This window comes from Bradyrhizobium sp. 17, assembly GCF_023073515.1.
Taxonomy (GTDB): domain Bacteria; phylum Pseudomonadota; class Alphaproteobacteria; order Rhizobiales; family Xanthobacteraceae; genus Bradyrhizobium; species Bradyrhizobium canariense_D.
Genome location: NZ_JADPJQ010000067.1, coordinates 75,002 through 130,277, shown reverse-complemented (window position 1 = coordinate 130,277; position 55,276 = coordinate 75,002). Strand labels below are relative to the sequence as shown.

The 55,276-nt window shown below is 63.2% G+C and carries 59 protein-coding genes and 1 pseudogene (2 of these 60 cut by a window edge); 38 read left to right on the top strand and 22 right to left on the bottom strand.

The features are described from left to right. Positions 1–55, top strand: partial view of an alpha/beta hydrolase gene (locus tag IVB13_RS12730; RefSeq protein ID WP_247489080.1) — the 3' portion only. It extends 902 nt beyond the left edge of the window; 55 of the gene's 957 nt are visible here — the last part of the coding sequence; the start codon falls outside the window, past its left edge; its stop codon occupies positions 53–55. 49 nt (positions 56–104) lie between these two features. Here IVB13_RS12730 and IVB13_RS12725 read toward each other — a convergent pair whose 3' ends face one another. Continuing rightward, complete coding sequence (locus IVB13_RS12725; RefSeq protein ID WP_018460349.1) at positions 105–2,987, bottom strand: winged helix-turn-helix domain-containing protein; 2,883 nt, start codon at positions 2,985–2,987, stop codon at positions 105–107. Between the two features lie 354 nt (positions 2,988–3,341). Between IVB13_RS12725 and IVB13_RS12720 the strand changes: the two genes are divergently transcribed. Then, on the top strand, positions 3,342–4,325 hold the full coding sequence (locus tag IVB13_RS12720; protein WP_018460351.1) for an AraC family transcriptional regulator: 984 nt from the start codon (positions 3,342–3,344) through the stop codon (positions 4,323–4,325). A gap of 83 nt (positions 4,326–4,408) precedes the next feature. Here IVB13_RS12720 and IVB13_RS12715 read toward each other — a convergent pair whose 3' ends face one another. Then, positions 4,409–6,730 carry a molybdopterin guanine dinucleotide-containing S/N-oxide reductase gene (locus tag IVB13_RS12715; RefSeq protein WP_018460352.1) on the bottom strand — a complete coding sequence of 774 codons (2,322 nt, stop codon included), beginning with the start codon at positions 6,728–6,730 and terminating at the stop codon, positions 4,409–4,411. A 328-nt stretch (positions 6,731–7,058) separates the two neighbouring features. Here IVB13_RS12715 and IVB13_RS12710 point away from each other — a divergent pair, with 328 nt between their 5' ends. Continuing rightward, on the top strand, positions 7,059–7,409 hold the full coding sequence (locus IVB13_RS12710) for a RidA family protein (protein ID WP_026234010.1): 351 nt from the start codon (positions 7,059–7,061) through the stop codon (positions 7,407–7,409). A 69-nt stretch (positions 7,410–7,478) separates the two neighbouring features. Here IVB13_RS12710 and IVB13_RS12705 read toward each other — a convergent pair whose 3' ends face one another. The 5 genes from IVB13_RS12705 to IVB13_RS12685 all read right to left on the bottom strand — a co-directional run bounded on the left by IVB13_RS12705 (position 7,479) and on the right by IVB13_RS12685 (position 12,150). Further along, the gene (locus IVB13_RS12705) at positions 7,479–8,687 is read right to left on the bottom strand and encodes a multidrug effflux MFS transporter (protein WP_026234011.1); all 1,209 of its coding nucleotides are present in this window, start codon (positions 8,685–8,687) and stop codon (positions 7,479–7,481) included. Positions 8,688–8,866: 179 nt separating this feature from the next. Further along, positions 8,867–10,042 (bottom strand): helix-turn-helix transcriptional regulator, encoded by a 1,176-nt coding sequence (locus IVB13_RS12700; protein ID WP_018460355.1) that lies wholly within the window; start codon positions 10,040–10,042, stop codon positions 8,867–8,869. Positions 10,043–10,358: 316 nt separating this feature from the next. Continuing rightward, positions 10,359–10,961, bottom strand: coding sequence for a methanethiol S-methyltransferase (gene mddA / locus IVB13_RS12695; RefSeq protein WP_345946484.1), 603 nt, complete (start codon positions 10,959–10,961; stop codon positions 10,359–10,361). Between the two features lie 154 nt (positions 10,962–11,115). Next, a complete protein-coding gene (locus tag IVB13_RS12690; RefSeq protein WP_018460358.1) occupies positions 11,116–11,541 on the bottom strand; it encodes a hypothetical protein in 426 nt (141 codons plus the stop codon). A 51-nt stretch (positions 11,542–11,592) separates the two neighbouring features. Next, a complete protein-coding gene (locus tag IVB13_RS12685; RefSeq protein ID WP_247295128.1) occupies positions 11,593–12,150 on the bottom strand; it encodes a methyltransferase domain-containing protein in 558 nt (185 codons plus the stop codon). 209 nt (positions 12,151–12,359) lie between these two features. On the opposite strand from IVB13_RS12685, the pseudogene IVB13_RS12680 reads away from it, so the two are divergent. Beyond that, positions 12,360–13,366, top strand: a pseudogene (locus IVB13_RS12680) (cupin domain-containing protein). Positions 13,367–13,940: 574 nt separating this feature from the next. Further along, on the top strand, positions 13,941–14,723 hold the full coding sequence (locus IVB13_RS12675; RefSeq protein ID WP_085348983.1) for a Crp/Fnr family transcriptional regulator: 783 nt from the start codon (positions 13,941–13,943) through the stop codon (positions 14,721–14,723). Here IVB13_RS12675 and IVB13_RS12670 read toward each other — a convergent pair. Both IVB13_RS12670 and IVB13_RS12665 read right to left on the bottom strand, forming a co-directional pair. Continuing rightward, complete coding sequence (locus tag IVB13_RS12670; RefSeq protein WP_245288576.1) at positions 14,698–15,660, bottom strand: hypothetical protein; 963 nt, start codon at positions 15,658–15,660, stop codon at positions 14,698–14,700. The genes IVB13_RS12675 and IVB13_RS12670 overlap by 26 nt on opposite strands. A gap of 12 nt (positions 15,661–15,672) precedes the next feature. After that, a complete protein-coding gene (locus tag IVB13_RS12665) occupies positions 15,673–15,960 on the bottom strand; it encodes a hypothetical protein (RefSeq protein ID WP_018460363.1) in 288 nt (95 codons plus the stop codon). A 354-nt stretch (positions 15,961–16,314) separates the two neighbouring features. On the opposite strand from IVB13_RS12665, the gene IVB13_RS12660 reads away from it, so the two are divergent. From IVB13_RS12660 to IVB13_RS12590, 15 genes are all read left to right on the top strand, one after another. Further along, positions 16,315–17,415, top strand: coding sequence for an inositol-3-phosphate synthase (locus tag IVB13_RS12660; protein ID WP_026234013.1), 1,101 nt, complete (start codon positions 16,315–16,317; stop codon positions 17,413–17,415). Next, on the top strand, positions 17,415–18,014 hold the full coding sequence (locus IVB13_RS12655) for a histidine phosphatase family protein (RefSeq protein ID WP_018460365.1): 600 nt from the start codon (positions 17,415–17,417) through the stop codon (positions 18,012–18,014). Before IVB13_RS12660 ends, IVB13_RS12655 begins: the two co-directional genes overlap by 1 nt. Beyond that, positions 18,011–19,114, top strand: coding sequence for a glycosyltransferase (locus IVB13_RS12650; RefSeq protein WP_018460366.1), 1,104 nt, complete (start codon positions 18,011–18,013; stop codon positions 19,112–19,114). The genes IVB13_RS12655 and IVB13_RS12650 overlap by 4 nt, the downstream gene beginning before the upstream one ends. A 2-nt stretch (positions 19,115–19,116) precedes the next feature. After that, positions 19,117–19,926, top strand: coding sequence for a nucleotidyltransferase family protein (locus IVB13_RS12645; RefSeq protein WP_018460367.1), 810 nt, complete (start codon positions 19,117–19,119; stop codon positions 19,924–19,926). Further along, positions 19,923–20,690 carry a TIGR04290 family methyltransferase gene (locus IVB13_RS12640; protein ID WP_018460368.1) on the top strand — a complete coding sequence of 256 codons (768 nt, stop codon included), beginning with the start codon at positions 19,923–19,925 and terminating at the stop codon, positions 20,688–20,690. The genes IVB13_RS12645 and IVB13_RS12640 overlap by 4 nt, the downstream gene beginning before the upstream one ends. Further along, positions 20,687–21,640 (top strand): beta-xylosidase, encoded by a 954-nt coding sequence (locus tag IVB13_RS12635; protein ID WP_018460369.1) that lies wholly within the window; start codon positions 20,687–20,689, stop codon positions 21,638–21,640. Before IVB13_RS12640 ends, IVB13_RS12635 begins: the two co-directional genes overlap by 4 nt. Next, on the top strand, positions 21,628–22,833 hold the full coding sequence (locus IVB13_RS12630; protein ID WP_204511965.1) for a phosphopentomutase: 1,206 nt from the start codon (positions 21,628–21,630) through the stop codon (positions 22,831–22,833). The genes IVB13_RS12635 and IVB13_RS12630 overlap by 13 nt, the downstream gene beginning before the upstream one ends. Before the next feature lie 209 nt (positions 22,834–23,042). Next, positions 23,043–24,155, top strand: a complete 1,113-nt coding sequence (locus IVB13_RS12625; protein WP_026234015.1) for an NAD-dependent epimerase/dehydratase family protein — start codon at positions 23,043–23,045, stop codon at positions 24,153–24,155. Beyond that, on the top strand, positions 24,155–25,219 hold the full coding sequence (locus IVB13_RS12620; protein WP_018460372.1) for a GDP-mannose 4,6-dehydratase: 1,065 nt from the start codon (positions 24,155–24,157) through the stop codon (positions 25,217–25,219). The genes IVB13_RS12625 and IVB13_RS12620 overlap by 1 nt, the downstream gene beginning before the upstream one ends. Continuing rightward, positions 25,216–26,502: a TIGR04295 family B12-binding domain-containing radical SAM protein gene (locus IVB13_RS12615; RefSeq protein WP_247489078.1), complete on the top strand. Its 1,287-nt coding sequence runs from the start codon at positions 25,216–25,218 to the stop codon at positions 26,500–26,502. Before IVB13_RS12620 ends, IVB13_RS12615 begins: the two co-directional genes overlap by 4 nt. Next, complete coding sequence (locus tag IVB13_RS12610) at positions 26,499–27,602, top strand: glycosyltransferase family 4 protein (RefSeq protein WP_018460374.1); 1,104 nt, start codon at positions 26,499–26,501, stop codon at positions 27,600–27,602. Before IVB13_RS12615 ends, IVB13_RS12610 begins: the two co-directional genes overlap by 4 nt. Continuing rightward, positions 27,599–28,729: a glycosyltransferase gene (locus tag IVB13_RS12605; RefSeq protein WP_018460375.1), complete on the top strand. Its 1,131-nt coding sequence runs from the start codon at positions 27,599–27,601 to the stop codon at positions 28,727–28,729. The genes IVB13_RS12610 and IVB13_RS12605 overlap by 4 nt, the downstream gene beginning before the upstream one ends. After that, positions 28,726–29,814: a glycosyltransferase gene (locus IVB13_RS12600; protein ID WP_204511967.1), complete on the top strand. Its 1,089-nt coding sequence runs from the start codon at positions 28,726–28,728 to the stop codon at positions 29,812–29,814. The genes IVB13_RS12605 and IVB13_RS12600 overlap by 4 nt, the downstream gene beginning before the upstream one ends. Then, positions 29,811–30,935 (top strand): glycosyltransferase, encoded by a 1,125-nt coding sequence (locus IVB13_RS12595; RefSeq protein WP_018460377.1) that lies wholly within the window; start codon positions 29,811–29,813, stop codon positions 30,933–30,935. Before IVB13_RS12600 ends, IVB13_RS12595 begins: the two co-directional genes overlap by 4 nt. Positions 30,936–30,945: 10 nt before the next feature. After that, positions 30,946–32,013, top strand: coding sequence for a UDP-glucuronic acid decarboxylase family protein (locus IVB13_RS12590; RefSeq protein WP_018460378.1), 1,068 nt, complete (start codon positions 30,946–30,948; stop codon positions 32,011–32,013). Positions 32,014–32,056: 43 nt separating this feature from the next. Here IVB13_RS12590 and IVB13_RS12585 read toward each other — a convergent pair whose 3' ends face one another. Together IVB13_RS12585 and IVB13_RS12580 are read right to left on the bottom strand one after the other, a co-directional pair. Further along, positions 32,057–32,317, bottom strand: a complete 261-nt coding sequence (locus IVB13_RS12585) for a hypothetical protein (protein ID WP_018460379.1) — start codon at positions 32,315–32,317, stop codon at positions 32,057–32,059. A 107-nt stretch (positions 32,318–32,424) separates the two neighbouring features. Further along, positions 32,425–32,922: a ferritin-like domain-containing protein gene (locus IVB13_RS12580; protein ID WP_026234016.1), complete on the bottom strand. Its 498-nt coding sequence runs from the start codon at positions 32,920–32,922 to the stop codon at positions 32,425–32,427. A gap of 224 nt (positions 32,923–33,146) precedes the next feature. Between IVB13_RS12580 and IVB13_RS12575 the strand changes: the two genes are divergently transcribed. The 4 genes from IVB13_RS12575 (at position 33,147) to IVB13_RS12560 (ending at position 35,461) form a co-directional block, all read left to right on the top strand. Next, a complete protein-coding gene (locus IVB13_RS12575; protein WP_088930861.1) occupies positions 33,147–33,734 on the top strand; it encodes an NADH-quinone oxidoreductase subunit B in 588 nt (195 codons plus the stop codon). A 29-nt stretch (positions 33,735–33,763) separates the two neighbouring features. Next, positions 33,764–34,633 carry an MBL fold metallo-hydrolase gene (locus tag IVB13_RS12570; protein WP_026234018.1) on the top strand — a complete coding sequence of 290 codons (870 nt, stop codon included), beginning with the start codon at positions 33,764–33,766 and terminating at the stop codon, positions 34,631–34,633. A 73-nt stretch (positions 34,634–34,706) separates the two neighbouring features. Next, positions 34,707–35,042, top strand: a complete 336-nt coding sequence (locus IVB13_RS12565) for a hypothetical protein (protein ID WP_143273835.1) — start codon at positions 34,707–34,709, stop codon at positions 35,040–35,042. A 182-nt stretch (positions 35,043–35,224) separates the two neighbouring features. After that, the gene (locus IVB13_RS12560; protein ID WP_083926601.1) at positions 35,225–35,461 is read left to right on the top strand and encodes a DUF3551 domain-containing protein; all 237 of its coding nucleotides are present in this window, start codon (positions 35,225–35,227) and stop codon (positions 35,459–35,461) included. Between the two features lie 109 nt (positions 35,462–35,570). Here the strand turns inward: IVB13_RS12560 and IVB13_RS12555 are convergent, their stop codons facing one another. From IVB13_RS12555 to IVB13_RS12535, 5 genes are all read right to left on the bottom strand, one after another. After that, the gene (locus tag IVB13_RS12555; protein ID WP_018460384.1) at positions 35,571–36,431 is read right to left on the bottom strand and encodes an SIR2 family protein; all 861 of its coding nucleotides are present in this window, start codon (positions 36,429–36,431) and stop codon (positions 35,571–35,573) included. Next, the gene (locus IVB13_RS12550) at positions 36,432–36,911 is read right to left on the bottom strand and encodes an NUDIX hydrolase (protein ID WP_018460385.1); all 480 of its coding nucleotides are present in this window, start codon (positions 36,909–36,911) and stop codon (positions 36,432–36,434) included. Positions 36,912–36,984: 73 nt separating this feature from the next. Continuing rightward, on the bottom strand, positions 36,985–37,770 hold the full coding sequence (locus IVB13_RS12545; RefSeq protein WP_018460386.1) for a succinate dehydrogenase iron-sulfur subunit: 786 nt from the start codon (positions 37,768–37,770) through the stop codon (positions 36,985–36,987). Positions 37,771–37,808: 38 nt separating this feature from the next. Then, positions 37,809–37,973, bottom strand: a complete 165-nt coding sequence (locus IVB13_RS12540) for a hypothetical protein (protein WP_157643156.1) — start codon at positions 37,971–37,973, stop codon at positions 37,809–37,811. Further along, the gene (locus IVB13_RS12535; protein ID WP_204511969.1) at positions 37,945–38,454 is read right to left on the bottom strand and encodes a DUF2243 domain-containing protein; all 510 of its coding nucleotides are present in this window, start codon (positions 38,452–38,454) and stop codon (positions 37,945–37,947) included. The genes IVB13_RS12540 and IVB13_RS12535 overlap by 29 nt, the downstream gene beginning before the upstream one ends. 423 nt (positions 38,455–38,877) lie before the next feature. Between IVB13_RS12535 and IVB13_RS12530 the strand changes: the two genes are divergently transcribed. Next, entirely contained in the window at positions 38,878–39,093 is a 216-nt protein-coding gene (locus tag IVB13_RS12530) for a hypothetical protein (RefSeq protein ID WP_018460391.1), read from the top strand. Positions 39,094–39,596: 503 nt separating this feature from the next. On the opposite strand, the gene IVB13_RS12525 is transcribed toward IVB13_RS12530, so the two are convergent. Both IVB13_RS12525 and IVB13_RS12520 read right to left on the bottom strand, forming a co-directional pair. Beyond that, on the bottom strand, positions 39,597–39,797 hold the full coding sequence (locus tag IVB13_RS12525) for a hypothetical protein (RefSeq protein WP_083926603.1): 201 nt from the start codon (positions 39,795–39,797) through the stop codon (positions 39,597–39,599). Beyond that, the gene (locus IVB13_RS12520) at positions 39,798–39,971 is read right to left on the bottom strand and encodes a hypothetical protein (protein WP_162847264.1); all 174 of its coding nucleotides are present in this window, start codon (positions 39,969–39,971) and stop codon (positions 39,798–39,800) included. Between the two features lie 270 nt (positions 39,972–40,241). On the opposite strand from IVB13_RS12520, the gene IVB13_RS12515 reads away from it, so the two are divergent. Continuing rightward, a complete protein-coding gene (locus IVB13_RS12515) occupies positions 40,242–40,430 on the top strand; it encodes a hypothetical protein (protein WP_083926604.1) in 189 nt (62 codons plus the stop codon). Positions 40,431–40,450: 20 nt separating this feature from the next. Here IVB13_RS12515 and IVB13_RS12510 read toward each other — a convergent pair whose 3' ends face one another. Both IVB13_RS12510 and IVB13_RS12505 read right to left on the bottom strand, forming a co-directional pair. Further along, complete coding sequence (locus IVB13_RS12510; RefSeq protein WP_247295139.1) at positions 40,451–40,918, bottom strand: metallophosphoesterase family protein; 468 nt, start codon at positions 40,916–40,918, stop codon at positions 40,451–40,453. Between the two features lie 14 nt (positions 40,919–40,932). Then, positions 40,933–41,250, bottom strand: a complete 318-nt coding sequence (locus IVB13_RS12505; RefSeq protein ID WP_231190486.1) for a hypothetical protein — start codon at positions 41,248–41,250, stop codon at positions 40,933–40,935. A 30-nt stretch (positions 41,251–41,280) separates the two neighbouring features. Here IVB13_RS12505 and IVB13_RS40175 point away from each other — a divergent pair, with 30 nt between their 5' ends. From IVB13_RS40175 to IVB13_RS12450, 12 genes are all read left to right on the top strand, one after another. Then, the gene (locus IVB13_RS40175; RefSeq protein WP_018460395.1) at positions 41,281–41,403 is read left to right on the top strand and encodes a hypothetical protein; all 123 of its coding nucleotides are present in this window, start codon (positions 41,281–41,283) and stop codon (positions 41,401–41,403) included. A gap of 112 nt (positions 41,404–41,515) precedes the next feature. After that, a complete protein-coding gene (gene coxB, locus IVB13_RS12500) occupies positions 41,516–42,526 on the top strand; it encodes a cytochrome c oxidase subunit II (protein ID WP_018460396.1) in 1,011 nt (336 codons plus the stop codon). After that, the gene (gene ctaD / locus IVB13_RS12495) at positions 42,523–44,436 is read left to right on the top strand and encodes a cytochrome c oxidase subunit I (protein WP_018460397.1); all 1,914 of its coding nucleotides are present in this window, start codon (positions 42,523–42,525) and stop codon (positions 44,434–44,436) included. The genes coxB and ctaD overlap by 4 nt, the downstream gene beginning before the upstream one ends. After that, positions 44,433–45,032, top strand: coding sequence for a cytochrome c oxidase subunit 3 (locus IVB13_RS12490; protein WP_018460398.1), 600 nt, complete (start codon positions 44,433–44,435; stop codon positions 45,030–45,032). Before ctaD ends, IVB13_RS12490 begins: the two co-directional genes overlap by 4 nt. Further along, positions 45,029–45,382: a hypothetical protein gene (locus tag IVB13_RS12485; RefSeq protein ID WP_018460399.1), complete on the top strand. Its 354-nt coding sequence runs from the start codon at positions 45,029–45,031 to the stop codon at positions 45,380–45,382. The genes IVB13_RS12490 and IVB13_RS12485 overlap by 4 nt, the downstream gene beginning before the upstream one ends. Beyond that, the gene (locus IVB13_RS12480; RefSeq protein WP_018460400.1) at positions 45,370–46,308 is read left to right on the top strand and encodes a cytochrome c oxidase assembly protein; all 939 of its coding nucleotides are present in this window, start codon (positions 45,370–45,372) and stop codon (positions 46,306–46,308) included. Before IVB13_RS12485 ends, IVB13_RS12480 begins: the two co-directional genes overlap by 13 nt. A gap of 58 nt (positions 46,309–46,366) precedes the next feature. Further along, positions 46,367–47,155 (top strand): heme-binding protein, encoded by a 789-nt coding sequence (locus tag IVB13_RS12475; protein ID WP_026234021.1) that lies wholly within the window; start codon positions 46,367–46,369, stop codon positions 47,153–47,155. A 111-nt stretch (positions 47,156–47,266) separates the two neighbouring features. Then, entirely contained in the window at positions 47,267–49,123 is a 1,857-nt protein-coding gene (locus IVB13_RS12470; protein WP_026234022.1) for a PQQ-dependent dehydrogenase, methanol/ethanol family, read from the top strand. Next, complete coding sequence (locus IVB13_RS12465; RefSeq protein WP_018460403.1) at positions 49,107–49,946, top strand: substrate-binding domain-containing protein; 840 nt, start codon at positions 49,107–49,109, stop codon at positions 49,944–49,946. Before IVB13_RS12470 ends, IVB13_RS12465 begins: the two co-directional genes overlap by 17 nt. Beyond that, positions 49,946–50,581, top strand: coding sequence for a cytochrome c (locus IVB13_RS12460; RefSeq protein WP_026234023.1), 636 nt, complete (start codon positions 49,946–49,948; stop codon positions 50,579–50,581). Before IVB13_RS12465 ends, IVB13_RS12460 begins: the two co-directional genes overlap by 1 nt. Before the next feature lie 16 nt (positions 50,582–50,597). Then, entirely contained in the window at positions 50,598–50,966 is a 369-nt protein-coding gene (locus tag IVB13_RS12455) for a c-type cytochrome (protein WP_018460405.1), read from the top strand. 26 nt (positions 50,967–50,992) lie between these two features. Beyond that, positions 50,993–53,371: a glucose/quinate/shikimate family membrane-bound PQQ-dependent dehydrogenase gene (locus IVB13_RS12450; protein ID WP_018460406.1), complete on the top strand. Its 2,379-nt coding sequence runs from the start codon at positions 50,993–50,995 to the stop codon at positions 53,369–53,371. Here IVB13_RS12450 and IVB13_RS12445 read toward each other — a convergent pair. Then, complete coding sequence (locus IVB13_RS12445; protein WP_026234024.1) at positions 53,331–55,157, bottom strand: SDR family oxidoreductase; 1,827 nt, start codon at positions 55,155–55,157, stop codon at positions 53,331–53,333. The genes IVB13_RS12450 and IVB13_RS12445 overlap by 41 nt on opposite strands. 57 nt (positions 55,158–55,214) lie before the next feature. Further along, positions 55,215–55,276, bottom strand: partial view of a hypothetical protein gene (locus IVB13_RS12440; RefSeq protein WP_051113078.1) — the 3' portion only. It continues 391 nt past the right edge of the window; the window shows 62 of its 453 coding nt (coding positions 392–453); its start codon lies beyond the right edge, outside the window — the gene reads right to left on this strand; its stop codon occupies positions 55,215–55,217.

Sequence of the window (55,276 nt, the reverse complement as noted above, 5' to 3'; positions counted from 1 at the left end):
GATCGCTTTGCTTGTCCGCGACTTCCTGGGGCAGCTGGCTGGACACAAGGGTTGAGCGCTGATGGACGCGCTCAGCAGCGAGAAGAGACGGTCGTATCGACTGTTCAGGCCCCCGGTTCGTTCAACATGCGTCGTGCTGCAATGAGATCGGCGGTCTCGAACCCTTCGGAGAACCGGGCATAGGTTTGAGCGAGCTGTTCGAGCGGATTTTGCACATGCTGCCGGGTTCGAAGCCGCGCCAGCGACATCTCGGCTCGCAGCCGCCACGATAGCGCGCCCTGCTGTTCGGCGAGCGAGATCGAGGCGACAAGATCGGCCTCGGCCGCGTCGGGATTGCCGCCCTGGACCTCCAGCTCTCCCCGCAGACGGAGCAGCTCGGGCATGTCGAACGCGCCGCCTTCCCGCTCGACCCGCAGAATGGTTTCGTGAAGAACCTGAATGCCTTCCGTCAATTGTCCCAAGCTGACCAGGCCCCGAGACAGATCCGCGGCGAACGCCGAGGCATAGAGTTCGTAGCGGTCGGCATGCAGGCGTGGAAGCGCACTCCGCATCAGGTCGACGCCGCCGGCCGCCTCGCCCCGAGCGATCATGCTCTGCGCCCGAAAACCCGCCGCGACGGCTTCGTAAGGCACGAGCCCGTGCATGCTCGCATGCGCGGTCAGACGACCGGTCATCGCCTCGACCGACGACCAGTCGCCGAGCCAGCCGAATACCGAAGCGGACCAGCATAATGCGATACAATGCATGACCACGTCATGCGGCGCCGAAGCGCCGACCAGCGGCCGGATGCATTCGAGCGCACGATCGGGAAAGCCGCGCAGCCATAGCACGCGCGCGAGCGGAATTTGCGGTGTGCGTGAGTAGGCGAAATGCCCGGGTTGGGTGCCGCGGAGCGCAGCGTCGTCTCGCAGGCCCTGGTCGAGATGAGCCTGCGCCGCGGCCTGGTCTCCGGCGAGGTGATATGACACGCCGAGCAGCGCTTTGCTCCCGGCGATGCCCGCGGTATCGCCGATGACGCGGGCAATCCGCTCGGCGTGAAGCGCAGTCGGCACCAGATGCCGATAGCGACCGGTCCGGCGGTAGAACATGTTGAGCCGGGACAACAGCCTGAATGTGTTGGCGTGATCGGAAAGCGCTTCCGCTATTTCCAGCCCGCGCCTGAGCGCCGCTTCCGCCTGCTCGCTGTTACGTTCGGTGAACATCAAGGCGTGACCGAGCGTCGACTGAAGTTCGAGCTCCCATGCGCCGCCCCGGTCGGCCTCGTCCAGCATTGCGAGTGCGCGATCGGACCAGATGCGGGCCTCGTTCAGCAAATTGAGTTCGACGAACAGCCTTGTGCAGCTGCCGGCGAGCGGCACGCGCAAGCCGGCGCCGTCGTCGTTGGCATAAGCCCATTGCAGCGCAGCGCGGGCATCGGCGAGCAGGCTCGCGCTTTCCTGCAAACGTGACGCATGATCGCCGCCCTCCTTGTCCCTCATGCCCGCTTCGAGCGTGCATTGAACATAGAGAGCATGACGATGCGCGATCTGCGCCAGCTGTCCGCCGTCGGCCAGTTTCTGCAGGGCATAGGCACGCGTTGCGTCGAGCAGGCGATAGCGCCGCGATGCGCCGTCCGGCTGGGTGGAAACCAGCGACTTCACCACGAGTTGCTCCAGGGCCTCGACGACGCGATCCTCCGCCATCTCCGCCCCGGCCGCGACTGCTATCGCGCCCCTCAACGTGAAGTGACCTGCGAAGACGGCGAGGCGCTGAAATACGATCCGCTCGCTCTCGCCGATCAGACCGAAACTCCAGTCGAGCGTAGCGCCGAGCGTCTGCTGCCGCGGCGGCGCCGTCCGCCGCCCGCGCCATTCGAGCTGCAGCCGGTTGTCGAGCAGCGCCGCCATCTCGCGCAGTCCATAGAGACCGACACGTGCGGCAGCCAGCTCGATCGCCAGCGCGATGCCGTCGAGCTTGCCGCAAATCCGGGCCAGGACTTCGGCATCCTCGTCGGTGATGTCGTCGCGATGCCCCGCCGCGACGGCGCGATCGACGAACAGGCGCACGGCGGGATAAGCAAGCACCTCGCCGGCACTGAGGCGGGTGCCCTGCGGCGGACCGGGGAGCGAAACGAGCTCGAAAATCTGCTCGCCTTCCACCAGCAGCGACTCGCGGCTGGTTGCGAGGATGACGATGCCAGGCGCCTCCCGGTAGATGTTTTCTGCAAGGCGCGCGACCTCCTCGATGACGTGCTCGCAGCTGTCGAGCACGAGAAGCAGCCGGCGGCCGCGCAGGAAATTGACGATGCTGGCCGAGGGGTCCTCGTGGTGCACGACGAGGCCCAACGCGGCTGCAACCGTGCTCGCGACCAGCGCTCCGTCCTTGAGCGGACCGAATTCGAGGAAATGGACGTTGCCGTCGAAGCTATCGCACATCTCGTGCGCGAGCGCAGTCGCAACGGTGGTCTTTCCGATGCCGCCCGGCCCTCGCAGCGTGACGAAGCGATCGCGGAGCAAGCGCGCTGCCAACTCGGCCACGGCGTCCTCTCGCCCGACCATCCGGTCCAATCGGCGCGGTAGCGACGGTGGCGGCGCGGCCCTTTCAGGCACACGCGACGCCGGTGTAGCCACCTCCGCGCGCCCGCCACGCCGCACGGGCGCGACAAAGCAATAGCCCCGGCCCGGGATGTTGGTGATGTAGCGGGCACCATCCTTTCCGTCGCCGAGCACCTTGCGCAGCTCCGCGACATGGACGCGCAGGCTGACCTCCTCGACGGAAAGTCCGGACCACGCATAGCCGAGAATTTCGTTCTTCGGGACCACTTCGCCGGCGCGACTGACCAGCAGGCGCAAAATATCCATCGCACGGCTGCCGAGCCTGACCGGCAAGCCATCCTTCTCCAGCAGCCGCGACCGCAGCGAAAATGGCCCGAACGCGACGGCATCGAAATCTGGGATCGCCGCGGCGTCGCGGCCGCGGGGGCCCTGTCCTGCCGAGAGCTCGATCACTTTTGGCTCATCTTGACGGCCGCTCCAGCGAAATGCGGCGCGACTATACCCGGCGCCAGTGCGAGGTCCAGCGAGGGCAACCCACAGAACTCACACCTCCACATCGATCTCCACGCCATGACCGGTGCTCTCCTGAGTCGTGTCGGGGATACGCAAATGTCTGATAAACTGTACAAAAACGACGCTTCCTGAGACGGGATGCCGCACCTGATGCGCTCCCACAAAAACTAACACATCCTAATCACCACTAACGAGCTTGCAGGTCAGCTCACGCCTATCCTCTCACCATGGAAAACGTGGGCTTTGCGCGTTTGCTGGTTGCAAACAGCGGAGAACGCCCGGAGAGGACGAACGATGTTGACCAATTTGCAGGCAGGTGATGCCTGGATTGAATTTCCGGGCACCTCGGGGGATTGCGAGTTCCCCCGGGCAACACACGCGATCATTCGGGAGCGTCAATGGCGTCAGATCGATCCGCGCACGGGAGCGGCGGCCGAGGACATCGCGATCTCGCGATGGGAAGACCCGCGGAGCACCTCGTCGCACCAAGCGACGACGCCCGAGGATCGCTATTTCGTCGGCATCGCCCTCAAGACCACGCGCGCGAAACTGACCCGGGATCGCCAGGTCATTTTCGACGGGACCATGCCCGCGGGCACACTGTATCTCACCGCGCCGTCAAAGCCCCTCGCCGTACAATTCCAGTCGCCATGCGCCTTCTTGCACTTTTACATCTCCGCGGATCAATTTCCGGCACAATTTTCCGGAACTGAAGGTTTGAATGATCTCGTCCTGTTGCGCGATCCGCTCGCGGCCGAGCTTGCCAAGGCGCTGATCGAACTTGGCGACGCCGCGGACCACGAGTTCACGCGCTGCATTGGCCAAACCCTCGCGATGCATCTGGCGCGGCTGGAATTGCCACGCGCCAAGGTCAATGCCCTGCCGAAATGGCGGCTGCGGCGCGTCGAGCAATATATCGCCGATCATTTCCACCGCTGCATCAGCCTGTCCGAGCTCGCCAATGTCGCCGGCCTGTCCAGAATGCACTTTGCGGCGCAATTCCGCGTCGCGACCGGTTATCGCCCCCGCGAATATCTGCTCAATCACCGGATCGAGCAGGCCAAGACGTTGCTGGCGACCACCGAGCGGCCGCTGGCCGAGATCGCACTCGCCGTCGGCTTCAGCACGCAGGCGCATTTTTCGACTGTCTTCAAGCGCATCACCGATCAATCCCCGGCACGCTGGCGCCTCGCCAGCAAGGGCGAACGGCGAGAGGTGCAAGCACTCCCGCCGCGTCGTCCTGCTACGGAGAGGGACTGGATCAGCGCAGCCGCGTAAGCATTCGCTCGCGCCCTCATCCTCCCGGGCCTGCGAGCCACTCGGGGCCGTCCCTGCACCCACACAGGACGGCCCCTTTTTTTCTACACCGGATCGAAAGCCCGGATCGGCGGCAGATTGCCGGTGAACTTCTCGACCTCGACTGTCGTGAGCTGACCGGTGCAGCCTTGCGCAAAGGACGACGTGCCGACGTCGCGGGTGAGCACGTTCGGATTGCCGTGCACGCAGAGCGGCGCGTCGTCTTCGGGGTCCATCGGGTCGTACCAGGCGCCGGTCGGGAGCTGGACCACGCCGAGCGCGATGCCGTCGGTGACGTGGACCGCGGCGAGACAGGCGCCGCGCGCGTTGAACAGCCGGATGATGTCGCCGTGCTTGATCCCGCGTGCGTCTGCGTCCTGCGGGTTCATGCGCGCGACCTCGCGGCCGCGATGTTTGCTTTGAAGCGAATGTCCGCCGAAATCGAGCTGGCTATGCAGACGCGTCACGGGCTGGTTGGCGACCAGGAAGCACGGCGCCCCCGGCTTGGGCGTGTCGGACTTCTCCAGCCAGACCGGATGGCCCGGGCAATCCGCATCACCATGACCTGCGATCTTGGCAGAGAATATTTCGATGCGACCGCTCGGCGTGGGCAAAGCATGATTGACGGGATCGTCGCGGAAGCGGCGCAGCCGGCCACCGTCGTCGGGCTGCTGCGGCACCACCAGGCTGCCGCGCCGCCAGAACTCTTCGAAGCTCGGCGCTTCCAGGCCGCGCGCTTCGAGCGAGGCGCGGGTCGGCTCATAAAGATGTTCCAGCCACTGACGTGACGTCCGCCCCTCGGTGAAGGGCTCGCGCGCACCGAGACGGTCGGCAAGATCGGCGAAGATCTCGTAGTCGTCGCGCGCAAGGCCGAACGGCTCGGCGATCCGGTGCATCGCGACCATCAGGGGATCGTTGCTGGAATAGCCGATGTCTTCGCGTTCGAGCGTCATCGTCGAGGGCAGCACGATGTCGGCATGCCGGGCCGTGGCAGTCCATGCGAGCTCGTGCACGACCAGCGTGTCGACTTTCGCAAACGCCTTGCGCAGGCGGTTGATGTCCTGGTGGTGATGGAAGGGATTGCCGCCGGCCCAGTAGACAAGGCGGATATCCGGATAGGTGCGCGTCTCGCCGTTGTAGCGATAGGCGCTGCCGGGATTGAGCAGCATGTCGGCGATGCGCGCCACCGGAATGAAATCGCGGACAGCGTTGCGGCCCTGCCCTAATGTCGGCCCCGGCACGTCGTTGACGCGGCGACCGTAATAGCCGATTGCCCCCAACGAATAGGCGTAGCCGCCGCCGGAGAGGCCGATCTGGCCGAGCGCTGCCGCCAGCACCATGCCCATCCACACCGGCTGCTCGCCATGCTCGGCGCGCTGGAGCGAATGAGAGACGGTGATGAGCGCGCGCTTGCCGGCGAGCCGGCGCGCCAGCTTGCGGATTGTGTCGGTGTCGACGCCGCAGACCGCGGCGGCCCATTCGGCGTGCTTGGGTTGGCCGTCGCTCTCGCCGGTGAGATAGCGCAGGAAGACCGGCCAGCCCTCGGTGTAGCGATCGAGGAAGGCCTGGTCGTGCAGGTTCTCCGCGATCAGCGTATGAACGATGCCGAGCATCAGCGCGGTGTCGGTCCCGGGCACGCAGGTCATCCACTCGGCGCCGGCCTCGACGGGCAGGTCTTCGCGCAACGGGCTGACCAGGATGAACGCGCAGCCGCGGCGGCGCGCAGCTTCCATCGCGCCGCGCTCGACATGCTTGCTGATCGAGCCGCCTGCGACCATCGAGTTCTTCAGCGCCATGCCGCCGAACGCCAGCACGATGTCGGTATCAGCCGCGATCTGCTCCCAGGTGACATTGCGCTTGGTGATATCCTCGTAGCCGCAGAGGATCTGCGGCAGCAGCACCGAGGACGCGCCGGAGGAATAGGAGTTCACCGAGCGCACATAGCCGCCCAAGGCGATGTTGAGGAAGCGATGCACCTGGCTCTGGGCGTGGTGGAAGCGGCCCGCGCTCGACCAGCCATAGGAGCCGCCGAACACCGCGCCGGGGCCGCGCGTATCACGGATGCGTGCCAGCTCGTCGCCGAGCAGATCGAGCGCCTTTTCCCAGCTGACGGATACGAATTCATCGCGGCCGCGGCGATCGTCCGGACCCGGACCGCGTTCGAGCCAGCCGCGGCGGATCGCCGGCTGGGTGATGCGCGCCTGATGGCGTAGCGCGCCGGGAAAATTGTCGATGATGCGGTTCGGATCGGGATCGCCCGCATAGGCCCTGACCTCGAGCCCGGCCTCGCCTTGACGTGCCGAGAACACGCCCCAATGCGAGGTGTGCGGCTTGAAGCCGTCGGACAGGTCGAGGCCGGGGTCGGGGAAGCCAATCGTATCGTCCATCGTCGCATTCCTTGTTCCGGTCGCGGCACTGTCCCGGCCGCACCGATGTCATCCGCGTCGCAGTATAGCGATCCGCGCTTCGATGTCGTCGGGTCAGGGCCGGCGAAAATGCCGGGCGCTCGTGCAAGGACAGATTGGCGAACGTTCGCAGGAACGACCCGGCGGCGATTTTTCGTCCAATTTTGCTTTTATTTTCAACGCTTTAGTCGGTTGCATTCAGAGCCGCGCGGTCCGTCTTTCGGTGAGACTTGGCGCGAGATCTCTTTGCGACGACACTGACATTGAAATGTGCGATATGCCGCCCGTCACACACAACATCGGTCCCATCATGATCAAGCGCGTCTTGCCCTACGAGGGTCTGCTCCACGAAGTGGTCGAGCATCATGGCGTGCTCTACATCGGTGGAATCGTCCCAGAGGACACGAGCCTCGACATGTCGGGCCAGGCAAATGACGTCCTCGGGCAGTTGGCGCAGCTGCTCAAGACCCTCGGATCCGATCTGAGCAACGTCTTGCAGGTGACCATCTACATGACGAGCCTCAAGGAGAAGGCAGACTTCAACGCGGCCTGGAAGGCGCATTTTGCAGAGGCTCATCTGCCGGCGCGCGCCGCAATCGGCGTGGCGGATCTCGGTCCCGGCGTCAAACTCGAGATCACGGCCATCGCCGCTCGACAATAGTGGCATGCCAGGGCGCCGCAAAGAACCTCACACCAAACCCATTGTGTTCTCGGCAAGATCCACCTCAGATTAGCGCCGCTCGTGAAGGATAACCGCCACGAGCGACGTTACTGTCAGCACGATTCCTAGCCCGACGGCCGGATCGCTGGCGACAATCGCCGCGAGAGAGGCACCGCATGCAGCGCCCGCCATTTGCGAGAATCCGAACAGGGCTGCGGCGATACCGGCCTTGCTGCCAAACGGCGACAGCGCTGCCGCGCTCGACAGCGGGCTCACTATTCCCACGCCGAACAGAAAGACGGAAGCCGCTAACAGAAATGGCAGCAGCGCGCCGTTCGCGAGCAGCACCGCGCAAAGCAGCCCGGCGCCTCCGAGGACGGTTAGTCCCAAGCCGACCGACGTCGCACGGCAGGAACCAACCCGCGCCGATAGCCTAGGCGCCAGCATGCCGGCCGCAAACACCAGGAAGACCACGCCCGCAAATAGCTCACCAAGTTTGATTGGCAAGAATCCAAACGATTCGAGCAGCACCCGCGGCGCGCTGGAGAAAATCGCGAAAAGACCGGCCATCACCAGTCCAGCGGTTCTAGCAGGCGCAACGAACCGGCGATCCCGAACAAGCTCCAGATAGAAGCCGGCAATTTTGAGCGGATTCAGAGAACGACGCGCGCCGTCATTGGTTTCGCCGACGAAGGTCGCATAGGCCAAAGCCGTGCAGAGCGCGAAGGCCGCGACAAAGGCAAATTCCGAGCGCCAGCCAAAGAATAGATCGAGCGCACTCCCCAGCAGCGGTGAAAAGCCTGGGGCGGCCGCGGTTGCCATGGTGATCGAGGCCATGACCTTTGCAAGTGCCTGGCCATCGAACAGATCCCGGGCGATCGCACGTGAAAGCACCGAAGCCGCACATGCGCCGCAAGCCTGCATTGATCGGCCGATCAGCAGGCTCGATAGATCGCGCGCGAAAGCGCACCAGATCGTACCGGCGATGAAAATTCCGAGCCCTATCAGAATCGGCATGCGTCGCCCGAACCGGTCCGACAGCGGGCCGGCAATCAATTGCCCTATGGCGAAAATCGCCAGAAAGATCGTGAAGGCCGACGTGACCGCCGCGCTGGATACATGCAAATCGTCCGCGATGACCGGCAGCGAAGGCAAGAAGATGTTGGTCGCAAGGATTCCTGTCGCCGCCAGGGCACAAATCACTATTCTGCGCGCCGCCGCCCCTGCTTGACGTCCGTGCCCCGCCGCAGAAACCGTGCCCTCGACTTCAATGGACATGCTGCGCTCCCAAGTCCTGTCCAGATGCGGCGAGGCAGGGACGCCTGATCACCTACCCACTGCATGCTGGCCGGACGCATGCCATCCTGAACAACCACTGCTTGGGTGTCGTCCTGCGAATGTGGGAGGAGCGCGCAAATATTTGCTGCTTCTGGGTGCTGCAATGAGCGCCCTCTCTCCTATCCCGCCAGGGGCGTCGTATAGCCTGCAACCAGCTTGACGAGATCCGCCTGGCGCGCGGTGCCTGTTTTTTCAAACAACCGGCTGACATGCGTCCTAACCGTGCTATCGGCGACCCCGAACGCCATAGCGACCTCAGGAACGCCACCGACCTCGACGATGGCCAGCAACACGCGGAGTTCGGTCGGCGTCAGCTTGAACGCGCTGCCGATGGCTCCGGGAATAGAAGCAACCGCCAGCGACGCCTTGCGAACGAACAAGGCCGCCGTGGCGGTGTAAACAATACCAGCACGCCGACGCGCGCCTGACGTGAGGGGCAATGCATGGGCCACATAGCGGTCGCCCTCCCTGCCGGTCAGCGGCAACGCGATGCCCCTTATACCAAGTGCGGCATCGCCCTGCCCCGCGGTGGCGAAGACATCTCGCAGGGTGCGGTCGACCTGAGGATCGCTGGCGACCAGCCGCCCGCCCACGGAACTCAGAATATCACGAGCGTCGAGAATGGCATTGCCGGCCGTATTGGCGTGAATGAGACGTCCACCGGGATCGACGAGATACATGCCAGCACCGAGCCCGTCCAGCGTGTCAACGAACGTCGCGAGTTCAGCGGCCTTGAACTCGAACATCTTGCCGATCACGACGGCACGCCTGATATGCGGCGCGATCAGCCTCATTTGCCGGCGCGCGTGCTCGTCGACGAGCCCATTTCGCCGGTGGCGGAAGACCCCGAAAATAGCTGTGCTGACCGTGGTCCTGTCGACAACCGCGCTGACAAAATCGACAAGCCCCTGGGGCTCGGCCCACTGCCGGTATAGTTCACTCTGGGTGAGTGCTGCGAAAGACATCAAATCGGTCGTCGCGATCGGCTGCTCGAGGTCACCGAGAAAGTGCCCCTCCGCGGAGGAATAAATCTGCCGAAAGAGTTCGACCCGCAACGGCACGTCAAATCCAAAGCGATGGGGCACCGTGGCGTGCTGGACACCGACGTCCTTGCAGAACAGCCCGCCTGCTGCGCCGCCAACGAATTGCACGATGCTGACGATGGCGTCTTCCCAACGAGAGGGATCGATGGCGGCATCGTAGATGACGCTGATCAGGTCGCTCAGTTGCTGCTGATCATCTGAATTGTCTTTCGACGATTCCGAAACCGACCGCGGATGTGAAACCCTGTTCATTCGAAGACGCGCCCCCGGTGTGAGGATAGCTGTGAGACAACTTTAAGCTTTTCCGCTGATAGCGAGCCGGTATCGCGCTCAAATCATTTTGATCGTGTCCCACCGGAGCCGCAGGGAATATCGGCCATCCTTCAAATGGAGGATGGTCATGCGGTCGGTGATCCTCTTGGCCGGACGCCGCAGGTTGAAATGAGTTGATCAGAACGCGATGCGCACGCCGCCCTGGCCGTGTCGATACGGCTGCGACCGGACGCCGCGCCGCTTGAATCCACCCCTGCTTGCGGACTGATTGGCCTGTCTTGACGAGCGTCTCGGGTCAGATGTCGGCGTCCTGGGACGCGGCGAAGCTTCGGCATGAAAGCGGGACGAGCATGGCCGCGTGACGGCGGTAGCGGCGATACCGGTTGCCGAACTGCTGGATCAGATCGTGCTCTTCCAACTGAATGCCGATCAGGATGTAGGCTGTGATGCCAAGCGAATAGACCAGATGACCGACCGTCATCGCAGGCGTGGCCCAGACTGCGAGCAGGATGCCGAGATAGATCGGATGGCGGACATACCGGTAGAGCAACGGCGTGCGGAATTTGGCTTCGGGCGGTTGTTTACCGAACAGGTGCATGAACACCTGGCTGAGGCCGAACAACTCGAAATGATTGAGAAGAAACGTGCTGACCACCAGCACGACCCAACCCAGCCAGAAGACGGCGTCGATCGCCCCCGCCGCGACCGGGTGGTTCACGGTCCAGACCGGCGTGGGGATCGGCTGCCACTGCCAGTACAGCAACAGCAGTGCAAAGCTGGCGAACAGCACGTAGGTGCTGCGCTCGACCGAAGCCGGCACGATTCGCGTCCACCAGCGCTTGAAGCCCTGACGCGCCATCACGCTGTGCTGGATCGCGAACACTCCGATTAGCAGCACATCGATAACAATGCTTGCCAGAACCGGACCAATGGCCCCGGAATCGATAGACTTTGGAGGAGCAGGTTCCCGGTGAAGCCAGTGAGATAGAGCAAGGCGACGAGCGTGACACCGTAAGCGGCAGTGCCGTAGAGGACCGCAACTAGACCTGCCATCAATCTTCTCCCAGAGAGTTCATTTTTTTTGCATCGATTCGTCCGATAGCGGCGGCGGCTGCGGCGGTGCTTACAATGAAGAGATTTCGAGCAGCGACTGGCGCGGGTACGTCACCCCGGGGCCGCGGCGGTGATCCCGGATTCTGCACGGTGACCATCCAAGAGCTTGAATTCATCATCACGCCTTCAGGGCGGACGAATTGTTTCAACTCGTCCTTCAAGGCCGCCACCAGCGTATCAAACAAACGAGCAGCCTTCGGACCGGCTTCGCGATAAACCTCCCCTGCGGGACCGATCGCGAGCTGAAACGCGACCGCTTCGTCAAGATCTCGCCCGACCAAGACTTCGGCATCGATCCGTTCGAACCTGATGCCGCCGTAGCCGGCAATCATCAATTGCCGAGTCACGGCCTCGGGATCGGTCATAGAAAACGGTCCGGGCCCGCAGGTTGCAGCGTCTTCCCTGACGGGGGGCAGCTAGCGAAGCAGAACCTCCTTCGACAGTGTAAGCCACGGATTGTCCGCCCGTTCGCGCCAGACGACCATCGTCATCAGTCCACCCGGCTTGAGCGCAAATCGCAAGTTGCTCAAGCCAGCCGTTGGGTTTTCGAAGAACTGGGTTCCAAAGCGAGAGAAGCAAAAATCATGTACCGGCTCGAACGGATGGGTCTGAACATCCGCTTCGAGAAAGCTGAGATTGGTCACCCCTGCCTCCTTCGCATCTGCGCGGCCGACGTCGAGGAAGGCATTGCAGCAATCGAGGCCGAGGACGGATCCGGTCGGTCCGACGCGCCGCGCAAGTTCAATTGCGGTGTCGCCCCAGCCACATCCCACATCCAGGGCCCTGTCGCCGGCTCTGATCGGCAGCGACGGGAAGACTTTAGCGCTATGCAGGTGAAGGCCGCCGGCGAGGATGTGCCGCCACGCATTGAATTTCGGAGCCAGTACAGCGTTCCAGAAATCGATATACGGCGTGACGGTTGCGGTAGCCTGCGCGATGCTCATGATCGGGATATCCGTCTGCTTGGTTGCCATCCAGAACCCCGTCGTGGCGTCCCGCTTTTCCATTCTTCCGCAACCGGTTCCGCGTCCGCCTGACCGTCTGGACAGCGTCTCAAGGAAACGTGGAGGAATCGGTTGCTTGGCAGTTCATTCATGAGCCCCGTATAAGCGCGGGGACCGCCACGGTGAATGATCGCCCAGCCGGATCAGTTGACCGATCGTCCAAATCTGAGATTAGCCTAATGATCGATCCGCTATCGGAAGTGCTTCGATCGGTTCGCCTGACCGGCGGCATTTTTCTGGATGCGCGGTTCACCGCGCCGTGGAGCGTCCATACGCAGATCGTCGCTGAGGACTGCGTGACCTTCGCGGTCAAGCCCTCGCTGCTGATCGCTTACCACTTCGTCATCGCCGGAAAATTTCTGCTCAGCGTCGACAGCGAACCTACAGTCGAGGTGCGGGCCGGCGAGATCGTACTGCTGCCCAAAACGATGTTCATACACTCGCCAGCGACGCGGGTCTGGTACCGACAAACGCGCGTCATCTCATTCAGCCGTCACCGGATGGGGGGCTGGCAAAAATTATGCACGGCGGAGGCGGTGAGCCGGCGCAAATCGTGTGCGGTTTTCTCGGCAGCGAGGAAACCTATAATCCGTTGATCGCGGCCCTGCCAAGAGTGCTGAAGCTCGACATTCGCGAGGGGGTCGCACGCGACTGGATCGAGGCTTCAGTGCGATATGCAGCCGGCGAACTGACGGCCGGCAGGTTCGCCTCGTCAAACCTGATGTCTCGGCTTTCCGAACTGCTGTTCGTAGAGGCGATGCGGCAATATTCCGTGACATACACCGATCAAGATGGAGGATGGCTGAAGGGGATTGCCGATCCGAAAATCGGACGCGCGCTCGCCTCCATTCATCATAACGTCGGGCTGCCGTGGTCCGCGGAAGTCCCTTGCGAGAGAAGTCTCGATGTCGCGGAGCGCCTTCGTCGACCGCTTCACAACCCTGATCGGGGTGCCACCAATCCGGTATCTGACCATCTGGCGGCTTCAGGCAGCCAAGGTGAGCCTACGAGAAACACGCAAGCCGATCGACCAAATCGCAGAGGAAGTGGGTTACGGATCCGGAGAAGCATTCAGCCGGGAATTCGGCCTGGCGCCTGCGCGATGGCGGCAACGCTGACAACGCAATTGATTGCGCAAGCGTCAAGTTTCAGAACGAGCCTCCATAGGGGGACGATCAGGAAATGATGCGTCGCCGTCGCGGCGAGAGCCGTAGCGGGTCAAACCGGCCCTGGACGGTCGGAATCGCACCTCTTGTCTATCTCGCACAGCGGAGCATGTGACCAGCTGATACGCACGTCCTAGTGCCCTCGGCGTGGACCTGGAGCACGGGCACGCGTCACGCACGCCAATTTCAGTGCGCACAAACCCGCGCGATATCGGCGACGGGTCGAGATCGGCGAAGGCACGCACATGGTCCTGCTGGAGAAGAACCGGTTGCAGGCCTTCGACGCGATCAATCAGTTTCTCTCGGAACAGTATGAGCATGACTAGCGCGATCTCCGCGGATCCCGCCGCGAGAAACACAGATGCTTCGCCTGAGCGCGACTCGCGCTTCCGGTTCCCGAATCGTCCGATCCTTGAGGACGATCGCATGCGCCGTCTACTATTCCGGAACCGTTTGATCGATCGCCCTCGCACTTCTGGGCGCATGCTGGGCAGACAAACAATGACCTGCATGGAGTAAAACTATCAAAGTTTAATGCGCTCTGTCGTTCTCATCGATCAAATTGGGGACGGGTTCTGAGTTATTAGGCGACCAATGCAGGCAGGATTTGCGTTCTCCAAGCTCGCCGACCGGTTGGCGAGCCTCACTCCCGTAACGGCCGACGATCTCCACCTGCTCGCGGACATGGCAAGCACAATCGCGCATCTCGGTTCGCGTCAGGCCGTTTTGCGGCATGGCGATGATGCCACCCAGTGCTGCCTGCTCCTTCAGGGATATCTGTCGTGGCAGGATGCAGAGAGTGCGGACGGGCAGATCACGTCAATCCATGTTCCCGGTGACATCGCCGATCTACACACGCTTTATCGTCCTCGCGTTGACGGCAACCTGATCGCGCTCGGCCCTGCCATCGTCGCTCTCGTGCCACACCGCTTCTTTCACGATTTGTCCGCGCGTTCGCCCGCGATGTCTCGCGCATTGCTGCTGATGCTGCTCACCACCCACGCCATTCAGCGCAACTGGACAGTGAACCTGGGTAGCCGTGATGCATTGACGCGCGTGGCGCATCTGCTGTGCGAGATCACCACCCGGCTGCAAAGCGTCGGCTTGGCGAGAGATTTCAGACTGCCGTCACCCTTCACCCAATCGGACCTTGCGGCAGCATGCAGCATCTCCCCGGTCCACGCCAACCGCACGATTCAGGAACTGCGACGATGCAATCTCCTGCAATGGCAGGGCAAGACGGTAACGATCACGGACTGGCAGGGACTCGTGCGGCTCGCAAGATTCGATCCGACTTACCTGAGCATTTCGTCCAGCCGCGACGATGCGTCGTCCTCGCGTCTCAGGCCACTTACGGCGGACCTTGCGCTCGCTTGAGCTCCTTTCGGACGACACCTTGGAAACTTGCGGAGCGTGCAATCAGGGCCTCCCGCACCTCTTCAAGGACGCTATCCCAGTTGCCTGGTGTCCTCTGATGAAACAGCCGCAGGCTCGGATACCAAAGGGAATGGGCCTCGGATGCCGGCCAGCGCCAGTCGCAATCCGCATGCAATAAGACCCACGCCTCACAGCCGAGTGCTCCCGCGAGATGGGCCACCATAGTGTCGACGCAAATGACGAGATCGAGCCGCTGGAGGAGATGACCGAGAACCGTAACGTCAGGCGTGCTGACGTCCCTCGCGCCGATCTCGGCCAGTTCGCACGTTCGGGCCCCGCGTTGCAGTGAGCAGAGCGTCACGCCGGGAACGGCAAGATGTCCCAACAGGGACGGCGGAACGGTCCTCCGCTTGTCCCAATTGCCGACTTCCCAAACCAGGCCCACGGCAAGGCCCCTGAGTTCGAGACCTCGGTCTTGCGGGAGCGCTGGTTCGACCTTGGTCGGCAACGACAGGTAAGGTGCGCGCATCTCGACCTGCTCTCGCCTCGCCCTTATGGCATGCGGCACCTCCATAATCTCGATATCGACCTCGAAGTCGACCTCAGGTGCACCATCATGGAGCGCGAAGGCCCGATCGACGCCAGCCGCTCGCTCGACCAGCGGCAGAAGCTCGCCCTGGCACCAGACCGTGACGCGGCGCGCGACGTCACGAAGCGGCCGCATGAAGCGCAGGAACTGGATAGTGTCGCCGAGCCCGTGGTAGCAGCGGACCAGCACATCCTTGCCCCTCAGTTCCTCACCACGCCAGATCCGCTGCAGGTGACGCGGCCCGGTGTGCTTGGGTGGATACGCAAGCATTGCCAGATCGCGGTCATTGATTGCCCAGGCGCGTTCGAAGTCGCCTGCCCGCATCGCCTCGGTCCAGCTGCCCGACACGTGGCGATCCAACTAGCGCCGTACGAATTTGTGAAAGCGGCTCGGCTTCCCATCCTTGGTCTGGTCCTGATGGAGGAAGGCAATGCCGGCCTCGTCGAACTTGGCGAAGAATTCGTCCCAGCTGATCCGATCGAGACCTTCGTCGGGCGGATCGAAATCGATGCGCAGGATACCGGCGTGTCCGTCCTCCTCCGTGGCCTTGACCGTTGCAGGCTTTCCGCCGCGCTCCTCCGCCCATTTCCGGATCACATCATGGCTGGTGGTCTGCTGGGCTTCGCTGGTTTGTGATTTGGATGACATGTGACACCTCGATTGCTGACAAGGAGCGAGCGACGGATCGGCCCTCGCGTCGGACTGTTTCGCCGTGAACGCCGGGCGCGAGCATTTGTTCTTTCGTAGGCCGGACTCTCTCAAAACATCATCTTCTTCATCTTCATCATGGAAGCTTTTCGTTCCCACCAACCCGCCCGGGATTCTATCCCAGGTTAAGCGCGCGAGATTTTTTCGGCCGGAATCCGACGTGAGGCGGACATAGTGCAGTGAGTTCAGGAACGAACATACGTTCCCCACGTTCGCCGACGTACTTACGTCAACACTGCATCTCTTCAACACTGCATGCCTTAACGCTGCACGTCTTCCGGAGGGCCTCTAGCCATGCATTCTCGTCTTCAGGACAGGCGGCGCGTGCGCGTCGGCATCGTCGGTGTCGGCAATTGTGCGAGCTCCTTCGTTCAAGGGCTCTCCTATTACCGGGACGCCAAATCGAATGAACCGGTGCCTGGGCTGATGAACGCCGATCTCGGCGGCTACCACATCAGCGACATTCAGGTCGCGTCGGCCTTCGACGTCCATGCCGGCAAGGTCGGACGCGACGTGGCCGAGGCGATCTTCGCAGCGCCGAACAACACGCACCGCTTCTCCGACGTCGCCCCCACCGGCGTCATGGTCCAACGCGGCCCCGTCATGGACGGTGTCGGCCATTATCTAAAGGACGACGTCCCGATTGCGGATGTCCCGGAAGCCGACGTCTCCGAAGTGCTCGCGACCTCGCGCACGGACGTGCTTGTGTCCTATCTTCCCGTCGGCTCGCAGCGTGCGAGCGAATTTTACGCCGCGCGCGCGATCGAGGCCGGCTGCGGCTACGTCAATTGCATCCCCGTCTTCATTGCCTCGAATCCCGACTGGCGGCGGCGTTTCGAGGATGCAGGCCTGCCGATCGTCGGCGACGACATCAAGAGCCAGGTCGGCGCCACCATTCTGCACCGTGTGCTCGCCAATCTCTTCCGTGAACGCGGCGTACGGCTGGACAGAACCTACCAGCTCAACATCGGCGGCAACACCGATTTCAAGAACATGCTCGAGCGCGAGCGGCTGACATCAAAGAAGATCTCCAAAACCCAAGCCGTAACCAGCCAGTTCGACGTGCCCATGGATGCCGATAATATCCATGTCGGCCCGAGCGACCATGTGCCGTGGCTGACCGACCGCAAGCTGGCCTTTATCCGCCTGGAGGGCACCACGTTCGGCGGTGTTCCCTTGAGCGCGGAAGTCAAGCTCGAAGTCTGGGACTCCCCGAACTCGGCGGGTGTCGTGATCGACGCGGTCCGCTGCGCCAAGCTCGCCATGGACCGCGGGCAGGCCGGCGCGCTGACGGGCCCCTCGAGCTATTTCATGAAGTCGCCGCCTCAGCAGTTCACGGACGAAGAGGCCGGACGGCGAACGCGCGCCTTCATCGACGACAAGGCGTATACCTGATGGCGAAGATCATTCATCTGATCCGCCACGGGCATCATGCCCTGCTCGGCCGCACGCTCTGTGGCCGGATGAAGGGCGTAGAGCTCGATGATCTCGGCTGCGAGGAAATCGCGCGATGCGCCGATACTTTCACGCCCCCGCCGAGCATGGTTCAGTCGAGCCCGCAGCGGCGCTGCATGCAGTCGGCCTGCATCCTGGCGGCGCGCTTCGGCTTGCCGGTCGAGATCGTGCCGGCACTCGACGAGCTCGACTACGGCGAATGGACCGGACTGTCGTTCGAGGCGCTCGCCCGGGATCCCCGCTGGTCGCGCTGGAACGAACAACGCGGAACGAACCGCCCGCCGGGGGGCGAAAGCATGCGGTCGCTTCAGAAGCGCGTCGTCGCCCATCTGGAGCAGCTGCGCAACGATCATGGTAGCGGCACCGTCGTCGTCGCCGTCAGCCATGCCGAACCGATCCGCGCGGCGCTGCTGCACTATTCCCGGAAAGAGCTCGACGACTTCCTCTCGATCGAGATCGACCCCGGCAGCGTCAGCACCCTCAGCGTGGACAATCGCGGACTCAAGATCACCGGGATCAATCAGCGGGTGCCAGCGTGAAGATCGTCATTTTCGGCCTGACAATTTCCTCGTCCTGGGGCAACGGTCACGCCACCCTGTGGCGAGGGCTTTGCAAGCATCTCGCGCGAGCCGGCCACAGCGTCGTCTTTTTCGAGCGCGACGTGCCCTACTACGCGGGCGCGCGGGATTTGCACGAACTGCCCGGCGGGCAATTGCGACTGTTCTCGAACTGGGACGATGTGCTGCCTTTGGCGCGGAGCGAAATCCGTGATGCAGATGTCGCGATCATAACGTCCTATTGTCCCGACGCGATCGCCGCGACAGAGCTTGTCCTGTCCGAGGGTCGTGCGGTGCCCGTGTTCTATGACCTCGACACGCCGGTCACGCTGACGAAGCTGATGGCCGGCGAGGCCGTTCCCTATATCGGGCCGCGCGGCCTGCGGGATTTCGCCCTGGTCCTGAGCTTCACCGGCGGCTCCCGCATCTGCAACGAATTTCGCGACAGGCTCGGCGCCTGCAACGTCCGCCCGCTCTACGGACACGTCGATACGGACATCCATCGGCCGGTGCCGTCGCAGCCGCATTACCGTGCGGATCTGTCCTATCTCGGCACATATTCGCAGGATCGCCAGCGCGCACTCGAGGCTCTGTTCGTCGAACCCGCACGTAACAGGCAGGATCTGCGCTTCCTGATTGGAGGTGCACAATATCCGGAAGATTTTCCCTGGTCGCCAAACATCTACTTCGTGCAGCACTTGCCGCCGTCGGAGCACGCGGCGTTCTTTGCGTCATCCCGGCTGACACTCAACGTCACGCGCCGCGCCATGGCCGAGATGGGCTGGTGCCCCTCCGGCCGCCTGTTCGAAGCCGCTGCCTGCAAGGCCCCGCTGCTCAGCGACGACTGGCCGGGACTCGATGAATTCTTTGTACCTGGGCAGGAGATCCTGATCGCATGCGATGCGAAGGACACGCTTGCTGCGTTGACGATGGCCGACGCCGAGCTTCAGCACATTGCCGGTCGCGCCTATGAACGGACCATGGATCAGCACACATCCGACAAGCGCGCAGCCGAACTGATTTGGCTGCTCGAGCAGACGGCATCGCTCGGCGCGCGCCGACAGCAACCCGAGGAGGCCTGATCATGTGGGGCATCGTTCCGGCCGCGGGCCGCGGCAGCCGCATCCAGCCGCTCGCCTTCTCCAAGGAGTTGCTTCCGGTCGGAAGCCAACGGGACGACGGCATCGACCGTCCGTGCGCCGTCTCCGAATATCTGCTGGAGCGGCTGATCCTTGGGGGCGCCGACAAGATCTGCTTCGTGATCTCCCCCGGCAAATCGGACATCCTCGAATATTTCGGCGATCATTATGGCAGCGCCCAGCTCGCCTATGTCGTGCAGCCCGATGCGTCGGGGCTGTGCGATGCCGTGTTCAGGGCGGGCACGGTCGTTGGCCACGACGAAGACGTCCTGGTCGGACTTCCGGATACCGTATGGTTCCCAAAGGCGGCCTTGCAGACGTTGCCGGCCGCCGACCTGTCGTTTCTGCTGTTTCCGGTCGAACATCCCGAGTTCTTCGATGCCGTCGTGCTCGACGGCGATCGCGTCACGGAGATCCAGGTCAAGCAGCCGGATGCGGTGTCGAAATGGATATGGGGCGCCTTCAAGATGTCCGGCCACGGATTTCGCGAGCTTCAGTCGTTGTGGACGAAGCGCGACCGCCGCGATGAATATTTCGGGACGCTCGTCAATGCCTACATCGCGGGCGGCGGCCAGGGTCTCGGCGTCAAGGCCGGCGAATCCTATGTCGACGTCGGCACCATCGATGGCTACCGGACGGCAATGGCGTTGCTCGCGGAAAGCTCCGCCGGGAACGGACGCTCTCGACTGCTGGCCGGCGGTTCGCCGGAGGCAATCCGCCCTGCCTCCGCAATGAACAATGGAGTGACCGCATGAGCAGAGGCGCCCTCTCCCGCGAGGAAATCCGCCAGCGCGTCGATGCGCTCGGGCCATGGTTTCACAATCTGGACCTGAACGGCGTGCCGACAGCGCCTTCACACTTTCTCGGCGACTATCCCAACGTGAAATGGCGCCGCTTTTCCGGGATCATTCCGGACCGCCTCGAAGGCAAGACCGTGCTCGATATCGGCTGCAATGCCGGTTTCTACGCCATGGAGATGAAGCGGCGCGGCGCCGAGCGCGTCCTCGGCCTGGACACCGACGACGAATATCTCGCGCAAGCCCGCTTCGCGGCCGAGGTGAACGGGCTCAGGATCGAATTCCGCAAGATGTCAGCCTATGATGTCGGCCAGCTGCGCGAAAAATTCGATCTCGTGATCTTCATGGGCGTGCTCTACCACCTGCGGCACCCTCTGCTGGCACTCGACCTGATCCACGAGCACGTGGCTGACGATCTCCTGCTGTTCCAGTCGATGCAGCGCGGCGACAGCCGCGTGGATTCCCTCGACAAGAACTATGACTTCTGGACCACCGATCAGTTCGATTCCCCGGGCTATCCAAAGCTGCACTTCATCGAGAACAAATATGCCGACGACCCCACCAATTGGTGGGTGCCGAACCGCGCCTGCGCCGAAGCCATGCTGCGCAGCGCCGGCTTTGCGATCGCGGCGCATCCGGAAGAGGAAGTCTATCTCTGCAAACGGGTGACAAGGCCGCAGGCGGAAGGTCCGGTTTATCCGTCGCGGGAGACTGGCCGATGATCGAAGCCGCCAAGATCTGGAACGAGCCCAACAACAAGTCGCACTGGGACATCCTGATCGATCCGGATTGGACCATGTTCGCGAGCCTGTCGCTCGCTGCCGGAAAGGCGATCCGCAGCGCGCATCCCACACTCCCACGTGTGCTTGGCGGCATATCGCCGATCGATCCGTCCTTCCTGCGCAACATGCAGGCGCGCGGCGTACTCGATCATGTCGATGTCGTGGCCGTGCACGGCTTTCCGCTGGACTGGAACCTGTGGCAGATCGCGGAATGGCCGGCCAAGATCGACGAGATCAAGGCCGTCACCCCGCTGCCTGTTTGGGTCACGGAGGTGGGAGTCTCGTCTTTCGGCGCCGAGGAGGTGCAGGCTTGGGGCCTGACCCGAACGGCGGAGTTGTTGATCGGCCGCGCTCCGCGCATTCACTGGTACAGCCTCTACGATCTGCCTTCGAGTTGGGAGGCCACGACCCGGCACAAGGAAGCTGAAGGTTCATCCTACTACAGGCATTTTCACATGGGCCTGCTACGCGAGGACGGAACGCCGAAAGCCTCGGCGGACCTGTTCGCCCAATATGCACCTGCGATGGGCCTGTGCCAGTGGTTTCACTTCGAGGACCACCGCCTCGACGACGCCGTGCGCTGGATGCGCCGGCTGGGCGTGCAGCATCTCAGGACTGGCCTGTCCTGGGCCGACAGCTTCCGTCCCAATGCGCTCGACTGGTTCGATCGGCAGATGGACGCGCTGGCCGAGTTTCAGGTCACGGTGACCTTCTGCTTCACCCCGGAACATCGGGGTATCGAGCCTCATCACACCAGCCCGCCGCTCGACGTGAACGAGTTCGCCGAGTTCTGCGCGCAGATGGTCGAACGCTATTGCGCGAAAACCGGGCTCGCGCCGTCCGCAGCGTCTTCGCGCCCGGCCATCTCGGAGCCGACATGCGTGCCGTGATCCTGGTGATGGACTCCGTCGGGATCGGCGCCGCGCCCGATGCCATCAATTACGGCGACGAGGGTGCCGATACCGTCGGCCACATTGCCGAGATGTGCATGGCCGGCAATGCCGACGGACCGCACCGGGAGGGGCCGCTTCAGCTTCCCAATCTGGTTGCGCTCGGCCTTGGCCAGGCTTGCCGTCTCGCCACCGGGCGCGTGCCGCCGGGGCTCGATGGCCCAACTGAGCATGCGCGATTTGGCTGCGCGAGCGAGATCTCCAAAGGCAAGGACACGCCCTCGGGCCATTGGGAGATCGCCGGCGTGCCGGTGCCATTCGACTGGGGCTATTTTCCAAGAACCAAGCCATGCTTCGCGCGCGACCTGACGGAGAGCCTGTGCGAACAGGCTCGAGTGCCCGGCATCCTCGGGAACTGTCACGCCTCCGGCACGGAGATCATCGCCGAATTCGGCGAGCGTCACATCAGAACGGGCGAACCGATCTGCTATACATCGGCCGACAGCGTGTTTCAGATCGCAGCGCACGAGGAGACGTTCGGTCTCGAACGCCTCTATGAGGTCTGCCGTGTTGCACGCCGACTGGTCGACCCCCTCAACATCGGGCGCGTCATCGCACGCCCCTTCATCGGCACGTCGGTAGGTGACTTCAAGCGAACAGCGCACAGGAAGGACTTCTCCGTCCCCCCGCCGGAGCGAACGATCCTCGATCTTGCCGAGAGCGCAGGCCGTGACATCGTAACGATCGGCAAGATCGACGACATCTTCGCCCATCGCGGCACCGGGAGGAACCTGCGCGGCGATGGCAACCAAGCGCTGTTCGATGCCACGTATGATGGGCTGGCCTCTCTCGCGGAGGGCGGGATGTTGTTCGCCAATTTCATCGATTTCGACACGCTGTACGGCCATCGCCGAGATGTGGCAGGCTATGCAGCGGCGCTCGAAGCCTTCGATGCGCGAGTTCCGGATCTTTTGAACCGCCTGCGCGAGGATGATCTCCTGATCATCACGGCTGATCATGGTTGCGATCCGACCTGGAGCGGTACCGATCACACGCGGGAACAAGTGCCGGTTTTGGCGTGGAGCGCGCGGTTAACTTCTCCGATCGGCAAGCGCGCCGGATTTGCGGACATCGGCGCGACGGTCGCGAGCCATCTCGAGCTGCAGGCACCGGGTCACGGCGTGTATTTTTAGCCTGCTGCACCGCGCAGATTCACCTGGGTTATTGATCCAGGTTAGAGAAATTTTCGTTTGTAGGTTTCGCAGGAACGAACATTCCTTGCACCGCTTCTACTTCCAAATGTGACTGGCGCGCCGGTCGCTCGACCAGAACAGCAGCGCGCTTTCATTCTCATCACGGATTGATCCCGCAGGATCGATCTTACGGCGGCACGGAGCGGTGAATGACGCGAGTATTGATCACTGGAGGTGCGGGATTCATCGGATCGCATGCAGCGGACGCGCTGCTCGCGGCCGGCTACGAAGTCCGCCTGCTCGACAATCTCTCGCCGCAGGTCCACGGAGGCAACCGCCAGCGTCCCGCCTATCTTGCCAAAGACGCGGAGCTCGTCGTCGGTGACGTCACCGACGCTCTCGCGGTCGATCATGCGTTGCGCGGCACCGACATGGTCCTGCATCTCGCATCAGCGGTCGGCGTCGGCCAGAGCATGTATGACATCGAACCCTACGTCAGAACCAACGAGCTCGGTACCGCCGTGCTGTTGCAAGCACTATCCAAGCGCCCGGTCGCGCGGCTCGTGGTGGCCTCGTCCATGAGTATTTACGGCGAGGGCCTTTACCGGAGCGCCGATCAGAGCGTGGTCGCCTGCGAGGAGCGGGCGGTCGAGCAGCTTCGCCGCGGCGATTGGGAGCTGCGCGATGCCGCTGGCAACCCGCTCGATCCCGTCCCTACGCCGGAGACAAAGCAGCCTTCGCTGAGCTCGATCTATGCGCTCAACAAATATGCGCAGGAGCGCATGTGCCTGATCACAGGCAAGGCGTATGGCATTCCGACGGTGGCGCTACGCTTCTTCAATGCGTTCGGGCCACGTCAGGCCCTGTCCAATCCGTATACCGGCGTACTGGCCATCTTCGCCGCCCGGCTGCTCAACGGCCGTCCTCCCCTCGTGTTCGAGGATGGCCGGCAGCGCCGCGACTTCGTCCATGTCCATGACGTCGCCCGCGCCTGCCGGATGGCGCTGGAGGCGGAGCATGCGCAGGACGTCTTCAACGTCGGCTCTGGTCAGAGTCGCACCATTTTGTCGGTCGCGGAGGATCTGGCCGAAGTCATGGGGCGCCGCGACATTGCGCCCGAGCTGACGCGGAAATATCGCGCCGGGGACATCCGGCACTGCTTCGCCGATATGGGAAAATCCCGCGACGTGCTCGGCTTCGAGCCTCGCGTCGCATTCAGGGACGGGCTCGAAGAGCTGGCGGAATATCTCGCCGACCAGATCGCCGACGATCAGGCGGAGCGAGCCACCAAGGAGCTGCAGCAACGAGGATTGGTCGCGTGATGAGTGAACGAGACAACAGACCCGTCCTGATCACCGGCGGCTGCGGGTTTATCGGCTGCAACCTCGCCGACCGCCTCGCGGAGCGCGGCGAGCCGGTGCTGATCCTGGATAACCTCGCCCGCACCGGCGTGCGGGAGAATGCGCAGTGGCTGAAGTCCCGGCATGGCGACCGGGTCACAATCACCGTGGCCGACATTCGCGAGCCGATCCCGGTGATCGACGCCGTACGCGAAGCCCGCGCCGTGCTGCACTTGGCCGCCCAGGTCGCCGTCACCGACAGCGTGAGCGATCCGGCCGCCGATTTCGAGATCAATGCGCGTGGCACATTGAACGTGCTCGAAGCCGTGCGCCTCCACAACAACGCCGCACCGATCGTGTTCGCCTCGACCAACAAGGTCTACGGACGCCTGATCGATGATGGCGACATCGCGCTCACCGGCCGCCGCTACACGCCGAAAAGCGGCCTGCTGGCGGCCGGCATCTCGGAAAATGCGCCGCTCGACTTTTACAGCCCCTATGGATGCTCCAAGGGAACGGCGGATCAATACGTCCACGACTATGCGCGGGTCTACGGCCTCCAGACCGTGGTAATGCGCATGAGCTGCATCTACGGGCCCCGTCAATTCGGCACCGAGGATCAGGGTTGGATCGCGCATTTCCTGCTCAGCGCTATCCGCAGCAAAGAGCTGACGATCTATGGCGACGGCCATCAGGTCCGCGATGCGCTTCACGTCTCCGACGCGGCCGCGGCCTGGCTCGCCGTGCTCGATGGCATCGCGCTCGCCCGTGGGCGCGTATTCAATCTCGGCGGTGGTCCGGCCAACGCGATCAGTCTGCTGGAATTGATCGACCGCATCACCGATCTGACCGGCCGCAAGGTGGCCTATCGCTTTGCCGATTGGAGGCCCGGCGATCAGCCCTGGTACGTGACCGACACGCGCGCGCTCTCCAGCGCGCTCGGCTGGGCACCTCAGATTTCATTCGCAGACGGACTCCGATCCCTTCACACCTGGCTGGCCGGCCGGTTCGGATCGTCACAAGACAACCGCGAGGCGCTCGCATGACGCGTGTTGCCCTCATCAACCCAAACTGGGACTTTGGCGGCAGCATCTATTTCGGCTGCCGATCGCCTCACCTTCCGCTCGAACTCGGGATCTCCGAGCACTACCTGAAGGCGGCCGGGCACAAGACGCTGCTGCTCGACGCCCACATGTTTGACCTTTCTCTCACCGAGATCGAAGCCGAGCTGCGCGCGTTCGGCCCCGACCAGATCGTCATCACGACAGCGCCGACCTATCTGTTCTGGCGCTGCGCCCCTCCCGAGCTCCGCGTTCCGCAGGAGCTTGCGATGGCGGTGCGCGACTTGGCTCCGATCCTCATCGCGGTGGGTCCCCATGGCTCGACCGTGCCAAGGGCGGCGCTTCGAAAGCTCGGCACCGACATCGTCGTGATGGGCGAGTGCGAGGCGTCCTTGCTGCGTCTAGCCAATGGCGAACGGGACTTTCCGGGCTTGTGCTTTGCCGATGGCGCATCGCTCCGCGTCAATGGCGGCCCGCAGGCCGTCGCGTTCAAGGATCAGCCGCCGCTCGACTGGCCGGAGGAGATGATCCGGCGACACCACCATCACCATCACCGCTTCGAAGCCGAGCCGCAGGCGCCAGGCGCCGAGGTCGAATCATCCAGGGGATGTCCGTACAAGTGCACGTTCTGCGCCAAGGAGAACTTTCGCAACGCCTACCGCAAGCGGCCCCCCCTTATCGTTCTCGAAGAGATCGACGGTCTGCGCCGTCAAGGCATCGAATATGTCTATTTCATCGACGAGATTTTCCTTCCGAACGCGGAGCTGCTGGAAGGGCTGACCACACGCGGACTGAAGTTCGGGGTGCAGACCCGCATCGACCTTTGGAAGCCGGACATGCTGGCTCTGCTCGGCCGCGCCGGCTGCGTCTCGATTGAAGCCGGCATCGAAAGCCTCACCGTCGAGGGTCGCGCCGCGCTCGCCAAGAACTGCAAGATGACGACCGACCAGCTTGCCGAACGGCTGGTCGAAGCGCGCCGTCACGTTCCTTTCGTCCAGGCCAATTTGATCGAAGTCCCCGAGGACGATGACCCCATCGTGCAGCGCTGGCGTCGCACCATGCAGGATGCCGGCATCTGGGCCAACGATCCGGTCCCGCTGTATCCCTATCCCGGGTCGCCGGATTATCGAAAGCTGTGGGGCGAGCCCGACGATTTCGCCTGGGAGCGCGCACACCGGCACTATCTCGCGATGTTCGACCAGTTCAGCGACGTGCAGAACGATCGCCCGGTCCCGCTCGAGGCTCTCGAACTGCAGGTGGCATCATGAGCCGCAGCTCGCAGCTCAGAATCCTGATGACGACCGATACTGTCGGAGGCGTCTGGACCTACTCGTCTTCTCTAGCTTCGTCCCTTGCTTCGAAGGGCGCCGACGTTACCCTGGTGACGATGGGCCCGCGCGCGCAGGCCGGCCAGCTAGAGATGCTGCGTGGTTCGCGGGTCCGCCTGATCGAAACGGACCTTGCACTCGAATGGCAGGATCCGGAAGGCCAAGATCTGGTCCAGGCCAGGCGCGTCCTTGCGAAGCTCGAGGCCGGAATCGTGCCTGACGTCGTTCACCTCAATAGTTTTCGCGAGGCGGCCTTCGCCTGGCGCGCTCCTGTGATGGTCGTCGCGCATTCCTGCGTCAACTCCTGGGGGCACGCCTGCCACGATACGAGCTGGCTCCGCGAACCGAAATGGCGCAGCTACACCGAACGGGTAACGGCCGCACTCGACACGGCACAGGCCTGGGTTTGTCCCAGCCAGTCCTTCCACGATGACATTGCGGAAATTTATCGGCCTCGCTCGCGCGGCATCGTGATCTGGAATGGAATTGGCCCTCAGGGCTTTGCGGGACGGAAGCAAGACGTGATCTTTGCGGCGGGCCGGCTCTGGGACCGCGCCAAGAACATCGAGGTCCTGGCGGCCGCGGCGCCTGGGCTGGACTGGCCCGTTCAGGTCGCGGGCCCGGCGGATGAGTGCCCTTCGGCTTCCATCACCTGGCTCGGGCATTTGCCTCACGAAGTCATGCGCGCGCATTTGCGGCAGGCCGGCATCTTCGCCAGCCCCGCGCTCTATGAGCCGTTCGGCCTCTCCGTTCTGGAAGCCGCGGCGGCGGGATGCGCTCTCGTCCTGTCCAACATTCCGACTTTCAGGGAATTGTGGAGCGGGGCCGCGCTCTTCGTCGATCCCACCGACAGCAAGGCGCTGCATCGAGCGCTCGCAGGTCTGTGCACCGACGATCGCGAGCGGGTGAGGCTGCAACGTGCCGCCTTTGAGCATTCCCTGACCTACTCGCTGACCCGAACCACGAGCGCCTATCTCAGCCTCTACGAGGAGCTGCTTGCCGTCCATCACGCGCCTGCCCCCATGGAGGTACGCGCATGAAATGCGTTCTATTCTATCACGCGTTCACCTCCTGCTGGAACAACGGCAATGCCCATTTCCTGCGCGGTTATGCCCGCGAACTTCACGCGCTCGGTCATGAGGTCGTCGTGTTCGAGCCGATCGACGGCTGGAGCCGATTGAATGCGATCCGCGAGGGTGGCAGTCAGACGATGGAGGATATTCCAACGCTGTTTCCCGGCATCGGCATCCGCCGCTACGACGCCTCCCTTGATCTCGATGAGGCATTGCACGGCGCCGATCTCGTCATCGTCCACGAATGGAATTCGCCTGATCTGATCGCAGACATCGGATCGAGACGGGCTCACGGCGCGCCCTTCACGTTGCTGTTCCACGACACCCATCATCGCGCCGTCAGCGCACCGGACGAACTCGCGCAGTTCGACCTCGACGGCTTCGACGGTGTGCTCGCCTTCGGCGAGGTCCTTCGCCAAATATATCTGAAGCTCGGCTGGGCGGACCGAGCCTTCACCTGGCACGAGGCGGCCGACATCGCCCTGTATCATCCGCTGCCGCATATCGAGCGCACCGACGATGTCGTCTGGATCGGCAATTGGGGCGACGGCGAACGCAGCGCCGAGCTCAACGAATTTCTGGTCGAACCCGTGGCCGAGCTGAAGCTGCGCGCGGGCGTCTATGGCGTCCGCTATTCGGACGCAGCCCTCGCGACCATTCAGGCGGGGGGCATTCGGTATGGCGGCTGGCTGCCCGCACACTGGGCTCCCATCGCTTTCGCCGGCGCACGCGCGACTGTCCACGTCCCCCGCGGTCCCTATGTCCGCTTGCTACCGGGCATTCCGACCATTCGCATCTTCGAGGCGATGGCGTGCGGCATTCCAATGGTCTCGGCCCCCTGGTCGGACGCGGAAGGCCTGTTCCCGGAAGGTGCCTATCTCAGCGCCTCCGACGGCACCGCAATGAAGCGGGCGCTTCGTGCGCTCCTCGATGACCGGGAATTATGGTCAGCCACGGTGGAGACTGGACTCCGAGCGATCAAGGAGCGTCACACCTGCCGTCACCGGGCGGAGCAGCTTGTCGGCATCGTGCAGGACCTCAGGGCTTCAAGCCACGCGACACAGCCCCTGCGATACATCGGAGCCTCCGCATGAAGATCTGCTTCTTCGGATCCAGCCTCGTCTCATCCTACTGGAACGGTGCCGCCACCTATTACCGCGGCATGCTGAAGGAGATTGCGGCCCTCGGCCACGACGTCACATTCTTCGAGCCCGATGCCTTCGAGCGCCAGGCCCATCGCGACATCGACGATCCCGACTGGGCGAAGGTGGTGGTCTACGCCGCGACGCCCGAGGGCTGGCGTAGCTCGCTTGAGGAAGCCGCCCGCTCGACCGACATGCTGGTCAAAGCCAGCGGCGTCGGCGTCTTCGATCGGGAGCTGGAGAACGCGGTCGCCGACATTCCGTCGAATGCAATGCGCATCTACTGGGACGTCGATGCCCCCGCGACGCTGGAGTCCGTGGCGGACAATCCAGACCATCATCTGCGCCATGCGATCCGATCCTACGACATGGTTTTGACCTATGGCGGCGGCGATGCTGTCGTATCCGCTTATCGCGGCATCGGCGCGCGAGACTGCGTGCCGATCTACAATGCGCTCGACCCCGCCACGCACTTTCCGGCGCCGCCCAATCCACACTTCACGTGCGATCTGAGCTTGCTGGCAAACCGCCTCCCGGACCGCGAGCAGCGCGTCGAGCGGTTCTTTCTCGACGTCGCGCGCCAATTGCCCGACAAAACGTTCGTGCTCGGTGGATCGGGGTGGGACTCCAAAGACACGCCATCCAATCTGCATAAGGTCGGGCATGTCGGGACCGGCGACCACAACGCGTTCTTCGGCTCCGGTCTGGCTACGCTGAACGTCAATCGCGACAGCATGGCGCGCTACGGCTTCTCGCCGCCAACGCGCGTGTTCGAGGCCATCGGTGCCGGAGCCTGCCTGATCACCGACCAGTGGGACGGCATTGATCATTTTCTCGAGCCAGATCGCGAGGTGCTGGTGGCCGCGAGCGGGGCGGAGGTCGCAGAGCATCTTGCCGCACTGCGCCCCGAGCGGGCTCAGGCGATCGCAGCGCGCGCTCGTGCGCGCATTCTGAGCCATCACACCTACCGGCAGCGCGCCCGCCAGTTCAACGATCTCTTTGCCGCAAGCAGTTCGCGAATCGAGGCAGCAGAATGAACCTCACCATCGTCGTCGTCGGTCTTTCGGTTACTTCGTCCTGGGGCAACGGTCATGCCACGACCTATCGCGCCCTGATCGAAGCCCTGGCACGACGAGGTCACCACGTCACGTTTCTGGAACGCGACGTCCCCTGGTATCGCGAGCATCGTGATCTTGCCAAGCCTTCCGGTTGGACTGTCGAGCTTTACCAATCCTTGAAGGACATCCCGCAGCGTTTCGGAAAGATGATCCGGGATGCCGATCTGGTGGTCATCGGCTCCTACGTGCCCGACGGCATCGCGATCTCCGAATGGATCACGACCCACGCCCGGGGGATTACTGCCTTCTACGACATTGACACGCCTGTCACGCTTGCGAAGCTCGAGCAGGGCCTGAACTATCTGTCCGCGGCGATGATCCCGCGCTTCGACCTTTACCTGTCCTTTGCCGGCGGCCCGGTGCCCGGCATGATCGAGGAGAACTATGGCAGTCCGCTGGCTCGGGTGCTGTATTGCAGTGCCGACACCGACATCTACGCGCCGCAACGCGCGGAGAAGAAATGGGCACTTGGCTATCTCGGAACCTACAGCGAGGACCGGCAGCCGGTTCTGGAGCAGCTGCTGCTCGCCCCTGCTCGCACTCTCTCACGCGAGCAATTCGTCGTCGCCGGCGCGCAATATCCCGATGAGGTGGTCTGGCCCGCCAATGTCGCCCGGATCGAGCACCTCACGCCCAAACATCATCCGGGATTTTACGCAGAGCAACGCTTTACGCTAAACGCCACCCGCGCCGACATGCGCGCGCTCGGCTTCTCGCCTAGCGTTCGGTTGTTCGAAGCGGCCGCGTGCGGCACGCCCGTCATCTCGGACCGGTGGCCTGGAATCGAGACCGTCTTCGAGCCTTCCCGGGAAATCCTGCTCGCATCGAGCCCCCGCGACGTCGTGGAGATCCTGCGCGACATGCCCGAGGAGCAAAGGCGCACGATCGCGGAAAACGCACGGCGCCGCGTTCTGGCTGACCACACCTCCGACCACCGCGCCCGGCAAGTCGAGACCTACTACGCCGAGGCGTCGGTCCGCCGCCGCCGGAAAGCCCCGCAACTTCCCGCCTCGCGTCCCATGCAGGTCGCTCAAATCTGAAAGGCAGCACATGACAGTTCAGACCCGCATCAACGCGTCCCGCCGCTCTCCCACCGTTCTGGTGGCCGGCGGCGCCGGCTTCATCGGATCCCACCTCTGCGATGCGCTTTTGCAGCGCGGTCATACCGTGATCTGCCTCGACAACCTGTTTACGGGAAGGATCGACAACATCCGCCCGCTGCTCAATCATCCGAATTTTCGCTTCATCGAACACGACGTGCGCGATCCCATCGAGATCGAGGGCGACATCGACCGGATCTACAGCCTTGCCTGCCCAGCCTCACCCAGGCATTACCAGAAGGATCCAGTCGGCACGATGAAGACCTGCGTGCTCGGCACCATCAACATGCTGGAGCTCGCGCAACGGAAAGGCGCCCGGGTGCTGCAGGCATCGACCAGCGAGGTCTACGGCGATCCCGAAGTGCATCCCCAGCCGGAAACCTATCTCGGCAACGTCAATCCGATCGGGCCCCGGGCCTGCTACGACGAGGGCAAGCGGGCCGCGGAAACGCTGATGTTCGATTACCATCGCATGTACGGCGTCGAAATCAAGGTCGCGCGCATCTTCAACACCTACGGACCCCGTATGCTGGAGAATGACGGACGCGTGGTCTCCAACTTCATCGTGCAGGCGCTTCGCGGAGAGCCGATCACGATCTATGGAGGTGGTACGCAGACCAGGAGCTTCTGCTTCGTCGACGATCTCGTGCGCGGCCTCCAGCTGCTCATGGAGAGTCCATCCTCGATTACTGGTCCGTGCAATCTGGGCAATCCCCACGAGGTCACCATCGAGGCTATTGCGCGGGACGTGCTGGCGTATACGGAGTCAATCTCGCCGCTCCGATTCGAGGAGTTGCCGAAGGACGATCCAAAGCGCCGCAAACCGGTGATCGACACAGCCGTTCGAGCGCTGGGATGGCGCCCGCGCGTGGCGCTCAAAGACGGTCTCAAGGCGACGATCGCCTATTTCGCCATGCGCATGGCCGGGGAAGCGCCGGCACTTGTTCCGGCCATTGCACCGCGCAGGAGCGGACGTACCGGGGCACGCGGACAGCTAACGATCGCCGATGGGCAGTAAACGGCAGAACGAGCCGAGGAACGCGCGGAACCCGCGCGAACTCTCAAGCCCGTGTAGCAGCCGCGCCACGGGCCCGCTTGCAGAAGTTCTCGAGATGGTACTGGTATTCGGAGATCGCGCGATTGGCCATCCGGATCCGGTTTTCCTGGCCTTCCTCGACCATCATGGTGATGCGCTGGGCCAGAAACACGCACGCCTCGAACTCATCGTGGATCGCCCCGCTGCGGGCCAGAAAGTCCCACGCGATCTCATAGGCCTGTTCGGCAGCGGGACTACGGTAGTCGCTGAAAATGATGTGCGCCATTACAGCCAAACGTGGATAAGAGGGTTCCGGTCCTGCGAGCCGATATGACCGCAGGCGGACTCGGCGGCCGAAGCCGCCGGTCTCGCCGTGGTGGGTGTGGAGTGCGATCAGGCCGCCTGGCGCTGATGCGCCAGATATTCCATTGTCACCTTCTCGACGTTCGAGTCGATCCAGGCGGCCATGCGCTGCTCCTCCTTCAGCGACGTCTCAAGAGGCTCCTTGGCCTCCGCGAACCCAGCGGCGCCGCAGAGGGCGAGCAAAGACTTGTATGCAGCAATCTCGAAATTCTCGAAGGCATTGTTGGCGAATGTGTTCTTGAGAATCTCGTCGCCGGCGACAGAGTGTGCCATGGCTTGCATGTTCGCCATCATGGATTGCGTCGTATCCTTGAGGCTGGAGGTGCTCTCCCCGCAGGCTTCCAGGCATCTCTCCAGCCGCTTCAGCTGCTCGTTGGTTTCCTGAAGGTGGGCGGCAACCTTGGCCTTGACCTCGGGATATTCGTCCAATCGTTCCGACTGACGTTCCATCAACTCTCGCGCCTGCACTTCCATCGCATGCGCATTGCGTAATCCAACCACGAATGTATCGCGGGCTGCGTTCGTCATTTCATGTTCCTCCATTTCACCGGCCTTGTCGCCGCCAACCGCAGTTTCGGTGGATCGTTCCTAGAGTGATCCGTGACGCCGACGCTGGGTTCCGGCCGCCGGACCCGAGGCTAACCTGCGATAACAGAACACAAATCCTCTACCGCCGCAGGAACGCTGCATACAGCCGACGGGTTTCCGGAGCGTGGTCGCATCGGCAAACGGCCGCAGCGCTCAGGAACAAAATGACAAACAGCTCTCCGCAAATTAGCAACCCAAGCCCTCCGCTTGGCCGGCCTGCACTTGGCCGTCCGGGCGAGAGACGGCCCGACAACACTTCCGATCCGTTCTTCATGACGATCCGCGACGATCTTGCGGACAAGGGCTTCTTCACGGCGAGCGCGGAGGAGCTGATCACCTGGGCGCGAACCGGGTCGCTGATGTGGATGACGTTCGGGCTCGCCTGCTGCGCGGTCGAAATGATGCAGATGTCGATGCCGCGCTACGACGCCGAACGCTTCGGCTTCGCGCCGCGCGCATCGCCGCGCCAGTCGGATGTGATCATCGTCGCGGGCACGCTCACCAACAAGATGGCGCCGGCGTTTCGCAAGATCTACGACCAGATGCCCGAGCCACGCTACGTCATCTCGATGGGGTCGTGCGCTAATGGCGGTGGTTACTACCACTATTCGTATTCGGTCGTGCGCGGCTGCGATCGTGTCGTGCCGGTCGACATCTACGTGCCCGGCTGCCCGCCGACCGCGGAGGCGCTGCTGTACGGCGTGATGCTGCTTCAGAGGAAGATCCGGCGGATCGGCACAATCGAGCGCTAGTGAGCTGACCAACTCGGACTTGAATGGACATGACGCAGATCCCGCTTCCCTCTTCCGCCGACGCGGAGCACGCGCAATCCGACCTCGACCGCAATGACAACACGCGGCAGATCGTCGCTGACGTCGCCTATCGTCAGCTCGCGATCGTCAACGTGATTTTCGTTGGCCTCGAAAACGCCGGCGACGGCAATTGGGTGCTGGTGGACGCCGGCATTCCCGGATCGGCTGGCGCCATCCGCTCCGCCGCGAAAGCCCGGTTTGGAGGAAACGGCCGGCCTTCCTGCATTGTCATGACGCATGGGCACTTCGATCACGTCGGCGTGCTCGAAACGCTACGGAATGAATGGCACGTGCCGGTTTATGCCCATGCGGCCGAGCATCCCTATCTGGACGGAAGCCAATCCTATCCGTCGGCCGATCCCAGCGTCGGTGGCGGGCTGCTCGCTCGGCTCTCTCCGCTCTTCCCGACAAAGCCGGTGGATGTCGCATCGCGCCTTTATGATCTTCCCTGTGATCACAGCGTGCCCTTCATGCCGGAATGGCAGTGGATCCATACCCCCGGCCATACCCCAGGGCATATCTCGCTCTGGCGCGAACGCGACCGCGTGCTGATTGCCGGCGATGCCTTCATCACGACGCGGCAGGAATCCGTCTACGCCGCAGTGACGCAAACGCCGGAGATGCACGGGCCCCCGATGTATTTCACCCCCGATTGGGGAAGCGCCAAGACATCGGTGCGCGCACTTGCCGCACTCGCTCCGGAGATCGTCGTCACGGGGCACGGCGCGGCCATGCAGGGGCCGCAGATGCGCGCGGCTCTCGATGCTCTCGCCCAACGGTTCGACGAAGTTGCCGTGCCTTCGCAATATCGACGCGGAGTCGTCGACGACAGAGCTTGATCACGCTGCACGGCTAGGAACGGTGGATGCTTCACATGATTGATCCGACATCGAAACCTCAAGGAGAAGACAGATGCGTAAGACAATCCTGACGATCTTTACGGCAGCAATGCTTGCAGGCGCTTCAGTCGGCGCAGCGTTCGCGCAAGGTGCTGGCGGTGGCGCCGGTGGTGGCGCAGGCGGCGCCGGTGGTGGGGCCGGAGGCGGTGCTGGCGGCGGCGCGGGCGCTGGTGCCGGGGCTGGCGGCGCAGGCGCAGGCGGTGCTGGAGCTGGAGATGGCGGCTCAGGCGGAACCGGCGGCGGCGGCGGCATCACCCATGTCGAGCGGGGCGGACAAGGTGCTTCCAGTCCTTCCGGCATGCGCAACGAAACGACCCCACCGTCCAACGGCGCCACGCCGCGTCGCTAGCGGTTCGCGGTTAGCAATCCTCCAAAGCGCGCCCTTGCTGTTGCGCGCATGAGAGCGGCCTCGGTGAGATCCTCTCCTCGCCGGGGCCGCATCGCGTTCAGGTCGCAATTAGAGGAGTCGGTAAACGTTGCACTTGGAACGCCGCTTCACGAGGCATGTTCAATGTTGAAATGGAGATTTCCATGAAGCATCGATTGCTCCTGGCCGCCGCCTCTCTCGCGCTCGTGACGGGCCTCGGCTCCCCAACGGCGGCCGTCGCACAAGACCGCTACTGCCTTCAGGGCCGCGTCTGGGGCTATCCGGGCAACTGCCAGTTCGCCAGTTACGCTCAGTGCATGGCGACTGCATCGGGAACGCACGCCTATTGCGGCGTCAATCCTCGCTATGCCTATGCACGGCGATATAGGGGATATCGGTGACCGGCCCAGGTGCAGACTGGTCATCGATCCTCCTTCTGACCGATCCCGCCGCTGAGCCGAGCGGCCCCGCGGCAGCAGAGCAAACGCTCAAGGCGCGCCAGGGACCGCTTTAGCTCTCTCGCTCGATACGCCGGCGGATGTCCAGCAAAAACTGGCTGACACCATCATCTGGGCTGACGCCGTCAGGCGACGCTATGGTGGTGATGCCCCAGTTCGCCAATACAGCCTCCTGCACCGGATTGCGCTGCGTGACGAACGCGAAGGACCTCGGTCGGTCCTGGCGGTGCCCGGACTCATCCCAACTCTGCCAAATCCGATGCAGCAGGAGCCGAATGTTGGGATCGGACATGCTGTATCCGATGAAAAGCAGCGTGCTGCCCAAGGCATCGGCGCGAAACCGGATATCGAGTGGCGAGTCGAACGCGAGCCGGTTGAGGAAGTCGGTCTCGGTCAAGACGAGCGAGGCATCGTCGTCGAAGTCGCCATGAAATTTGATGATGTGCGTGACGCCGGAACGGGCGCTTGCAATGTCCTTTGCGTTGCTGATCTTGGCATAGGGCTTTTCCAGGACCTCGAAGGCCGTCTCGAGGTTGCGGTCGTAGTTCGTGGTGTAAATGGTCGGAAAATCGAGCTCCACGATCAGCCGGTGGAGCCGTGAGGCCGCGATCCTGTCCGGGTCGACGCGCCAGTTGCGGTCGAGCCAGCTGCGGAGCGGGCCGATTCCGCCGCGCTTCAGCCGGTAGTACTCCGCCAGCATCTGATAGCCGCCGTGCATCCCAGCGATCACGTCGCGCTCAAGTCCAAGGTCATCCAGCAGATGGTCGATCAGAGATTGCCAGGACGGCAGGCCGACAGCCATCGAGACGCCGGCGCCGACGAACAGGATCGCGCAGCGTCGCTTGATCGCCGCGGCCAAGACCTCATGAGGCGGTCGCTCCTCGAATGCGAGTCCGGTCGGTTGCTGGTTCATCTACCTTGAATAACTGGACGAGACGCGGGTTCCTGGAGCCATGCCATCGCTCAGCGGTGAGGGGGCGGTCTTCTCCGTCTGCGCCGCGAAGCGGGCGATTAGACGACGAAGCTGCGCCTTGTGCACCAGACGGCCCGCCGTCTTCGGCGAGACCCAGATTGCTTCACGCTCTCCCTTTTCCGGCCACCAGCGCTCCTGCCCGTGGACCCTCATGGGAAAGACGGCAACGTTCATGGTCCGCTTGCGATCACCCTTCCGCTTGCGATGCTTGAAGGAGCCCAGCGCGCGCTTTGCGGTGACGCCGACGAGACCGGCCTCCTCGTACGCCTCGAGCGCAGCCGTACGGTGCGGCTCCGTCTTGCGCATCGGCGATCCCTTCGGGACACTCCACCTGCGCTTGCGCCTGGTCGTGATCAGCATCACGCGCAATTCGGAATTGTTCAGCATGAACGGCAACGCGGCGAATTGTTTCTTGCCCATCAGGCGCCTCCAGTTTGGTCGATAAGCCTACCCCGCAGCCATCGTTCCTTTATGCGCGAGTGTCCGTCCCCGATCAGAACTTCCGTTCGACCATCTTGAGGCGCAATCCGGAAATGGCTTCGCCCGGATTCAAGCCCTTGGGACACGCCTTCGCGCAGTTGAGGATGGTGTGACAGCGATAAATCCTGAAGGGGTCTTCGAGCTTGTCGAGGCGCTCGCCCGTCGCCTCGTCGCGACTGTCATTGACCCAGCGGGCCGCCTGGATCAGGGCCGCTGGGCCGAGGAAACGCTCGGAATTCCACCAGTAGCTTGGACAAGATGTCGAGCAGCAGGCGCAGAGGATGCACTCGTAGAGCCCGTCGAGCTTGGCCCGATCCTCATGGCTCTGTCGCCATTCCTTCGGTGGTGTGGGTGACACGGTTTGCAGCCAAGGTTCGATCAATGCGAGCTGTGCGTAGAAATTCGTCAGGTCGGGAACGAGGTCCTTGACCACTGGCTGATGCGGCAAGGGCAGCACGCGCAGCGGCTCGCCGTTCGGAACGTCCTCGCTCATGGACTTGGTGCAGGCGAGCGTGTTCTGGCCGGCGACATTCATCGAGCAGGAGCCGCACACGCCTTCGCGGCAGGACCGCCTGAATGTCAGCGTGGAGTCGATGTTGTTCTTGATCCAGATCAGACCATCCAGAACCATGGGCCCGCAATCGCTCATATCGACGAAGTAGGTGTCGAGCCGGGGATTGCGTCCGTCGTCGGGATTCCAGCGATAGACCTGGAATTCGCGCAACGATTTGCTGTCCGGCTTGGGCCAGATCCTTCCCTTTTCGACGCGGGAGTGTTTCGGAAGCCTGAACTCGACCATGTTACCTCCGGGAAGACATGAGGCGTGATAACCGCGCATCAGCCGGGATTGAAGCAGCGTAGTTGCAGAAGATCATCCAGCGACACACCCAACAGCACGATGCGAAAGGCCGGTGCTGTAGCGAGCATCAGCAGCAATATAAAAATGGCATAGACCAGAGCTGGCGAGGTCTCTCTAGCGAGGCTGTAGACTGCTTTCCGCATGGACCCTCCCTTGCGTGCCGGCGCGTGTCATGGCGGCGCCGATGACCAACATGGCCGCACCCCATAGCAGGAAGCCGATGTCCCAGAAGATGCGCTGCTCGTGAGGCACGGTCTCATTCACCTGGTGCAGCTTGAAGACCTCATGGTCAACCACGCCTTCAACCAGATTGAAGATGCCCCAACCGAGCAACACCGCGCCGAGACACTGGCCGCGCGACCAGTGGATGTCAGACCCGCGCGCCCGTTGCCACAGCACATACAGGCCGAGGAGCACAACAACATAGGCCGCGCTGTGGAAGATGCCGTCCCAGGTCGTGTTGAGCTTGACGTTGTCGATGGAGTTGAGCGGATACCAGCCGCTTAACATATGATGCCATTGCAGCAGCTGATGAAACACGATGCCGTCAAAAAACCCGCCCAGACCAAGCCCGAGAAGGACGCCCGCGGAAATCGGAAAGCTGCGTGAATTTCTGTGTTGCATGATTTTGCTCGTGCGCCGGTCGGCATCTGGATGATGGACAAACCGTCCTCAGTGCTGCCGTTCCTATGATCATGACGCACTTCCCGTGCCAATAACCTGCGTTAACCTGCGGGCTCGTGCCAGGATGCCGACATCAGGTGGAGCATCGCCCGGCTGCTTACGGCGGCGATAGGAACGTTCGAAACGGTCGCAGCGTCTTGTGAATCCAACATTGGAGATTCCACGTCGTATTTGCGATCAGATGGCACCCCGGCGAACAGCAGGTCGCATAGATGTCGCCGCCGATCATTCAGCGTCACCTGGCGATCCTGAGCAATCTCAGGGAAGTCGGCTAGAGCTTCACCAAGCGACAAAGGAGCGACGGTGGCCGTGTGTGTCCGCCCACGTCAAAGTCTTCGATGATTCCAATCGCGAGGAGCCAATATGGCGTATGCCCTGTTCAAGGACGGCGAAAAACTGAGCCGGACGTTTTCAACCAAAGAGGAAACCCTGAAAAAGGCCGAAGACGCCGGTCTGGTCGAAAGCGGCGGGGGTCAGCCCAGGCTCGAGGATGACCTGAAGATCAAGCCCTGCTCGCCCGACCCCGAACCTCGAAGCGAGGACGACCTCGATTGGACGCCGGAAAACCCGGCGTCCTGATCGCCGATCTAACAGCCTTTGCAGATGCTCTTGATCTTTCGATCGACGTGGGAATCCTGAGAGTTCTCCGAGCGTATTTCGGCGTCGCCCGGGATCGACGGACCGGGTGTCGCAGTTCCGTCAATCCGTCCGCTGCTGGTCCCCCCTGCGGGATTGCCGGCCCGCCCGACGGTGGTCGATCCTCGCGGCCCGCCACCGCTCGATTGGGCCGTTCCAGCGGTGTTCGTGCCGGTAGCCGTCGTGCCACGCGAAGCCGCGGCCGCGTCGCCTGGATTGCCCAGGCTGGGCGATGCACCGCCCGTCTGGTTTGTAGCTCCTGCAGACCCAAGGCCTGCCGACCCAGGGCTTGTGGCACCGCCGGTGCCGCCGCTCGTGCTGCTCGCGCTTGCTCCGCCCGATCCTCCCGAACCGCCGCCACCGCCACTCTGCGCCGAGGCGGCCCCTATCGACGCGGTCGCCAGGAACGCGATCAGCATCAAGCTCGAAGTTGTCTTAGCCATTGCTCAGCTCCTCTCACGATCGTCGTGCGTGTGATGTTGATCGCGCTCACCACCGCCTCCCGAGACGTGTGATTTGCGGTCGTTGGTAGCCGTTCCGGGCGCAGGGCGCTCATGCTCGCGACCTCCCTTTTCGGGGTGCTTGCGATCCTGCCGCGAGGAGCCCGGACCACCGAAGCGTTCACTGTCTGAGTTCTTGTGTGGCATTCATCGGTCCTGCTGGTAGCCTTGGTTTGTCGTGTTCTGCTTGATGTTGCCGTGACGACCCTGGGTGTCGAAGTTCTCGCGGTCGGGGACTCTTTCATCCGTCTCGATCCTGGGATCAGATCCGGGTCCCTTGTCGCTGCGCTGCTCTGGCGGTATGGGGGGCAATTTGGACATTGCATGCTCCTTGTTTCGGTCTCGCGACCTCATGCGCTGGCAATGAGATGGGGCGGCGGTCGTTCCTGATCGATGCTGATGCATGCCCCTAGGAACGAACGATTCCTGCCCGTGTTGACCCCGCAGTTCATACGGAAGGCTTTTTGTTCATGGTCCAGGCTCTATCGCGGGAAACGGAGAAGGACGGCACCCGGAAGCTGATGATGGCGGGATCGCTGGCGTACGTTGATCGCGTGCCACCACACCGACAGATCGCAGAGAGGACAAGTTATGCCGAAAGCGAAAGCGCCTGAAAACGACCCGAGAGAAACACCGGTCGACGATCCGCGACAGCAGACGGATTTGCCAACCCACCGGCAGACGGACCAGCCTTGGCAGGGAAATCCCGAGAAGGAGCAGATCGACCCAAAGCGTCCCCCGATTGATCTGGAGCGATGGCAAAAGTCGAATACCCACTAGCTGCTACGCATGCGCTTCGTTCACGCGTCGAGCTCATGGATGGTGGGCCGCAGGTCGCCGCCCTCATCGAGATCGAGCGTTGCCAGCGTGATCGGCAGCTTGAATCGCCTTGGACCGGCGCTTCCAGGATTCAGGAAAAGCACTCCGTTGATCGTGTTGACCTGCACCCGATGCGAATGTCCTGATATCACCACGTTCACACCGGTTGCCGCGGGGTCGATGGCGAGCGCCTTGAGATCGTGAAGGAGGTAGAAACAACGAGCGCCGAGGTGCACTGTTTCGGTTTCGGGATAGCGCCTCGCCCAACTGCCGACATCGACGTTTCCCCTGATGGCGGTGACGGGCGCTATTCGGCAAAGCCTCTCCAGAACCTCCGGCGCGCCGATATCACCAGCGTGGAGGATATGCGACACCCCTGCAAGACGGCGTCCGGCCTCAGGTCTGAGAAGGCCGTGCGTATCCGAGATCACTCCGATCCTCAACGCCATGTCAGGCCGCGACTTCAGTGCAGGACATCCAGTGGCACTTTCCCGATCTCCTCACCCTGCTGGTTCGTGACCAGGATGGAAAAATGACGATTCCTGAGTTCGGGACGCTCCGCAAGGAGCCTCTTCGCGATCTCCTCGGCAACGTCCAGCGCCACGATGTCGTCGGGCAATTCAGCTCCTCCCTCGTCGGCGACGGTCTCGGAGTCGACCAGATCAAAATGATAGCGCGGCACGTGAACCCTCAATTCGTCGCAGGAACGCGCGATCTCGGGCCTTCGTTCCGGCGCTCGCACGTCAACGCCCGGCGTGTCCGCAGGAACCCTCAGGGTCATCGCGGCATTGCTGCTTTTTGGAGCCGACACATGCTCGGAGAGTTGCGCGTGCTTGCCCAGCCGGGCGCAATCATCGCCAGTCTCGCCGTCCTGTTGCTGATGGCCGCTGGCGATGCGGCGATCGTGATCGCCGTGAAGGGCTGGCCATTCTAGCCCGATGATTGATGTCGGACATCCCTCTTCGGCCCATCGCTCCGATTAGCGGATAGGAACCTTTGTAGGCCTGCCCGGTTCCGCCTGTGAAGCGGAGTGCGACAAGGCGTCAATGCAGGTCTGGGTGCGAAGGGTTCTGGTGTTGTGCACGATCTGGCCGCTCACGGCGTGTGCGGGCCGGCAATCGGCGCTCGATCCGCAAGGGCTGCAATCCGACCAGATCTTGCACACGCTGTTCATCTTCCTCGCTGTGTCGGCGGTCGTCTGGACCGCCGTCGTGATCGCGCTCTGCATCGGAATGATGCGGCGAAAACGTTCGGCTGATCGGCCGCTTGACCTTCACCAAGCCTTCGAGGAATGCTCCGGGCGCGTCATCCTCGCGCTTGGGATTGCGACCACCGCCGTCGTGCTCGGTCTCTCCTTCGTGAGCTATGCCGGACAACGTACCGTCTTTGCCAAGGACGAGAAAGCCCACATCCTCAAGATCATCGGCCACCAATGGTGGTGGGAGGTCCGCTATGAGGCCGACAGTCCGCAGCAGAGTTTCGTGACGGCCAACGAGATCCGGATCCCGACCGGCCAGCCGGTGAAGGTCGAGCTGGAATCGGCGGACGTGATCCACAGCTTCTGGGTGCCGAGCCTGACCGGCAAAATGGACTTGATCCCCGGGCAGAAGAACGAGCTGCAATTCACGGCGAAGAACGCGGGCATCTATCGCGGGCAATGCGCCGAGTTCTGCGGGATCCAGCACGCCCACATGGCATTTGCCGTGATCGCGATGTCACCCGACGAGTTCGGCCGCTGGCGCCACCATGAAAACCAGAGCGCCAACAGCCCTGCCGATCCGCTCGGCAAGCAGGGCGAGGCTCTGTTCCGGGCGCGCGGATGCGCCTTGTGCCACAACATTAGCGGCACGCTGGCCGGCGGGCAGCTCGGCCCGGATCTCACGCATATCGGCAGCCGCACGACCATCGCGGCGGGAACGTTGCCGAATAATTCGGCCACGCTCGGCGCCTGGATCGCCGATCCCCAGCACATCAAGCCCGGCAATCTCATGCCGAGGATGCCGCTGCAATCGGATGAAATGATCGCCATCATTCATTATCTGGAGCAGCTCAAGTGAGCATCGCCGCTGAACCAAATGAGTTGCGGGACGACGTCCTGAACGGCCTTCGACTTTCCACACAGCTGGAGAAAGTGTGGCGCACGCCGTCCGGCTGGATGGGCGCGCTGACGTCGGTCGACCACAAGGTGGTCGGCCGCCGCTACATCATCACGGCGTTCGTATTCCTGCTCCTCGGCGGCCTCCTCGCGGTCCTGATGCGCATTCAGCTGGCCGGGCCGGAGAAGACGTTTCTCTCCGCCGACAAGTACAATCAGGTCTTCACGATGCACGGCTCGACGATGATGTTCCTGTTCGCCGTGCCGGTCATGGAGGCGTTCGCCGTTTATCTGGTGCCGTTGATGGTCGGCACGCGGAACATCGCCTTTCCGCGACTGAACGCCTTCAGCTATTGGATGTTTCTGTTCGGCGGCTGCTTTCTCTGGATTTCCTTTGCGCTGAATGTCGGCCCCGACGTTGGCTGGTTTGCCTATGTCCCGCTCTCCTCGCTGCAATTTACGCCGACAAAGCGCCCGGATGTCTGGGCGCAAATGATCACCTTCACCGAGGTCGCGGCGCTCGCCGTCTCCGTGGAAATCATCGTGACCGTGTTCAAGCTCCGCGCGCCCGGCATGACGCTCGACCGCATTCCCCTGTTCGTCTGGGCCATGCTGGTGACGAGCTTCCTTGTGATGTTCGCGATGCCCTCGATCATGGTCGCATCGACGTCACTGATCCTGGATCGCCTCGTCAACACGCGCTTCTATGATTCCTCCTCGGGCGGACATCCCCTGCTCTGGCAGCATCTGTTCTGGTTCTTCGGCCATCCCGAGGTCTACATCATCTTCATCCCGGGCACGGGAATGGTCTCGGCGATCCTCGCGACGTTCGCACGACGGCCGGTGATCGGCTATCCCGTGGTGATCCTCTCGTTGATCGCGACCGGCTTCCTGTCGTTCGGTCTCTGGGTCCACCACATGTTCGTCACGGGCCTGCCCCAACTCGGCGCGGCCCTGTTCACAGCCTCCAGTATGCTGATCGCGGTGCCGAGCGGGCTGCAGATCTTCTGCTGGCTGGCAACGCTCTGGGACGGGCGTCCGGTCTACCGGACCCCGCTGTTGTTCGTGATCGGCTTCATCGTGATCTTCGTGCTCGGCGGGCTGTCCGGCGTCATGGTCGCCTCGGTCCCGATCGACACCCAGGTGCACGACACCTATTTCGTCGTCGCCCACTTCCATTATGTCCTGATCGGCGGCGCTGTGTTCCCGCTGGTCGGCGCGGTCTACTACTGGTTTCCCAAGATCGCCGGCCGCATGCTCAGCGAGCGACTCGGGCGCTGGAATTTCTGGCTCGCCTTCATCGGCTTCAACGTCGCCTTCTTCCCGATGCACATCCTCGGGCTGATCGGAATGCCGCGCCGGGTCTACACCTACACCGCCGACATGGACTGGGCGCACCTGAATCTCGTGTCCAGCGGTGGTGCTCTCATTTTCGCGCTCAGCTTCGCGTTGCTTTTGGTCAATGTGGTCTACAGCTTGCGTAAGGGCGCGCTCGCAGGCGACAATCCCTGGGATGCCTCCACGCTGGAATGGGCGACGTCATCGCCGCCCCCGCCGCAGAATTTCGACCGCATTCCGGTGGTCAAGCACCGCGATCCGCTGTGGGCCGATAGCGAGAGCCTGCCCGTGGTCGCGGGTCTGAGCGCCGAGCGGCGCGAGGTCCTGCTGACGTCGCTCGCGGAAGCCGAGCCGCAGATCCGCGAGGCTTCGCCCGAACCCAGCATCTGGCCACTGCTCACAGCTATCGCAACGACCGTGTTCTTCATCGGCTCGATCTTCACGCCCTGGGCGGTGCTCTGGGGCACGCCGCCGATGGCCGTCACCTTGATCGGCTGGTTCTGGCCGAGCGGCAGCAAGGAGGACGAGGAGTGAGACAGACCATCGTCCGCAATGTCGCTGAACTGCCGACTTACGGCTACGGCCCGCGCAGCGGACCGTGGTGGGGCGCGATGGGCTTCATGGCGCTGGAAGGTATGGGCTTTGCCATTGCCATCGGTGCCTATCTCTATCTCTACGCCGTCAACCCAAGCTGGCCGATCGGCGCCTCGCCGCCCGATCTCTGGCCAGGCACAGCCGAAGTCGTGGTCTATCTGCTGAGCATCATCCCGAACGAGATCACCAACCGCGCCGCACACCGGCAGGATCTCGCGAAGGTGCGGACCGGACTCATCGTGATGGCCCTGATCGGCATTGCCCTGCTGGTGCTGCGCGGCTTCGAGTTCGCGCATCTCAACACCCGCTGGGACAATTCAGCTTACGGCTCCATTGTTTGGCTCATTCTGGGGCTGCACACGACCCACCTTGCCACCGATGTCGGCGACACGGTCGTGCTGGCGGTATTGATGTTCACGCGCCATGCGAAACCGCGCCGGTTCAGCGACGTGACCGACAACGTGTTCTATTGGAACTTCGTCGTGCTCGCCTGGCTGCCGCTCTATGTCTTGCTCGATTGGGTGCCACGCCTATGACCGCAGCCGATCGACATTCCAGACTGCTTTATTGGGCCGGCGTTGCGCTCGGGCCCATCGCGTGGGGTATCAACTTGCAGGGCGTCTACGTGCTCGCGCACTTCTCCTGCGAACAGACCAGGCTCAGCGGCGCGATCATGAGCGCGGTTCTGGCTGTCGTCGCGCTGGCAGGCACTGTCATTTCGGCCCGCGCCGTTCGGCGCGGCGCGGGGGCTGAATGGGCCGATGCGCGGGGTGGCGGACCACGAACGTTCATGGCCTGGCTCGGCGTCGGCTCCGGCGTGTTATTTGCGCTGGTGATTGCGAACCAGTTCGCCGCCTCGCTCATGATCAGCCCATGCCTGCGCTGAGCTTTGCAGCACTGCTGCTCGCGCTGCTCGCGGCGCCGGCCGATGCGCACGGACTATCGGATGTCGATCCCGGTTCGCTGTGGAGCTACGATCCCTGGCTCATGGCCCCGCTCTATGCCGTCGGTATCGGCTTCTATGTCGGAACGCAGCGGCTCTGGCATCATGCAGGTGGTGGCCGTGGCGTCAGCTTCCGCCAGGTGGCCGCGTTCTGGACCGGATGGCTGGTGGCCGCACTTGCCGTGACCTCGCCGCTGCACTGGCTCGGCGAGCGTCTGTTCACCGCGCACATGGTCGAGCACGAACTGCTGATGGTGGTCGCGGCACCGCTGATGGCGTTCGCCCGGATCAATGGTCCTCTGCTGTGGAGCCTGCCGGCCCGGCTTCGCCCGGCGGCAGGCCGCATGCTCGATCTGCCGATATTGGCGTGGCCCTGGCGTTTTGTAAGCCACCCCATGAGCGCGACCATCCTGCACGGCGCAGCGCTCTGGGTCTGGCATGCACCGCCTTTATATGCGTGGGCGCTCGAGAATACGGCGATCCATCGTCTCCAGCACATCAGCTTCTTCGCGACTGCGCTGTTGTTCTGGTGGGTGCTGCTGCATGGCCGCGGTCAGGGCCGTAGCACTCGAATTCGCGACGGCATCGCTGTCGCGTGCCTTTTCATCACCATTTTGCATTCCGGCGTGCTCGGAGCTCTGCTGACCGTGTCGCCGCGGCTGTGGATCCCAGGCCAGGGCGCCCTCGCCGGGGAATTCGGCCTCTCGGCACTCGAGGACCAGCAGCTCGCCGGCATCCTGATGTGGGTGCCCATGGGCCTACTCTATACCGGCGCCGCGTTGTTCTTTGCTCACCGCTGGCTGACTGCGAACGGCGGTCATTCCCGCCTGCCGCTCCCTTCAACATCCGGGCTGAGCGACGCTGCATAGGAACCGCAACTTCTGTTCGAACGTTCGCCTGCCGACTGCGACACTCCACGGAGGCCACATGGAAAAACGATCCGTCATGGTGCTAACGGCAATCACCGCAGCATTCTTGGTGCCTGCAGTCTTGAGCGCGCAGGACCAACCCAAGTCAGGGATGTCGTGCCCGGTCGACCATGACAAGCTCGCCGATATCCTCAAGAAGAGTGTCAAGCCGGGCGGCGGCCCCAGCAACGGCGGTCTCGACAACAACGAGTGGGCTGCCGTCGTCAATCGGCAGGGCATCGTCTGCGCAGTTGCCTATAGCGGCGGCAAGGTCGACGACCAGTGGCTCGGCAGCCGGGCCATCGCGGCCGAGAAGGCCAATACGGCAAATGCGTTCAGCCTGAAGGACAAGGCGATCGCGACCGCCAATCTCTATGCCGGTGCGCAGCCCGGCGGGTTCCTGTTCGGAGCGGCACTCGGCAACCCGCCGTCTCCGGAAGCCTTGTACGCCGGATCTCCCGACAACTTCGGCACGGCCCAGGATCCGATGGTAGGCAAGCCGATCGGCGGCACCATCGTGTTCGGAGGCGGGTTGGCGCTCTATGACGGCAACGGCATCACGGGCGCGCTGGGCGTCAGCGGCGACAGCTCCTGCGCCGATCACAACGTGGCCTGGCGCGTGCGTCACCAGCTCGGGCTCGACCGCGTGCCGGCCGGCGTCAGCCCCAACATGAAAGACGCAATCATCTATGACATCGGACCCGACGGCAAAAGTCCGTCTGGATTTGGCCACCCCAAGTGTAACGGCAAGGAAGATCAGATCGCAGTTGACCTCGGCGCCGGCGTGTCCGGCAACGTCGTGAGATAGCTCGTCGTCGGTCTCACCTCTTTGGAACCAAGCGAAGTCGGAACGTTTGTAGGTTCGTAAACCGGCCTGCAACGGCGCACGGCCTCATCACTGCCGTGGAGATCTTTACATATGTTAGTGCGTGGTCTCACGCGTTTGCTGGGCCGACTTCCAGGCTTCCTTTGTGCCCTTTGCGCGTCCTGCGCGTTGCTGTCGTCCGCCTCGGCACAGAGCGATCTCGCCAGCCGCATGAAAGATCCCGGCCAGTGGCCGATGGCGGCGCGCGACTACGCCAACACCCGCTATAGCAACCTTGATCAGATCAACACGTCCAATGCATCGCGCCTCCAGCTTGCATGGACGTTCTCGGTCGGTGCCGATCGCGGCCAGGAGGCGGCGCCGCTCGTGGTCGATGGCACCATGTATGTGGTCGGCCCTTATGCTGGCCCCTACCCCAACCGTGTGTTCGCACTCGATGCCACGAGCGGTGAATTGAAATGGTCCTACGCGCCAAAGCCTGAACCGGCAGCCGCGGGCGTTGCCTGCTGCGACGTCGTCAATCGCGGACTCGCCTTCGACAACGGCAAGGTCTTCCTCAACACGCTTGATAACCACACGGTCGCGATCGACGCCAAGACCGGCAAGGAGCTGTGGCATACGAAGCTCGGGGAGATCAACAAGGGCGAGACCATCACGATGGCTCCCGTCGTGGTCAAGGGCAAGGTGCTCGTCGGCAACAGCGGCGGCGAGATGGGCGTGCGCGGCTGGGTCACCGCGCTCGATGAAAACACCGGGGCCATTGCGTGGCGCGCCTACGCCACGGGCCCGGACAAGGACGTGCTGATCGGCGACGACTTCAAGCCGTTCTACGACAGTCTCAAGGGCAAGGATCTCGGCGTGAAGACGTGGCCGGCCGACCGCTGGCAGGTCGGCGGCGGCACGATGTGGGGATGGATCTCCTACGATGCCGAACTCAATCTGATCTACTACGGCACAGCCAATCCGAGCCCATGGAACGCCAACCAGCGCAGCGGCGACAATCTCTGGAGCACCACAATCTTTGCCCGCGACCCCGACACCGGCCGCGCCAAATGGGCTTACCAGATCAACCCGCACGACCTGTTCGACCACGACGAGATCAACGAGAATGTGCTCGTCGATCTCGAACTGAATGGAAAGCCGCGCAAGGTGCTGATCCACCCGGGCCGCAACGGCTATATGTACGTGATGGATCGGGCGACCGGCGAAGTCATCTCGGCGGACGCGTTTGAATTCGTCAATGCCTATAACGGCGTCGATCTCAAGACCGGCAAGATCATCCCCAACGAGGAGAAGACGCCGCTCGCCGGCAAGACCGTCGAGAACATCTGCCCGGCCGCGCCGGGCGCCAAGGACTGGCAGCCAACCGCCTGGTCGCCCCGCACCAAGCTGCTCTACGTGCCGCATCAGCATCTTTGCATGAATTTCAAGGCATCGCAGGTCGGCTATATCGCAGGCACACCTTATGTGGGCGCCGATGTCGACATGTATGCCGGCCCCGGCGGCCACCGCGGCGAATTCATGGCGTGGGATCCCGTCGCGCGCAAGAAGGTCTGGGAGATCCACGAGAAGCTGCCGGTCTGGAGCGGCGCGCTGGTTACGGCAGGCGACGTCGCGTTCTACGGCACCATGGATCGGCTGTTCAAGGCCGTGGATGCCAAGGACGGGCATGTCCTCTGGCAATTCCGCGCCGGCTCCGGATTCATTGGCCAGCCGATCTCCTATCGCGGCTCCGACGGACAGCAATACATCGCGATCCTGTCGGGCGTCGGCGGCTGGCCGGGTGTGGTGGCCAACGCCGAGGTCGATCCGCGGGTGCGCAACGGCGCGCTCGGTTTTGTCGGTGCGACCCAGGATTTGCCGTTCTACACCGCGGGCGGGAGTGAGCTGCTGGTCTTCAAACTCGGCGGCGCGAATGGTGAGGACACCAGCCATGCGCCTTCGAAATAGTTATCCCGGCATCGCTCTTGGTTTTCTGGTCGGGCTTGCAACCACGGCGGCGGCAGCGTCGGATCGCGAGCTTCGCGTCTGTGCCGATCCCAACAATCTGCCTTTCTCGAACAGCGCCGAAGCAGGATTCGAGAACAGGCTCGCGGCCATGGTGGCCGAGCATTTCGGCCTGCAGGTCTCCTACACCTGGTGGGCGCAGCGCCGCGGCTTCATCCGTAACACGCTGAAAGCCGGCAAATGCGACGTCGTCATGGGCGTGCCGTCCGGCTATGATCTCGTCGAGACGACGAAGCCGTATTATCGCTCGAGCTACGTGTTCGTCACGCGGCAGGACCAGCACCTCGACCTTTCGTCCCTGCTCGACCCGCGCCTGCATCACCTCGCGATCGGCGTGCATCTGATCGGCGATGACGGCAACAATCCGCCGCCCGCGCAAGCGCTCGGCGAACAGGGCATCGTTGACAACGTCCGCGGCTACTCCATCTACGGTGATTATCGCCAGGCCGATCCGCCGGCGCGCCTGATCGAAGCCGTCGAAAGCGGCAGCCTCGATGTCGCCGCAGCCTGGGGTCCGCTCGCCGGATATTTCGCCCAGCGCTCTCCCGTCCCCCTGACGGTCACGCCGATCCGGGATTACGAGCGCTTTGCACCTCAGCAGTTCCAGTTCGCCATCGCGATGGGCGTGCGCAAAGGCGACGACGCCTTGCGCGACCGACTGAATGCATTCATCGACGAGCACCGGTCCGAGATCACCTCGCTGCTGCGCAGTTACGGCGTTCCGCTGGTGGACCAACCGGTTACGGTATCGGGAGGACATGAGTGATGTCTGCTCCAGTGCTGCGCGCGAGCGCCCTGTCGTTGCTGCTGGCGGTTGTGCCGAATGGTGCGGGACTGGCCCAGCAGACTTTGCCGCAGTCGCAGGAGGCGCAGATGCCGACGCTGTCTCCGCGCCCGAACTTCGGTGGCAGCGTCGGCAATGGCAGGCCCGGCGTCTTCATGCAGGTCCCCGTCAGTCACCTCCATCCCGGCGCGCAGCCGGACCCGCCGCAGATCAAGAACCCTGTGCAGGGCGATCCCAATGCGGAGCAGCGCGGGATGACCTACTACGTCAACTTCAACTGCGTCGGCTGCCACGCGCCAAATGGCGGCGGCGGCATGGGTCCGGCACTGAGCAACAACAACTTTACTTACGGCTCGCAGCCAGAGAACATTTTTCTCTCGATCTACCAGGGGCGGCCGAATGGAATGCCGGCCTGGGGCGGCGTGCTGCCCGACAGCGTGATCTGGGATCTCGTCACCTATATCGGCAAGATCAGCAACGAGCCGAGCCACCAATGGGGCCGAACCTTTTCCGCGAATCTGCCTTCGCCCGAAGTCGAGCAAGTCCCGAGCGAGCAGGTCTCGACGACCGATCCCTGGTCTGCCACCAAGTCTTTCAATTTCGGCCAGAAGCCCTGATCGCCGGGAAGCAGCGATGGCAAATCCGATCACGAGATTGCTAGTCACCGCGCTGCTGGCTACCACAGGCGCCGCCTGCAAGGCTGCGGGCCCGGACAACTTCACCGGCGACGCGCGTCGTGGCGCCGACCTCGTCAAGCAGTATCACTGCGGCGGCTGTCACGATATTCCCGGCATTGCCGGCGCCGAAGGCAATGTCGGCCCACCCTTGCATCGGATCGGCACGCGGACCTACATCGCCGGCTACATCCAGAACTCGCCGGACAACATGGCTGATTGGATCGAGGATCCACAGCGGGCGTTGCCGGGCAATGCCATGCCGAGAATGGGCATCCCGCAGAAGGACGCGCGGGACATCGCGGCGTTTCTCTATACGCTGAAGTGACCATCATGCCTCCCATGCATCGTTCAATGAATTGGCTCCGTGACGCGCCATTGCTGGCCATCACCATTGTGCTCGTCGCTATCATGGGACTGGGCCTCCTGGCTGGCGGTGCCTGGCTCGAGGCCCTCGGTGGCTCCGTCTACTATCTGATCGCGGGCATCATGCTTCTGCTCACGAGCTGGCTGCTCGGGCGCCGCCGCGCCGAGGCGCTCTGGGTTTATGCCGCGCTGCTGGCCGGAACGATGGCCTGGGCGATCTGGGAGGCCGGCCTCGATTTCTGGTCGCTGGCGCCGCGCGGCGACGTACTCGTGCCGCTTGGCCTGTGGCTGATGCTGCCCTTCATTGCCTCCCGCCTGGCGCCTCGCTTGCGCGCAGCGCGATGGGCGCTTGGCCTTGTGTTGGTCGCCGCAGCCATCGTCGTCGGCATGTCCCTGACGAGCGATCGCCGCGATCTTGCCGGCACGATACCTGAGGGCGAAACAACGGGGGCCATTGCGTCTCCCGAACCGGACCAGCCCGCTGCCGGCCAGAACTGGACGGCCTACGGCGGCAGCGGCTTCGGTACGCGCTTCTCGTCGCTGAGCCAGATCACCAAGGACAACGTCAAGGACCTCAAGCTCGCCTGGGAATTCCGCACCGGCGATCACAAGGGCCCGGACGATCCCGACGAGATCACCAACCAGGCGACGCCGCTCAAGGTGGGCGATCTGCTCTACACCTGCTCGCCGCACCAGATCGTGTTCGCGCTCGAAGCCGCGACCGGAAAACTGCGCTGGAAGTTCGATCCGCAGGTGCAGCACAACAAGGCCTTCCAGCACATGACCTGCCGCGGCGTGTCCTATCACGCGACCAAGCCCGGCGCGATAACTGCCGACGGCACGCCGGCCCCGAGCGATTGTGCGGGGCGCATTTTCATACCGACCAACGACGGACGGATGTTCGCGCTCGATGCGCAGAGCGGCGTGCCTTGCCAGGATTTTGGCAATCAGGGACAGATCGATCTCAAGCAGGGCAGCGAGATCCAGACACTCGGCTTCTACGAGGGCACCTCGCCGCCCGTCGTCACGGACAAGTTGCTGATCGTCGGCGGAGCGGTGATCGACAACTATTCCGATCGCGTGCCGTCGGGCGTGATCCGCGGCTTCGACATCTATTCAGGACGGCTGATCTGGGCATTCGATGCCGGCAATTCCGATCCGAACGAGATGCCCTCGGCCTCGCATCATTTCACGGCCGGCTCACCCAATTCCTGGAGCATTTCCGCGGTCGACGAGAAGCTCGGACTGGTCTATGTGCCGCTCGGCTCGAGTTCTCCGGATATTTGGGGCGGCGGCCGTTCGCCCGAGAACGAGCGCTACGATTCGGCATTGATTGCCCTCGATCTCATGACCGGGAAACTGCGTTGGTCGTTCCAGAACGTGCACCACGATCTCTGGGACATGGATATGCCGTCGCAGCCCAGTCTGGTCGATTTGCGCCTTAACGGCGGCGTGACGCCTGCGATCTACATCCCGGCAAAGACCGGCGACATCTTCGTGCTCGACCGCCGCGACGGGCGTCAGCTGGTGCCCGCACCGGAGAAGCCGGTGCCGCAGGGCGCCGCGAAGGGAGACCGGCTGTCGCCGACCCAGCCCTTCTCGGAGTTGAGCTTTCGCCCGCCCGGCATGCTGACCGACGCGCAGATGTGGGGCAGCACGATGTTCGACCAACTCGCCTGCCGGATCAAGTTCAAGCGCCTGCGCTATGAGGGGCCGTTCACGCCGCCGTCTGAACAAGGCACGCTGGTGTTTCCAGGAGACTTCGGCATGTTCGAATGGGGCGGCATTGCCGTCGATCCGCAACGCCTGATCGCGATCGCGAACCCTCAATCGATTCCCTTCGTCTCGCGTCTCGTGCCGCGCGGGAAAGACAATCCGGCAGCGCCGAACGCGGCGCATCCGCCGGGAACCGAGCTCGGCGTGCAGCCGATGTACGGCGCCCCCTATGGCGTCGACCTCGGCATTTTCCTCTCACCGCTCGGCATCCCCTGCCTTGCCCCGCCATGGGGCAACATCGCCGCGATCGATCTCAAGTCGCACAAGGTGGTCTGGCAGCATCGCATCGGCACGATCCGCGATCAGGCCCCGCTGCCGCTGCCATTCAAGCTCGGCGTTCCCATGCTGGGCGGTCCGATCGTCACCGCGGGCGGCGTCGTCTTCATCACGGGAACGATGGATGACTACATCCGCGCGTTCGACGTTCGCGATGGCAGACGGCTTTGGCAGGACCGCCTTCCTGCCGGCGGCCAGTCGACGCCGATGACCTATGAGGCCAACGGCAAGCAATATGTCGTCACGGTCGATGGCGGCCACGGCTCGTTCGGAACTAAACTCGGCGATTACGTGCGGGCCTACGCGCTGCCGTGATCTGCCTCGGCAGGACATGCTTGTGCTTGGCGACGCCTTGTCCCGATCTGCCAGCGCGACGCGCAACTGCTGAAGCCAGGAGAGCCACGCCCGCAGCTAGTCCCAGCGCCGCGAGCCCCTGACTGATGACCCCGGCAGGTGGGAGCTGCTTGCGTGACAGCCAACCGCCATCGATTGACGTGCCCTGCGGACCAGCTTCGATCATGGTGCCCTCGCTGCTCTTCGCCGGGCGCGCGCGCGACAGCAGGTAGCGGAAGGCAACCCCCAGGATGTTCTCGGTAATCTGCGGAGCCATCGCGTAGGCAATTTGGCCGGCACGCGCCGGCCAGCCCACGGCGACCTCATCTTGGGGTGCGCGGACGAGGCTCACGAACGTCTCGGCAACGTCCTCCGCCTGATACAGCAGCGGACCGGGATCGAGCGTCCGGCCGGACATGTTGGCGCCGTGGACGAAGCCCGGCGTGTCGACCATGGCCGGGAAGACGCCGCAGACATGGATGTTGCGATGAGCCCTGAGCTCCTGACGCAGGCTCGCGGTGAAGCCCCGAAGGCCGAATTTGCTCGCTGTGTAGGCCGCAGCAAAAGGCGTCGGAGCCCAGCCCCCGAGCGAGATGTTGTTGATCAAGATACCGCGGTTCTGGCGCAGGAAGATCGGAAGCACCGCGAAAGCGCCATGCATCGTGCCGAGGAGATTGACCTCGATCGTTCGGCGATGAAGTGCGATATCCGCGTCCTGATAGGCCCCGAAAACGCCGGTGCCGGCGTTGTTGATCCAGACGTCGATGCCACCGAGCGCGTCTTCCGCCTCTCGGGCCAGCCGCTGCACCGCCTCGGCATCGGTGACATCGGTCGGGATTGCCAATGCGCGGCCTCCGAGCGCCTCGCATTCTGCAGCGAGGCTCGTCAGGACTTCGGCACGGCGTGCCGCCAGGACCACGCTTGCGCCCTTTCCGGCGAAGGCCAGCGCCGCAGCACGCCCGATTCCGCTCGAGGCACCGGTTATGACGACGCGCGTGCCAGTCATTTGCCGCGGCTCGGATCCGGAGCCGCCCGCCGGAAGCAGCCAGTGCAGGGATCGCCGGAGACGCTCGGTTCCGTCCGCTTCGAACCAGTCGCCATGCGCGAAGATCACCCGCTCCGGCGACAGCCGTATGAGCCGCTCGGCTGCCGACCGCACGGAACGGCCGCCGAGGCGCAGCAGCAGTCGGAGATAGACCGGCGCCGTTCCGTTTGGCTTGGAAATGCCGAGGAGGTTTGCCGCGGCCTCGTTTGACGCGCTGAGATCATCGGGATCGAGATTTTGCACCAGATCCGTCAGGATCAGTGTCCGGCTGCGCTTGTCGAACAGCTCGATCTCGGAGAACATCGGAGCGTTCACCGAGACGGCTTCGAGGTCGGCCCTCCATTCCTCAGGCGTCGCCTCTCCAAGCTCGCGGTCGATGTGGATCCGTGCTGCTCGAACTTGCCGACGCGCCGAAAGGCCGCGCGCCGCGAAAGTCGTCACCTGTGGCAGCTCTCTCTGCCAGTCGGACAGGAACATCCAGTGCGCGATATTCGGCGCGAGCAAGTACCTTATCGGCCCTAGCCGCTCCAACTCACCGCGGAGAGTCGGCGAATGTCTCACCGGCGAATGCAGCACAAGATCGCCGTTCGAGAGCCGAATGACGGTCATACGCACCGGAAGTTTCAGACCGGCAGCGCTGATCGGGGCATCGTCCACGACCCAGATATCGTCCGTCGCTCGCGACAAACGGGCCGTCGACAAGGTAGCGTCGGAACTTTGCATGAGCGTCTTCCATCACAAGGCGTTTGCTCAAGCTTCGGGAGCGACGCTCGTTCCTCGCTAGGACGCCCGAGCCTGCATGCGGGCATTGCGTCGGCGACGGCGCGCGGCGAGTCGTCCTC

What these genes read in the sequence shown, in the direction of transcription:
- IVB13_RS12660 (WP_026234013.1), top strand. Translation starts at nt 16,315, where the DNA reads ATGCATTCTCGTCTTCAGGACAGGCGGCGCGTGCGCGTCGGCATCGTC.
- IVB13_RS12450 (WP_018460406.1), top strand. Translation starts at nt 50,993, where the DNA reads ATGAATTGGCTCCGTGACGCGCCATTGCTGGCCATCACCATTGTGCTC.
- IVB13_RS12470 (WP_026234022.1), top strand. Translation starts at nt 47,267, where the DNA reads ATGTTAGTGCGTGGTCTCACGCGTTTGCTGGGCCGACTTCCAGGCTTC.
- IVB13_RS12620 (WP_018460372.1), top strand. Translation starts at nt 24,155, where the DNA reads ATGAGTGAACGAGACAACAGACCCGTCCTGATCACCGGCGGCTGCGGG.
- IVB13_RS12445 (WP_026234024.1), bottom strand. Translation starts at nt 55,157, where the DNA reads ATGCAAAGTTCCGACGCTACCTTGTCGACGGCCCGTTTGTCGCGAGCG.
- IVB13_RS12610 (WP_018460374.1), top strand. Translation starts at nt 26,499, where the DNA reads ATGAGCCGCAGCTCGCAGCTCAGAATCCTGATGACGACCGATACTGTC.
- IVB13_RS12595 (WP_018460377.1), top strand. Translation starts at nt 29,811, where the DNA reads ATGAACCTCACCATCGTCGTCGTCGGTCTTTCGGTTACTTCGTCCTGG.
- IVB13_RS12535 (WP_204511969.1), bottom strand. Translation starts at nt 38,454, where the DNA reads ATGCAACACAGAAATTCACGCAGCTTTCCGATTTCCGCGGGCGTCCTT.
- IVB13_RS12605 (WP_018460375.1), top strand. Translation starts at nt 27,599, where the DNA reads ATGAAATGCGTTCTATTCTATCACGCGTTCACCTCCTGCTGGAACAAC.
- IVB13_RS12530 (WP_018460391.1), top strand. Translation starts at nt 38,878, where the DNA reads ATGGCGTATGCCCTGTTCAAGGACGGCGAAAAACTGAGCCGGACGTTT.
- IVB13_RS12685 (WP_247295128.1), bottom strand. Translation starts at nt 12,150, where the DNA reads ATGGCAACCAAGCAGACGGATATCCCGATCATGAGCATCGCGCAGGCT.
- IVB13_RS12575 (WP_088930861.1), top strand. Translation starts at nt 33,147, where the DNA reads ATGACAAACAGCTCTCCGCAAATTAGCAACCCAAGCCCTCCGCTTGGC.
- IVB13_RS12455 (WP_018460405.1), top strand. Translation starts at nt 50,598, where the DNA reads ATGGCAAATCCGATCACGAGATTGCTAGTCACCGCGCTGCTGGCTACC.
- IVB13_RS12480 (WP_018460400.1), top strand. Translation starts at nt 45,370, where the DNA reads ATGCCTGCGCTGAGCTTTGCAGCACTGCTGCTCGCGCTGCTCGCGGCG.
- IVB13_RS12630 (WP_204511965.1), top strand. Translation starts at nt 21,628, where the DNA reads ATGCGTGCCGTGATCCTGGTGATGGACTCCGTCGGGATCGGCGCCGCG.
- IVB13_RS12580 (WP_026234016.1), bottom strand. Translation starts at nt 32,922, where the DNA reads ATGACGAACGCAGCCCGCGATACATTCGTGGTTGGATTACGCAATGCG.
- IVB13_RS12510 (WP_247295139.1), bottom strand. Translation starts at nt 40,918, where the DNA reads ATGGCGTTGAGGATCGGAGTGATCTCGGATACGCACGGCCTTCTCAGA.
- IVB13_RS12520 (WP_162847264.1), bottom strand. Translation starts at nt 39,971, where the DNA reads ATGTCCAAATTGCCCCCCATACCGCCAGAGCAGCGCAGCGACAAGGGA.
- IVB13_RS12485 (WP_018460399.1), top strand. Translation starts at nt 45,029, where the DNA reads ATGACCGCAGCCGATCGACATTCCAGACTGCTTTATTGGGCCGGCGTT.
- IVB13_RS12515 (WP_083926604.1), top strand. Translation starts at nt 40,242, where the DNA reads ATGCCGAAAGCGAAAGCGCCTGAAAACGACCCGAGAGAAACACCGGTC.
- IVB13_RS12645 (WP_018460367.1), top strand. Translation starts at nt 19,117, where the DNA reads ATGTGGGGCATCGTTCCGGCCGCGGGCCGCGGCAGCCGCATCCAGCCG.
- IVB13_RS12545 (WP_018460386.1), bottom strand. Translation starts at nt 37,770, where the DNA reads ATGGTCGAGTTCAGGCTTCCGAAACACTCCCGCGTCGAAAAGGGAAGG.
- IVB13_RS12615 (WP_247489078.1), top strand. Translation starts at nt 25,216, where the DNA reads ATGACGCGTGTTGCCCTCATCAACCCAAACTGGGACTTTGGCGGCAGC.
- IVB13_RS12590 (WP_018460378.1), top strand. Translation starts at nt 30,946, where the DNA reads ATGACAGTTCAGACCCGCATCAACGCGTCCCGCCGCTCTCCCACCGTT.
- IVB13_RS12555 (WP_018460384.1), bottom strand. Translation starts at nt 36,431, where the DNA reads ATGAACCAGCAACCGACCGGACTCGCATTCGAGGAGCGACCGCCTCAT.
- IVB13_RS12600 (WP_204511967.1), top strand. Translation starts at nt 28,726, where the DNA reads ATGAAGATCTGCTTCTTCGGATCCAGCCTCGTCTCATCCTACTGGAAC.
- IVB13_RS12585 (WP_018460379.1), bottom strand. Translation starts at nt 32,317, where the DNA reads ATGGCGCACATCATTTTCAGCGACTACCGTAGTCCCGCTGCCGAACAG.
- IVB13_RS12465 (WP_018460403.1), top strand. Translation starts at nt 49,107, where the DNA reads ATGCGCCTTCGAAATAGTTATCCCGGCATCGCTCTTGGTTTTCTGGTC.
- IVB13_RS12640 (WP_018460368.1), top strand. Translation starts at nt 19,923, where the DNA reads ATGAGCAGAGGCGCCCTCTCCCGCGAGGAAATCCGCCAGCGCGTCGAT.
- IVB13_RS12550 (WP_018460385.1), bottom strand. Translation starts at nt 36,911, where the DNA reads ATGGGCAAGAAACAATTCGCCGCGTTGCCGTTCATGCTGAACAATTCC.
- IVB13_RS12565 (WP_143273835.1), top strand. Translation starts at nt 34,707, where the DNA reads ATGCGTAAGACAATCCTGACGATCTTTACGGCAGCAATGCTTGCAGGC.
- IVB13_RS12665 (WP_018460363.1), bottom strand. Translation starts at nt 15,960, where the DNA reads ATGTCATCCAAATCACAAACCAGCGAAGCCCAGCAGACCACCAGCCAT.
- IVB13_RS12505 (WP_231190486.1), bottom strand. Translation starts at nt 41,250, where the DNA reads ATGACCCTGAGGGTTCCTGCGGACACGCCGGGCGTTGACGTGCGAGCG.
- coxB (WP_018460396.1), top strand. Translation starts at nt 41,516, where the DNA reads ATGCAGGTCTGGGTGCGAAGGGTTCTGGTGTTGTGCACGATCTGGCCG.
- IVB13_RS12720 (WP_018460351.1), top strand. Translation starts at nt 3,342, where the DNA reads ATGTTGACCAATTTGCAGGCAGGTGATGCCTGGATTGAATTTCCGGGC.
- IVB13_RS12715 (WP_018460352.1), bottom strand. Translation starts at nt 6,730, where the DNA reads ATGGACGATACGATTGGCTTCCCCGACCCCGGCCTCGACCTGTCCGAC.
- IVB13_RS12635 (WP_018460369.1), top strand. Translation starts at nt 20,687, where the DNA reads ATGATCGAAGCCGCCAAGATCTGGAACGAGCCCAACAACAAGTCGCAC.
- IVB13_RS12700 (WP_018460355.1), bottom strand. Translation starts at nt 10,042, where the DNA reads ATGAACAGGGTTTCACATCCGCGGTCGGTTTCGGAATCGTCGAAAGAC.
- IVB13_RS12690 (WP_018460358.1), bottom strand. Translation starts at nt 11,541, where the DNA reads ATGACCGATCCCGAGGCCGTGACTCGGCAATTGATGATTGCCGGCTAC.
- IVB13_RS12570 (WP_026234018.1), top strand. Translation starts at nt 33,764, where the DNA reads ATGACGCAGATCCCGCTTCCCTCTTCCGCCGACGCGGAGCACGCGCAA.
- IVB13_RS40175 (WP_018460395.1), top strand. Translation starts at nt 41,281, where the DNA reads ATGCTCGGAGAGTTGCGCGTGCTTGCCCAGCCGGGCGCAATCATCGCC.
- IVB13_RS12625 (WP_026234015.1), top strand. Translation starts at nt 23,043, where the DNA reads ATGACGCGAGTATTGATCACTGGAGGTGCGGGATTCATCGGATCGCAT.
- IVB13_RS12475 (WP_026234021.1), top strand. Translation starts at nt 46,367, where the DNA reads ATGGAAAAACGATCCGTCATGGTGCTAACGGCAATCACCGCAGCATTC.
- IVB13_RS12710 (WP_026234010.1), top strand. Translation starts at nt 7,059, where the DNA reads ATGATCAAGCGCGTCTTGCCCTACGAGGGTCTGCTCCACGAAGTGGTC.
- IVB13_RS12655 (WP_018460365.1), top strand. Translation starts at nt 17,415, where the DNA reads ATGGCGAAGATCATTCATCTGATCCGCCACGGGCATCATGCCCTGCTC.
- IVB13_RS12460 (WP_026234023.1), top strand. Translation starts at nt 49,946, where the DNA reads ATGTCTGCTCCAGTGCTGCGCGCGAGCGCCCTGTCGTTGCTGCTGGCG.
- IVB13_RS12705 (WP_026234011.1), bottom strand. Translation starts at nt 8,687, where the DNA reads ATGTCCATTGAAGTCGAGGGCACGGTTTCTGCGGCGGGGCACGGACGT.
- IVB13_RS12675 (WP_085348983.1), top strand. Translation starts at nt 13,941, where the DNA reads ATGCAGGCAGGATTTGCGTTCTCCAAGCTCGCCGACCGGTTGGCGAGC.
- IVB13_RS12525 (WP_083926603.1), bottom strand. Translation starts at nt 39,797, where the DNA reads ATGCCACACAAGAACTCAGACAGTGAACGCTTCGGTGGTCCGGGCTCC.
- IVB13_RS12560 (WP_083926601.1), top strand. Translation starts at nt 35,225, where the DNA reads ATGAAGCATCGATTGCTCCTGGCCGCCGCCTCTCTCGCGCTCGTGACG.
- IVB13_RS12540 (WP_157643156.1), bottom strand. Translation starts at nt 37,973, where the DNA reads ATGCGGAAAGCAGTCTACAGCCTCGCTAGAGAGACCTCGCCAGCTCTG.